The sequence below is a fragment of the Herminiimonas sp. GW821-FHT09C12 genome (assembly GCF_059416385.1).
The window spans coordinates 115,344-173,014 of record NZ_JBWKPC010000002.1; the positions used below are offsets into that span (position 1 = coordinate 115,344).

Annotated in this window: 49 protein-coding genes, 2 tRNA genes and 3 riboswitches (1 of these 54 only partly in view); of the genes, 31 read left to right on the forward strand and 20 right to left on the reverse strand. The window is 50.8% G+C overall.

Annotation, left to right across the window (positions count from 1 at the left end):
- Nucleotides 1-42: 42 nt before the first annotated feature.
- Entirely contained in the window at nucleotides 43-1,263 is a 1,221-nt protein-coding gene (locus tag AC07N2_RS10460) for an MFS transporter (protein WP_494778232.1), read from the reverse strand.
- Nucleotides 1,264-1,599: 336 nt separating this feature from the next.
- Here AC07N2_RS10460 and AC07N2_RS10465 point away from each other — a divergent pair, with 336 nt between their 5' ends.
- Nucleotides 1,600-2,022, forward strand: a complete 423-nt coding sequence (locus AC07N2_RS10465; RefSeq protein WP_494778233.1) for a hypothetical protein — start codon at nucleotides 1,600-1,602, stop codon at nucleotides 2,020-2,022.
- Nucleotides 2,023-2,064: 42 nt separating this feature from the next.
- The gene (locus tag AC07N2_RS10470) at nucleotides 2,065-2,235 is read left to right on the forward strand and encodes a hypothetical protein (RefSeq protein ID WP_157889138.1); all 171 of its coding nucleotides are present in this window, start codon (nucleotides 2,065-2,067) and stop codon (nucleotides 2,233-2,235) included.
- Between the two features lie 140 nt (nucleotides 2,236-2,375).
- Here the strand turns inward: AC07N2_RS10470 and AC07N2_RS10475 are convergent, their stop codons facing one another.
- The 4 genes from AC07N2_RS10475 to AC07N2_RS10490 all read right to left on the reverse strand — a co-directional run bounded on the left by AC07N2_RS10475 (nucleotide 2,376) and on the right by AC07N2_RS10490 (nucleotide 4,737).
- Nucleotides 2,376-2,582 (reverse strand): DUF6494 family protein, encoded by a 207-nt coding sequence (locus AC07N2_RS10475; RefSeq protein ID WP_076591961.1) that lies wholly within the window; start codon nucleotides 2,580-2,582, stop codon nucleotides 2,376-2,378.
- Nucleotides 2,583-2,866: 284 nt separating this feature from the next.
- Nucleotides 2,867-3,529, reverse strand: coding sequence for a thiaminase II (tenA, locus tag AC07N2_RS10480; protein WP_494778234.1), 663 nt, complete (start codon nucleotides 3,527-3,529; stop codon nucleotides 2,867-2,869).
- Nucleotides 3,530-3,579: 50 nt separating this feature from the next.
- Entirely contained in the window at nucleotides 3,580-4,278 is a 699-nt protein-coding gene (locus AC07N2_RS10485; RefSeq protein ID WP_494778235.1) for a TenA family protein, read from the reverse strand.
- A 129-nt stretch (nucleotides 4,279-4,407) separates the two neighbouring features.
- Entirely contained in the window at nucleotides 4,408-4,737 is a 330-nt protein-coding gene (locus AC07N2_RS10490; protein ID WP_494778236.1) for a nucleotide pyrophosphohydrolase, read from the reverse strand.
- A gap of 349 nt (nucleotides 4,738-5,086) precedes the next feature.
- Between AC07N2_RS10490 and AC07N2_RS10495 the strand changes: the two genes are divergently transcribed.
- The gene (locus tag AC07N2_RS10495; RefSeq protein ID WP_494778237.1) at nucleotides 5,087-5,284 is read left to right on the forward strand and encodes a hypothetical protein; all 198 of its coding nucleotides are present in this window, start codon (nucleotides 5,087-5,089) and stop codon (nucleotides 5,282-5,284) included.
- A gap of 91 nt (nucleotides 5,285-5,375) precedes the next feature.
- Here AC07N2_RS10495 and AC07N2_RS10500 read toward each other — a convergent pair whose 3' ends face one another.
- Nucleotides 5,376-5,747, reverse strand: coding sequence for a YgiW/YdeI family stress tolerance OB fold protein (locus tag AC07N2_RS10500; RefSeq protein WP_494778238.1), 372 nt, complete (start codon nucleotides 5,745-5,747; stop codon nucleotides 5,376-5,378).
- A gap of 271 nt (nucleotides 5,748-6,018) precedes the next feature.
- Here AC07N2_RS10500 and AC07N2_RS10505 point away from each other — a divergent pair, with 271 nt between their 5' ends.
- Nucleotides 6,019-6,345 (forward strand): hypothetical protein, encoded by a 327-nt coding sequence (locus tag AC07N2_RS10505; protein ID WP_494778239.1) that lies wholly within the window; start codon nucleotides 6,019-6,021, stop codon nucleotides 6,343-6,345.
- A 208-nt stretch (nucleotides 6,346-6,553) separates the two neighbouring features.
- Here the strand turns inward: AC07N2_RS10505 and AC07N2_RS10510 are convergent.
- From AC07N2_RS10510 to AC07N2_RS10525, 4 genes are all read right to left on the reverse strand, one after another.
- Nucleotides 6,554-6,629: transfer RNA gene (locus AC07N2_RS10510), tRNA-His, on the reverse strand.
- Nucleotides 6,630-6,735: 106 nt separating this feature from the next.
- Entirely contained in the window at nucleotides 6,736-7,590 is an 855-nt protein-coding gene (murI, locus tag AC07N2_RS10515) for a glutamate racemase (protein WP_494778240.1), read from the reverse strand.
- A 36-nt stretch (nucleotides 7,591-7,626) separates the two neighbouring features.
- Nucleotides 7,627-9,168, reverse strand: coding sequence for a fumarate hydratase (locus AC07N2_RS10520; protein WP_494778241.1), 1,542 nt, complete (start codon nucleotides 9,166-9,168; stop codon nucleotides 7,627-7,629).
- 20 nt (nucleotides 9,169-9,188) lie between these two features.
- Nucleotides 9,189-9,812 (reverse strand): YqhA family protein, encoded by a 624-nt coding sequence (locus AC07N2_RS10525; protein WP_076591954.1) that lies wholly within the window; start codon nucleotides 9,810-9,812, stop codon nucleotides 9,189-9,191.
- Nucleotides 9,813-9,989: 177 nt separating this feature from the next.
- On the opposite strand from AC07N2_RS10525, the gene acs reads away from it, so the two are divergent.
- From acs to AC07N2_RS10540, 3 genes are all read left to right on the forward strand, one after another.
- Nucleotides 9,990-11,972: an acetate--CoA ligase gene (gene acs / locus AC07N2_RS10530; protein WP_494778242.1), complete on the forward strand. Its 1,983-nt coding sequence runs from the start codon at nucleotides 9,990-9,992 to the stop codon at nucleotides 11,970-11,972.
- A 159-nt stretch (nucleotides 11,973-12,131) separates the two neighbouring features.
- Nucleotides 12,132-12,222: transfer RNA gene (locus AC07N2_RS10535), tRNA-Ser, on the forward strand.
- Between the two features lie 97 nt (nucleotides 12,223-12,319).
- Nucleotides 12,320-12,451 carry a hypothetical protein gene (locus AC07N2_RS10540; protein WP_494778243.1) on the forward strand — a complete coding sequence of 44 codons (132 nt, stop codon included), beginning with the start codon at nucleotides 12,320-12,322 and terminating at the stop codon, nucleotides 12,449-12,451.
- A gap of 69 nt (nucleotides 12,452-12,520) precedes the next feature.
- Here the strand turns inward: AC07N2_RS10540 and AC07N2_RS10545 are convergent, their stop codons facing one another.
- Both AC07N2_RS10545 and AC07N2_RS10550 read right to left on the reverse strand, forming a co-directional pair.
- Nucleotides 12,521-12,907, reverse strand: coding sequence for a hypothetical protein (locus AC07N2_RS10545; RefSeq protein WP_494778244.1), 387 nt, complete (start codon nucleotides 12,905-12,907; stop codon nucleotides 12,521-12,523).
- Between the two features lie 101 nt (nucleotides 12,908-13,008).
- Nucleotides 13,009-13,362, reverse strand: a complete 354-nt coding sequence (locus AC07N2_RS10550; RefSeq protein ID WP_494778245.1) for a hypothetical protein — start codon at nucleotides 13,360-13,362, stop codon at nucleotides 13,009-13,011.
- Nucleotides 13,363-13,722: 360 nt separating this feature from the next.
- Here AC07N2_RS10550 and AC07N2_RS10555 point away from each other — a divergent pair, with 360 nt between their 5' ends.
- Entirely contained in the window at nucleotides 13,723-14,652 is a 930-nt protein-coding gene (locus AC07N2_RS10555; RefSeq protein ID WP_494778246.1) for a hypothetical protein, read from the forward strand.
- Here the strand turns inward: AC07N2_RS10555 and AC07N2_RS10560 are convergent.
- Nucleotides 14,597-17,890 carry an autotransporter outer membrane beta-barrel domain-containing protein gene (locus AC07N2_RS10560; protein WP_494778247.1) on the reverse strand — a complete coding sequence of 1,098 codons (3,294 nt, stop codon included), beginning with the start codon at nucleotides 17,888-17,890 and terminating at the stop codon, nucleotides 14,597-14,599. The genes AC07N2_RS10555 and AC07N2_RS10560 overlap by 56 nt on opposite strands.
- Nucleotides 17,891-18,311: 421 nt before the next feature.
- On the opposite strand from AC07N2_RS10560, the gene AC07N2_RS10565 reads away from it, so the two are divergent.
- The 4 genes from AC07N2_RS10565 to AC07N2_RS10580 all read left to right on the forward strand — a co-directional run bounded on the left by AC07N2_RS10565 (nucleotide 18,312) and on the right by AC07N2_RS10580 (nucleotide 24,678).
- On the forward strand, nucleotides 18,312-19,091 hold the full coding sequence (locus AC07N2_RS10565) for a ferredoxin--NADP reductase (protein ID WP_076591949.1): 780 nt from the start codon (nucleotides 18,312-18,314) through the stop codon (nucleotides 19,089-19,091).
- Between the two features lie 484 nt (nucleotides 19,092-19,575).
- Nucleotides 19,576-21,267 (forward strand): efflux RND transporter periplasmic adaptor subunit, encoded by a 1,692-nt coding sequence (locus AC07N2_RS10570; RefSeq protein WP_494778248.1) that lies wholly within the window; start codon nucleotides 19,576-19,578, stop codon nucleotides 21,265-21,267.
- Complete coding sequence (locus AC07N2_RS10575; protein ID WP_494778249.1) at nucleotides 21,267-23,252, forward strand: MacB family efflux pump subunit; 1,986 nt, start codon at nucleotides 21,267-21,269, stop codon at nucleotides 23,250-23,252. Before AC07N2_RS10570 ends, AC07N2_RS10575 begins: the two co-directional genes overlap by 1 nt.
- A 10-nt stretch (nucleotides 23,253-23,262) precedes the next feature.
- Nucleotides 23,263-24,678, forward strand: a complete 1,416-nt coding sequence (locus tag AC07N2_RS10580) for an efflux transporter outer membrane subunit (protein ID WP_494778250.1) — start codon at nucleotides 23,263-23,265, stop codon at nucleotides 24,676-24,678.
- A 36-nt stretch (nucleotides 24,679-24,714) separates the two neighbouring features.
- On the opposite strand, the gene AC07N2_RS10585 is transcribed toward AC07N2_RS10580, so the two are convergent.
- The gene (locus AC07N2_RS10585; protein WP_494779240.1) at nucleotides 24,715-26,004 is read right to left on the reverse strand and encodes a purine-cytosine permease family protein; all 1,290 of its coding nucleotides are present in this window, start codon (nucleotides 26,002-26,004) and stop codon (nucleotides 24,715-24,717) included.
- A gap of 51 nt (nucleotides 26,005-26,055) precedes the next feature.
- Nucleotides 26,056-26,155, reverse strand: a riboswitch (TPP riboswitch).
- Nucleotides 26,156-26,449: 294 nt separating this feature from the next.
- Between AC07N2_RS10585 and AC07N2_RS10590 the strand changes: the two genes are divergently transcribed.
- A complete protein-coding gene (locus tag AC07N2_RS10590) occupies nucleotides 26,450-27,358 on the forward strand; it encodes a methylglyoxal synthase (RefSeq protein WP_494778251.1) in 909 nt (302 codons plus the stop codon).
- Nucleotides 27,359-27,428: 70 nt separating this feature from the next.
- On the opposite strand, the gene AC07N2_RS10595 is transcribed toward AC07N2_RS10590, so the two are convergent.
- Entirely contained in the window at nucleotides 27,429-28,241 is an 813-nt protein-coding gene (locus tag AC07N2_RS10595) for a phosphate/phosphite/phosphonate ABC transporter substrate-binding protein (protein ID WP_494778252.1), read from the reverse strand.
- 286 nt (nucleotides 28,242-28,527) lie between these two features.
- Between AC07N2_RS10595 and AC07N2_RS10600 the strand changes: the two genes are divergently transcribed.
- From AC07N2_RS10600 to AC07N2_RS10620, 5 genes are all read left to right on the forward strand, one after another.
- Nucleotides 28,528-29,016 (forward strand): LapA family protein, encoded by a 489-nt coding sequence (locus tag AC07N2_RS10600; RefSeq protein ID WP_494778253.1) that lies wholly within the window; start codon nucleotides 28,528-28,530, stop codon nucleotides 29,014-29,016.
- Nucleotides 29,017-29,129: 113 nt separating this feature from the next.
- Entirely contained in the window at nucleotides 29,130-29,555 is a 426-nt protein-coding gene (locus tag AC07N2_RS10605) for a flagellar basal body-associated FliL family protein (protein ID WP_076591943.1), read from the forward strand.
- 77 nt (nucleotides 29,556-29,632) lie between these two features.
- The gene (locus AC07N2_RS10610; RefSeq protein WP_494778254.1) at nucleotides 29,633-29,845 is read left to right on the forward strand and encodes a DUF1289 domain-containing protein; all 213 of its coding nucleotides are present in this window, start codon (nucleotides 29,633-29,635) and stop codon (nucleotides 29,843-29,845) included.
- A gap of 114 nt (nucleotides 29,846-29,959) precedes the next feature.
- Nucleotides 29,960-31,630: a peptide chain release factor 3 gene (locus tag AC07N2_RS10615; protein ID WP_494778255.1), complete on the forward strand. Its 1,671-nt coding sequence runs from the start codon at nucleotides 29,960-29,962 to the stop codon at nucleotides 31,628-31,630.
- Nucleotides 31,631-31,789: 159 nt separating this feature from the next.
- Nucleotides 31,790-33,133, forward strand: a complete 1,344-nt coding sequence (locus tag AC07N2_RS10620; protein WP_494778256.1) for a TAXI family TRAP transporter solute-binding subunit — start codon at nucleotides 31,790-31,792, stop codon at nucleotides 33,131-33,133.
- Here the strand turns inward: AC07N2_RS10620 and AC07N2_RS10625 are convergent.
- Together AC07N2_RS10625 and nhaA are read right to left on the reverse strand one after the other, a co-directional pair.
- On the reverse strand, nucleotides 33,130-33,594 hold the full coding sequence (locus AC07N2_RS10625) for a rhodanese-like domain-containing protein (protein WP_494778257.1): 465 nt from the start codon (nucleotides 33,592-33,594) through the stop codon (nucleotides 33,130-33,132). The genes AC07N2_RS10620 and AC07N2_RS10625 overlap by 4 nt on opposite strands.
- A gap of 99 nt (nucleotides 33,595-33,693) precedes the next feature.
- Nucleotides 33,694-35,046 carry a Na+/H+ antiporter NhaA gene (nhaA, locus tag AC07N2_RS10630; protein ID WP_494778258.1) on the reverse strand — a complete coding sequence of 451 codons (1,353 nt, stop codon included), beginning with the start codon at nucleotides 35,044-35,046 and terminating at the stop codon, nucleotides 33,694-33,696.
- Between the two features lie 449 nt (nucleotides 35,047-35,495).
- Here nhaA and glnA point away from each other — a divergent pair, with 449 nt between their 5' ends.
- From glnA to AC07N2_RS10665, 7 genes are all read left to right on the forward strand, one after another.
- A complete protein-coding gene (glnA, locus tag AC07N2_RS10635; RefSeq protein WP_076591937.1) occupies nucleotides 35,496-36,911 on the forward strand; it encodes a type I glutamate--ammonia ligase in 1,416 nt (471 codons plus the stop codon).
- 173 nt (nucleotides 36,912-37,084) lie between these two features.
- Nucleotides 37,085-37,567 (forward strand): DUF4124 domain-containing protein, encoded by a 483-nt coding sequence (locus AC07N2_RS10640; RefSeq protein ID WP_494778259.1) that lies wholly within the window; start codon nucleotides 37,085-37,087, stop codon nucleotides 37,565-37,567.
- 60 nt (nucleotides 37,568-37,627) lie between these two features.
- On the forward strand, nucleotides 37,628-38,701 hold the full coding sequence (gene glnL / locus AC07N2_RS10645) for a nitrogen regulation protein NR(II) (RefSeq protein WP_494778260.1): 1,074 nt from the start codon (nucleotides 37,628-37,630) through the stop codon (nucleotides 38,699-38,701).
- 68 nt (nucleotides 38,702-38,769) lie between these two features.
- A complete protein-coding gene (ntrC, locus tag AC07N2_RS10650) occupies nucleotides 38,770-40,287 on the forward strand; it encodes a nitrogen regulation protein NR(I) (RefSeq protein ID WP_494778261.1) in 1,518 nt (505 codons plus the stop codon).
- Nucleotides 40,288-40,675: 388 nt separating this feature from the next.
- Complete coding sequence (gene aspT, locus AC07N2_RS10655) at nucleotides 40,676-42,367, forward strand: aspartate-alanine antiporter (RefSeq protein WP_494778262.1); 1,692 nt, start codon at nucleotides 40,676-40,678, stop codon at nucleotides 42,365-42,367.
- 116 nt (nucleotides 42,368-42,483) lie between these two features.
- Complete coding sequence (aspT, locus tag AC07N2_RS10660; RefSeq protein ID WP_494778263.1) at nucleotides 42,484-44,172, forward strand: aspartate-alanine antiporter; 1,689 nt, start codon at nucleotides 42,484-42,486, stop codon at nucleotides 44,170-44,172.
- 71 nt (nucleotides 44,173-44,243) lie between these two features.
- Nucleotides 44,244-45,905 (forward strand): bifunctional aspartate transaminase/aspartate 4-decarboxylase, encoded by a 1,662-nt coding sequence (locus tag AC07N2_RS10665; protein WP_494778264.1) that lies wholly within the window; start codon nucleotides 44,244-44,246, stop codon nucleotides 45,903-45,905.
- 57 nt (nucleotides 45,906-45,962) lie between these two features.
- Here the strand turns inward: AC07N2_RS10665 and AC07N2_RS10670 are convergent, their stop codons facing one another.
- Both AC07N2_RS10670 and AC07N2_RS10675 read right to left on the reverse strand, forming a co-directional pair.
- A complete protein-coding gene (locus AC07N2_RS10670) occupies nucleotides 45,963-47,768 on the reverse strand; it encodes a chemotaxis protein CheA (RefSeq protein ID WP_494778265.1) in 1,806 nt (601 codons plus the stop codon).
- Nucleotides 47,768-48,544 carry a protein phosphatase CheZ gene (locus AC07N2_RS10675; protein WP_494778266.1) on the reverse strand — a complete coding sequence of 259 codons (777 nt, stop codon included), beginning with the start codon at nucleotides 48,542-48,544 and terminating at the stop codon, nucleotides 47,768-47,770. Before AC07N2_RS10675 ends, AC07N2_RS10670 begins: the two co-directional genes overlap by 1 nt.
- A 536-nt stretch (nucleotides 48,545-49,080) precedes the next feature.
- Here AC07N2_RS10675 and cobT point away from each other — a divergent pair.
- From cobT to AC07N2_RS10690, 3 genes are read left to right on the forward strand one after another with little or no spacing between them, the layout of a single operon-like run.
- A complete protein-coding gene (gene cobT, locus AC07N2_RS10680; RefSeq protein ID WP_494778267.1) occupies nucleotides 49,081-50,118 on the forward strand; it encodes a nicotinate-nucleotide--dimethylbenzimidazole phosphoribosyltransferase in 1,038 nt (345 codons plus the stop codon).
- A gap of 52 nt (nucleotides 50,119-50,170) precedes the next feature.
- Nucleotides 50,171-50,938, forward strand: coding sequence for an adenosylcobinamide-GDP ribazoletransferase (locus AC07N2_RS10685; RefSeq protein WP_494778268.1), 768 nt, complete (start codon nucleotides 50,171-50,173; stop codon nucleotides 50,936-50,938).
- A gap of 8 nt (nucleotides 50,939-50,946) precedes the next feature.
- Nucleotides 50,947-51,501 (forward strand): histidine phosphatase family protein, encoded by a 555-nt coding sequence (locus AC07N2_RS10690; RefSeq protein WP_494778269.1) that lies wholly within the window; start codon nucleotides 50,947-50,949, stop codon nucleotides 51,499-51,501.
- 130 nt (nucleotides 51,502-51,631) lie between these two features.
- Here the strand turns inward: AC07N2_RS10690 and AC07N2_RS10695 are convergent, their stop codons facing one another.
- A complete protein-coding gene (locus AC07N2_RS10695) occupies nucleotides 51,632-52,411 on the reverse strand; it encodes a hypothetical protein (protein WP_494778270.1) in 780 nt (259 codons plus the stop codon).
- Between the two features lie 132 nt (nucleotides 52,412-52,543).
- A riboswitch (cobalamin riboswitch) is annotated at nucleotides 52,544-52,762 on the forward strand.
- 134 nt (nucleotides 52,763-52,896) lie between these two features.
- Here AC07N2_RS10695 and AC07N2_RS10700 point away from each other — a divergent pair.
- The 3 genes from AC07N2_RS10700 to AC07N2_RS10710 form a co-directional block, all read left to right on the forward strand.
- Nucleotides 52,897-54,858 (forward strand): TonB-dependent receptor, encoded by a 1,962-nt coding sequence (locus AC07N2_RS10700; RefSeq protein ID WP_494778271.1) that lies wholly within the window; start codon nucleotides 52,897-52,899, stop codon nucleotides 54,856-54,858.
- A gap of 194 nt (nucleotides 54,859-55,052) precedes the next feature.
- Nucleotides 55,053-55,268: riboswitch (cobalamin riboswitch) on the forward strand.
- Between the two features lie 148 nt (nucleotides 55,269-55,416).
- The gene (locus AC07N2_RS10705) at nucleotides 55,417-57,297 is read left to right on the forward strand and encodes a TonB-dependent receptor domain-containing protein (RefSeq protein ID WP_494778272.1); all 1,881 of its coding nucleotides are present in this window, start codon (nucleotides 55,417-55,419) and stop codon (nucleotides 57,295-57,297) included.
- Nucleotides 57,298-57,428: 131 nt separating this feature from the next.
- Nucleotides 57,429-57,671 carry the beginning of a FecCD family ABC transporter permease gene (locus tag AC07N2_RS10710; protein ID WP_494778273.1) on the forward strand. It continues 786 nt past the right edge of the window, so only the first 243 of its 1,029 coding nucleotides appear in the window; the start codon lies at nucleotides 57,429-57,431; the stop codon falls past the right edge of the window.

The following is a 57,671-nucleotide window of genomic DNA, read 5'->3' on the forward strand; positions in this document are numbered from 1 at the left end:
TAACGGGACCCGGAGCAAGAAAATAGCTTGTTCTTGTGCAATTCAAGAATTGCTCGTCATGTGTGCTGACTTCAGCCGAGAAAAATTCAAAGCGACCAGGAGGACACCAATGGCGCCGATGGTAATCACGACACTGGTGCCCAGATAGGCAATGGCCAAGCCTGCAGCACCGACGCCTACCGATTGGCCCAAGTAGAAAAAGGAGGCAAAGGCCGAAACGGCTGCACCGCGTCGTTCTGGTGCCATTTGCGTGGCATTGATCTGCAAAGTGTTATGCAGCATATAAAAACCGAGGCCAGCAGCGAAACACCCCGGTATTGCCCACCACCAGCTTGGCGCCAGCCCAATGGTCAGGAAGGAGGCGGTGATGATAATGCCACCCCAGAGAGCCAAGCCTTTTTCACCCAGATTGCGTACCAACTTGCGTGAAGTGCTGGCATACAGCAAGCCGCCCAGGCCGAATAGCATGACCAGGGAAGCGGCATTCGTCAGCGATATTTGATGCTTGTGATGCAAATGCGTGGCGATGAATGCAAAAGCACCATACAAGAAGCCGCCTTCCAGAAACACTGTCATCAGTACGACGCGCGCCCATGGTTTCGACAATACTTGCCGGAACTCGTTAATCATGCGCGGCACTACTGCACCTTCAGCTTTGTGTGTGGTCAGTGCGTAAGCTGGCAGGCGTCGATTGAAGGAAAACAGTGTCAGGCTGATCAAGACAAAACACAGTGAAATGCCGAAAAACGGCACACGCCAGCTGAAATAATCGGCGGCCAGACCACCCAGCAATACACCTGCAGAAATACCGACAATTTGCCCAATCAGGAACTGGGCAAGCACAGGTTGGCGCTCGTCATAAGGAACGACGTCGCCGATCCAGGCCATGGATAAGGGAATGATGGCCGCTGCAGTTGCTCCCGCCAGCAGGCGTGCGACCAGAAGCAGAGGATAGCTGGGCGCGAGTGCACATAGCAGCGCGGTCAAGGCGCAGGCTACACATGCACAGGAAATGACAAAGTACTTCCCGAAGCGGTCGCCAACCGGGCCGAAAAACAATTGGGAGATGCCGTACGCGATGGAAAAAGCGGTAATGACATAAGAAACATTCCCCAGGGAAATGCCGAATTCTTGTGCCAGTCGGGGCAATAAAGGGTCGGTAACCCGTAGCGAAATCGCGCTACCGAAGGCGGCAAGCGATAAGGCAGGGATAGCGAGTGCAGGGATGGATGGTGCGGATTGCGCAGAAGAGCCGTCAGACATGGTGCATTTCAATTTAATCCTGAAGAACGAAGCGTACAGGAAATTCATACATATTATTTGCAGGAATCAACATTAAGGCATTCTTTTAAGCTCCGCTTAAGCTGGCCATCCTATCTTGGACATACCGTATTCATGGGAAATGTTTGCATTTCTTCATCTTTTCCTACACGAAGTTGCGTTGCTGTCCTATATGGCGGAGTCCACGGTACCGCTACGATGCCAATATCCTGCTCAAACTGGCTGTTTGCTGCATGAGTAAGCGAGGGATTTGAGAGCAAGGTGAAGCACTCTGGGATAAGACGTAGCGATTTGAGGCGCACTAAATCAGAGGTGATCATGTCCATACTCCAAACAACACCACAAGATATTTTCAAGCATTTGATTGCAGAGAAATTAGGCGACGTTGAATGGCCGGGATATATCAATACACGCCATGAAATTGCCGAGCATCAAGCCGAACGAATTGAAAAGATGTTGAAAAGAAAGCGTGTGGAAGCTCTGAGGTATTTGGGAAATAAAATCCGGATGGAAGGTTATGCCTATAACAAAACCGAGCCATCCATTTTTACACCGCAATTTGTGCATGCGCTGGGAGAAGAGAACTTCTTGCAGCGCAAGAAACGTAATCCATGGTTAGGAATGAAGCAACAGATGAGTAAGGATAGTGTGAATAAGGTACTGGGGCCACATGCCAATATTTTGCCTTTCGGGCCGCAGATTACAGTTGGTAGTGAGTTGATTGCGGGCACGCTTCCTTAATACTTTCTGTTGAAGAACCTTCTATTGAATCGAGAATACACCATGAGAAAACTTCACTACACCCTATTGATATGCGCAATCACCGTGATTGGTGGTTTGTTCATCATTGCGCATCCAATACGCGCAGCGGCAGAAAGCAGCCCGGATCAATTTATTGAGCAAACGCAAATCAGCGCCTTGGTCACGATGGCGATCCCGCCATATAAATGGTGAGCTCTGGCATCAAGATCGGGTGAGATGACGCCGCGAGCGGGGTCGAGAAGATAAAGTAAAAAACCGGATGCACATCACTGTGCATCCGGTTTCTAGTCATGGTGCTCGCATAATAAGAGGCACCTTGATGCTATCCATATTTATTGAAGACGAATTTCACCATCAAAGGTGATATTCAATTTAAGTCCTTCAATTTCCAGAGTGACCTTTGCAGGGAATGATTCGGTCCCGGCAATGCTGCCGTTCGCTATCGCTGCTTCCACTGCTTTTTCGATTTCATGCTGTGAGCTAACTCCCACCATTTTCAAGAATTTACGCATGCTGAGATTGAAATTTTCTTCGTCCATAATGAACTCCTGTCGATAGGTAGGGAAGTGACGTGTCGCTAGACACTAGTGGCGTACGATCATTCAGAATAGTACATATACCCATGAGCAACATGGGGCATTGCTGTCATCACCTCAACAGTCTACTACTCGTTTGGCCTGGCAGGAGCATGCTTGCAACCTGAAGTACAACAAGCGCTGCGCAGAAATAAACAGGTGAAATAAAAAGAGCCCGATTCAAGTTATGAATCGGGCTCTTGCACATGCAGTCGCTACCTTGTATTGCGATCAGCAAACAAGATTATTTAGACCGGCCATTGCTCCAGACGATAAGCAGAATCCCAGAACATCCATTCCAGTTTGGCTGCATGCGTATAAGCGATATGCATGTCACGACGTGTCTCTTCACTGGCAACAGACGCTACGCGATCAACAGTTGCGATCACAGCGCGCACAGCCGCGTGGAATTCTTCACCACCGTAGGTGCCTATCCATGAGTCGTAAGGATTGTTCTTGCCTGTGCGGCCGAGAATATCGCGACCGATTTCGGCGTAGATCCAGAAGCAGGGCAGCAAACCGGCCAAAGCGACCGGATAAGATGCGCTCCACGAATTTGCCAGCAGATAGCTGCTGTAATGATGCGTGGTTGGCGATAGTGGTGTGGCAGCAAAGGTAGCCGGGCTGACGCCGAATTGCTCCATGAAATCCTTGTGCAGGCTGCGCTCGACCACCACTGCGCCGTGTGCTGCGTTGGCGAACTGCACTACTTCGTCTGCATTGTCTGCTTTGGCCGCGGCAACGGCCAATGCGCGGCCGAAAGCGACCAGATAATGCGCATCCTGAATCATGTAATGACGGAAGCGCTCTTTGCTCAATGTGCCGTCAGCGAGTTCCTGATTGAACGGCATTGTGCGGATTGTTTCAAACAAGGCCGCATTCTTCTTCCAGATTTCAGCAGTAAAAGACATGGTGTTCCTTAACGAGGATGGTGGCCCGTCGCATGCGTACGGGCAGGGATTCAGGAGTATTGGAGCGGAGTGTAAACGTGATCGAAGAACTCACGCTCCAGCTTGACGGCGCGACCGAACATATCCGCACTGCGTACTTGTCCATCGGCATCGAGTGCGGCACCAGTGCGATCCAGTTCTGAACGCAACCAGTCAATGAATTCGGCAAAGGCTGGGTTGTTATGCAAGGTAATCCACTCTGCATGAATAAAGCGTTCCGGCAGCTTGGCGTTTGGACGATCGGCCCAGCTCAAGTACAACCATTCAGCCACGACCAGGACAGACAGGCACAAAGGATAGATTCGGCTTTCAGCTGCTTCTGCCATCAAGTCCTGGAAGGCCTTGGTCGGCGCAGTCAATTGCGGCGCAGTGCGGTGTTTGGCAGTGGTACCGAGTTCATCAAATGCGCGCAGGAAATAGGTATTTTCATCGCTGGTAATCATCGCTGCAAAGCGTGCCAGTCGTACTCGTGACTCGAAGCGATCAGCGCTGGCAATGGCTGCGCCGAGCAGGGCGACGAAGCGATCGATGAATTGATAATCCTGCACCAGATAATGTTGCAGCACATCTTCTGCTACTGATCCGGCAAATAACTCATCGATGAAGCGATGATTGATCGCAGCATTCCAGTTATCTTGATTTTGTTCGCGCAGCCATTCCGTAAATGTACTGGCAGTATTTTTTCTGGCGTTGAATTGTGTGTCGGTCATGAGAAATTTCAGGATGATCCAATGGCGTGTCGCGCAGCCATCGTCAACTTTACGGGAATATAAGAAGTGATGAACGTTGCAAAAATCGTTCACCTCGATTCGTGCCGATCAAGTCGGCAGTGACGAATTTTACAGTGCCGGGTATTTTTTTGCGTTGATCACAAGCTTGTCTTGAATCGCGGCATTCAAATCAACCTTGAGGACCGAAGCCAGACGTATCAGATACAGCGCAACATCAGCCAGTTCCTGACGCACGTGTTCGGCGGTTTCCGGCGCTTGTGCCACCTGCCAGGATTCTTCTTCGGTACGCCACTGGAATATCTCTACCAGCTCGCCCACTTCACCGGTCAGCGCCATGGCTAGATTTTTTGGTGAATGGAATTGTTGCCAATTACGCGCATCAGCGAATTCTTCCAGTACGTTTTCTAATGCTTGGGTGTCGAGCAGAGTTTTTGTCATGAATTGTGCAAGTTGAATGACGATGAGCTGCAATGATAGCGCAACAGTCGTTCATGACCTGGATCGTACAGTTGGCTATGTTGAGAGTGCGCAAGTCATCGCGTGCATCAAGTTTTCAATGTTGTTATCGATAGTGATGTCCGACAAAAAAGAAACTGCAGGAATGTTGCGCTGCAGTACATGCAGGTACGTGGATTCCACAATTTACCGTTTTCTTAACATCTCTTATATTCCACTCAGTGGTTTCAGTGGCGTATGCATTGTTTCGTCGTGAGAGTACGCGTATCAACTACTGGTGAATAACCAGTGTTTGAAAATACATAGAATCATCAATCCAGAAGGAAGAGCAATGAGTAAAGTATTATTCGCAGCATTTGCGTTGGCTATGATTTTGGCTGGTTGTGGCGCTGACAGCCATACACCTGCAGAGCCTGCTGCAGCAACAAGCACAGACCCAGCTGCACCATTGAGCCCGGAAGCTGAAGCTGAAAAAGAAAAAATCCGTAAACAAAATGCTGCTGCAGAAGCCGCATTGTCCGGACATTAATCTTAGTCAGGTCTGCAAAATAAAAAACCGTCGCATGCGACGGTTTTTTTATGTCTGTGATACCCATTCAGGTATCAGTTTATTTGACGAGTTATCTCAATAAGATGAGCGTATCTACGTCGACCTCCGGACTTTGAAGAAAGTCTTTTTCCACTTTCCCTCTTAATTCGACTTTGGTATTCGCATCAACTTGCTGCCCCGCGAAACGCTTGGCATCGATCTCAACGCGAATTTCACCAGTTCCATCGGAGAGGATGTATTTGTCGTGTCCGACTTGCTTGATCAGAAGCCCGCGTAGCATGACAGGTTGATCGTCGACTGGATTTTTCAGGATATCAGCCACTGAGCTGACGGTAATCTGTGCTGATGGACCAACGTACTGTGCTTGCACTACGACCGGGGAACACATTAATGCGGCAGTTGCCGCGAGAACCAATGCTGCTCTTTTACTTTTGATATTCATCCAAAGTCTCCTTTTGTCAGAGTGAGTGCTGCTCGTAGTTCACTGCCTATATTAAGCCTAATTCCTTGATGAGGAGAAAAAGTCGAAAAGCAGTCTGTCTGTATCGAACAATGGCGAATGACATTTTTCAGGAATTCTTATTCAAAATTGATCGTGAACGATGCGTTTCTATCGGCTTAGGTACAATATGTCCTCAAGGCGATGTGAAAAATCGTGATGAACGATTGCTTTGAGAAAGTGAATTTAACCGACCATTATTTTGGAAGTGAAAATGAATTTAACAGAGATCGTTAGCCAGTTCGAAACGCGTGAAGCGGGTACAGATTCTTACGTTGAACTGCGTGCACAGTGCCTGTCCCTTATCGACAATGATGCGAATAACGCCACCGCATATTTCCTGATCGCCAGCTTTGCCAGATCGTATGTCATTCTTTACGAAGAAGAAGCCGTGACTATCGATGTTGCGCGTAAGGCAAAAACCTCGATGCTGAATTATTTGCGCCAGATCGTCGCAGCGCAGAGTGGAACTGCAGAGGCACGCTTGTCTGCCGTTAATGCAATCGTGATCGATTATCTGCGCGGCGAAAAAATATTTTAATGGCGCTTCGCCAAATCTGAACCGGAAAAGGTTTGCCTGCGTGGCAGATTGCTTTTCCGTATTCTGAATTTTCCACACCGTTTAAATGAGGCAGAAATGGACGTGCGCACGTCGCGTCAAATTGCGCGTTGTGAAATCGTTTGGATATTGTGGATTTGAAATATGAAAAATCAGCGAGGAGAAAAGTGCTGATTTTATTGAAATACAGTGGGGTGGCTGATGGGGCTCGAACCCACGACAACAGGAATCACAATCCTGGACTCTACCAACTGAGCTACAGCCACCACTGATTTACAACTATCTGACTAACAATGTTTGCTAGACAGCTGCGCATTATACAAAATTCATACGCGGCTGGCAAATCAAATAAAGAAATGAATCGATTTTTTCTCAGGCAGCCGTTTTTGCCGGCATTTCCGTGACTGAGGGATGCTGATTCAGCAATTGTGCGAAGGCTTGAACAAGGGCGCTGCGGCTGCCAGTTGTGAAGGCTTGCAGTGATCCGGCAGTTGTTTCAAATCTTTGCAGGCCGCGTTGTTGCAATAGTCGCTCGAGCTGACGCGACACAGCTTCGCCGGTATCGATGATGGTGACTGGTACGGCACTTTCACGTTGGGCGATTGCTTCGATCAACGGTTGTACGAAAGGGTAGTGCGTACAACCCAAGGCCAGCGTATCTGCACCGCCACGCAGCAACGGTGTGACGTAGCGTTCCAGCATGGCGGCTGTTTCAGGTGAGTCCAGCTCACCTTTTTCAATTTTTTCAACCAGACCGACGCAAGCTTGCGACAGAAACGTGACGCCAGTTGATGAGCTGATTTGGTCGCGCAGGGTGATGAAGCGGCTACTTGCGATGGTGCTGGCTGTCGCCAATACGCCAGCTTTGCCACTTTTGCTAAAAACGGCTGCGGGTTTGAGCCCTGGTTCGACGCCAACTACGATCAATTCCGGGTAATGCTGGCGCAAGGCATCGATGGCTGCAGCGGTCGCGGTATTGCAGGCGACGACGATGGCCTTGATGTTCTTGGTTGCAAGAAAAGAAGCGATTGCCAAAGTGCGTTCGATGATTTCAGCATCGGATTTGCCGCCGTATGGAGCGTAGCCGGAGTCGGCAAAGCACAATAAATGTTCGGACGGCAAGCGCGCCTGGATATGACGCAGGACCGACAAGGCACCAACGCCCGAGTCGAAGATGCCTATCGGTGCGTCGGCTGCAACAGGATCAGGATATGCGGAGAATGCCACGTCGGTTTGCGATGTCAGATTGATCGATATGCGGTGTCAGACCGCGGTAACAGGAATCTCGTTCAAACGAATCTTCTCGATCTTCTCTTTCCATTCCTTGGGTCCAGTTGTATGTACCGAAGTGCCGTTTGAGTCAACCGCGACTGTGACGGGCATATCTGTCACATCGAATTCGTAAATTGCTTCCATACCCAGATCCTCGAAGCCGAGTACCTTGGCTGTCTTGATCGCTTTCGATACCAGATACGCGGCACCGCCAACGGCCATCAGGTAAGCCGATTGATGTTTCTTGATTGCTTCAATCGCGGTTGGGCCACGTTCTGCCTTGCCGACCATCGAGATCAAACCGGTTTGCGCCAACATCATTTCGGTAAATTTATCCATGCGTGTTGCCGTTGTTGGGCCAGCTGGACCAACTGCTTCATCGCGTACTGGATCGACCGGGCCGACGTAATAGATGATGCGATTGGTAAAGTCGACTGGTAGTTTTTCGCCTTTGGCCAACATGTCTTGGATGCGTTTGTGTGCAGCATCGCGACCGGTCAACATCTTGCCGTTCAAGAGCAAGGTTTGACCTGGCTTCCACGAAGCGACTTCTTCCTTGGTCAATGTATTCAGATCGACGCGTTTGGATTGTTCTGTATTTGGCGTCCAGTTGACGTTTGGCCAATCGGACAGTGATGGTGGATCCAGATAAACGGGACCGGAACCATCGAGTACGAAGTGTGCATGGCGTGTGGCGGCGCAGTTCGGGATCATGGCGACTGGTTTGGATGCCGCATGTGTCGGATGCATCATGATCTTCACGTCGAGCACAGTGGTCAAACCACCGAGGCCTTGTGCGCCTATGCCGAGCGAATTGATCTTGTCACACAATTCAATGCGCAGTTCTTCTGTCTTATTTTGCGGGCCGCGTTTTTTCAAATCGTACATGTTGATGTCTTCCATTAACACTTGTTTGGCCATCAGCATTGCGCGTTCTGCTGTGCCGCCGATACCAATACCGAGCATGCCTGGTGGGCACCAGCCTGCGCCCATCAAAGGCACGGTTTGCATGACCCAATCGACCAGCGAGTCGGATGGGTTGAGCATGACGAACTTGGTTTTGTTTTCCGAGCCACCGCCTTTAGCCGCAACCTGAATATCTACAGTGTTGCCAGGAACCAATTCCATGTGCACAACAGCAGGTGTGTTGTCTTTGGTGTTTTTACGTTCGAAATGCGGATCAGCCACGATCGATGCGCGCAGCGTATTGTCTGGATGGTTGTATGCCTGACGTACACCTTCATTCACCGCGTCGGTGATTGATCCTTTGCCGAATCCTTCAAAGCGCACTTCCATACCGATTTTCAAGAAGACATTGACGATGCCGGTGTCCTGGCAAAGAGGGCGCTTACCTTCTGCGCACATGCGCGAATTGGTCAGGATTTGCGCAATCGCATCTTTTGCTGCCGGACTTTGTTCTGCCTCGTATGCGCGAGCCAAGTGCTGGATGTAATCCTGCGGATGGTAGTAGCTGATGTACTGTAATGCTGCAGCAACGGATTCGATTAAATCGTCTTGTTTAATGATGGTCATGGCAGTGTCGGCTGTGAGCGTTAGTGGGAAGATTTATTCAGTGCGTTTGTGTCCGCCATGATGCGATCAGCATAGGCAATCGCCATTGCGGACAACAGGAAGACAATATGTATGCCGGTTTGCGCGTATAGCGTTTTTGCATCATAAGCAGATGCGTTGATGAAAGTCTTCAGCAAATGGATGGACGAGATGCCGATGATCGCTGTCGCCAGTTTGACTTTCAGTACCGATGCGTTGACGTGTGACAACCATTCCGGTTGATCGGGATGACTTTCCAGGTTCATGCGCGAGACGAAGGTTTCGTAGCCGCCGATAATCACCATGATCAACAGGTTGGAAATCATGACCACGTCGATCAGGCCGAGTACGACCAACATGATGGTTGTTTCGGTAAGCTTCTCCGCGCGTTGTGTGCCGGGAATTGTGACCACATCTAAAATATGCTTCAAGGATTCAGGATTGCCGAGGATGGCACCGATCAAATCCGACAGTTCGACCCAAAAATGATAAACGTAGACGCATTGCGCCAGAATCAGACCCAGATACAATGGCAGTTGCAGCCAGCGCGTCATGAAAATGAAGCCAGCTAGAGGATGAATGGCCTTTTTTGTTGGCAATTCGTCAGTATGTACAGGTGATGTCATGGGATGCGTTGAGGTAACAAGGAACAAAATAGAAGACTGCATTTTACACGTGCATGCGCTTTTTCTGTACGACAGCAGTTAGTCAATTTCAACCTGCTGAAGCCGGATTTGTGTAAGGCTTCAGTAAGTGTAAAAGCATATTGTGAGTAACAAATAAAATCCGTAACGGAGGGGACGATGTCCAGTATTGAAAGCTTCAAGCAAGAGGCGCGGGTGTTTAATCCGCCTGTTGAGTTCGTTAAAAATGCTGCTATTAGTGGTATGGATGCATATCGCGCACTGTGCGCCGAGGCAGAAGAAGATTACGAAGGATTCTGGGCGCGTCTTGCTCAGCAAAATATTCAATGGAGCAAACCGTTCACCAAAAAACTGGATGAATCCAATGCGCCATTCTATAAATGGTTTGAAGACGGTGAATTAAACGTCTCCTACAACTGCCTGGATCGTCATCTGCATAATGGCAATGCCGACAAGGTTGCGCTCATTTTTGAATCCGATGATGGCAAAGTTACACGGGTTACTTATAAAGAACTGTATGAACGCGTCTGCAAATTTGCCAACGGCTTGAAAGAGCTGGGCATCCAGAAAGGCGATCGCGTCATTATTTATATGCCGATGTCGATCGAAGGTGTGGCAGCGATGCAGGCATGTGCACGTATCGGCGCAACGCACTCGGTCGTATTCGGTGGCTTCTCTGCCAAATCGCTGCAGGAACGTATTATCGATGCAGGCGCAGTAGCGGTGCTGACTTCTGACTACCAGGTACGCGGCGGTAAAAACCTGCCGCTGAAATCCATCGTCGATGAAGCACTCGCGCTCGGCGGTTGCAACACTATCCGCAATGTCGTCGTCTACAAACGCACTGGCGGAGACATGAACTTCGTCGCCGGTCGTGATATCTGGTTGCATGACTTGGTTGAGAAGCAAGTCGCGGAATGTGAGCCGGTAGCAGTCGGTGCCGAGCATCCATTGTTCATTCTTTACACATCCGGCTCGACCGGTAAGCCAAAAGGCGTGCAGCATTCATCCGCAGGCTATCTGCTGTGGGCGATGTTGACGATGAAGTGGACCTTTGACATCAAACCTAATGATGTTTATTGGTGTACCGCCGACATTGGCTGGATCACCGGTCACACTTATGTGACTTATGGCCCATTGGCTTGCGGTGCGACACAAATCGTATTCGAAGGCGTACCGATGTTCCCGAACGCTGGTCGTTTCTGGGACATGGTGCAAAAGCACAAGGTCACGATTTTCTACACTGCACCGACGGCGATTCGTTCATTGATCAAAGCTGCGGATGCAGATCCTGCTGTGCATCCAAGCAAATACGATTTAAGCAGCTTGCGCTTGCTCGGTTCAGTTGGCGAACCGATTAATCCAGAAGCATGGATGTGGTACTACAAACATATCGGTGGCGAACGTTGCCCGATTGCCGATACTTTCTGGCAAACAGAAACCGGCGGTCACGTGATCTCACCTATGCCGGGTGCTACACCTATGGTGCCGGGTTCATGCACCTTGCCGCTGCCAGGTATTACCGCTGCGGTCGTCGATGATGGTGGCCACGATCTGCCGGACGGGAAGGGCGGCTTGCTAGTCATCAAACGTCCATGGCCGTCGATGATCCGCAATATCTGGAACGATCCAGAGCGCTTCACCAAGAGCTACTTCCCGGCAGAACTCGGCGGTACAACCTACCTCGCAGGTGACGGTGCAATCCGCAATGAAGAAACCGGTTACTTCACCATCACCGGTCGTATCGATGACGTGCTGAACATCTCCGGTCATCGTATGGGTACAGCAGAAATTGAATCCGCATTGGTCGCCAATCCTATCGTGGCCGAAGCAGCCGTCGTCGGTAAGCCGGATGAAACCACCGGCGAATCGATTTGCGCTTTTGTCGTATTGAAGCGTAGCCGCCCAACCGGTGATGAAGCCAAACAAATCGCCAAGGAATTGCGTGACTGGGTAGCGAAAGAAATCGGTCCGATCGCCAAACCGAAAGAAATCCGTTTTGGTGACAACTTGCCAAAAACACGTTCCGGCAAAATCATGCGTCGTCTATTGCGTGTACTGGCGAAAGACGAAGTGATTACGCAAGATATCTCGACCCTGGAGAATCCGGCAATTCTGGAACAATTGAAGCAAGCTCAATAAAAATATTGATCTGCATTCAATGCAAAGCCGTCGTAGTTACTCGCTGCGACGGCTTTTTTACGTCTAGTAATCTTAGATAGTGAGGAAAAGCGGCAATTCTGGAGAAAATTTTGCTATAATCGGCGGCTTCGCTAAAAAGCAGTCGGCGAAGAAAGATCAGGAGAGATGGATGAGTGGTTGAAGTCGCACGCCTGGAAAGCGTGTATAGGTTCATAGCCTATCCGGGGTTCGAATCCCCGTCTCTCCGCCAGAATACACATGCCCGCGTAAGCGGGCATTTTGTTTTGCAGAAAAAGAAACAAGGTATATTGTGGCGCTACCTTCACTGAGCCGGCTCGTTTAAGCATATGGCAAAGATAATTAATAAAAACACCAAAGATATGCTGGCGCTGACACAAGCCCATATTCTGTTATGGGCGGTCACTATCATCGTGATGTTGGAAGACGATGCTGCAATGCTCGCTTTTATTTTTTCTTAAGAGCGATACAATTTCTGAGCATGATTTGATTTTTGTCAGACACAAGCGCTGTACGGATGAAATGTTGAATCAATGCAGCTTGCTTCTCGCTACCTTCAATTCCTGAAACTGTTTAACCGATTCCAGTACTTGAGCCAGCTCATGCTCTGCATCTGACTGGATTAGTTCTATCTCGTCGATATCCAGCGTATCGTCGATTACGACCATCTCCACTCGAAAAATATGGGGATATTTATCGGTGATGCCTTGCAACAGGACATCCAGCTTTTTCCTCGTCCACACTTCCTTGATGCGTGCGGCAAGAAACAATCTGATAATGGTCAGGCTGTTGTCTTCGCTTAGCTCCTGGATGGCCAGCGCCTCACGCTGGAGCCATTCCGGGAATTGATCTGTCGTGATGTAGCACGGGACGGTCAAAACGGAGACATGAAATTGTACGTTCAGGTTATCCATCATTTCCTCCTTGTCACATTACATCGGTGAATCTGTGGAGCCAGCAGTTTGCGCTTACAGTTTATACGCGCATGCGTAATTTGGGGAGGGACAAATGCGTCTGTTTATTTCTTCAGTACGGCAGCAAGTTTCACCATTACCTGTGTCACTTCTTCTTCGGTCGCCAGACCGATACGCGGCCAGTTTTGCAACTTATTGACTTCAGTCGGGTGTCCGGTCAAATGTCTGCATTCATCTAACAGGCTGTTCAACGTTGCCGGCGATATCCCATAGGAAGAAGAGATAGGTTGCACGTTGAACGCGATCTCTGCTTCATTGCCGGGGAACAGTTCGGTGTGGTAGATCGTGACGGTGCCGTTACGCAAAAATCTTGCTCCGTTTTGGTTCGCGAGCGGTCGTGGCATGCCGAATAAGGTTTTCAATGCGGCGAGTGCGTTGTTGTATACGGCGTTTTCCATCTTGTTATCCATTCAAATAGGTTGCAACTGTGTATGGCTGTATTGTATTCCTCATGCCGTACAAGGTTAGGGACAGAAGGACTTATTTACTGATTTTTACCTTTCTTCCCGCGGGATTGCATCTGCGGGGCGTGAATAACTGAAAAATCTCGAATATCGACAGTTTTTGACATCTCGGGTCTCTTTTTGCGCCGAATGAGCATTATTTTTTATAGATGATGCGTGTATTTCTATTTGATTCTTTGATGCTGAAAAGGTTTTCTTGGTCGCTTGCTTGCATGCCCGGCATTTTTCGCTGGATACCTTGACGTTGGCGTCGATTGCAGGCGACATTACGCAATCATTTTTTCTTTCATCTCAATGAACCTCATCAAGCAGACGCTAGGACGTAATGTGTCCTATTCGAATGGAAGCGCGACATATCGTGTTGTTTGCGCCGTTCTTATGCTGGCGACGATATTGTTATCTGGATGTGCGCTGACGACGGAAGAGCGCTTTCTTGCGATGAAGCAGGATGGCGACACACAAGGATTTACGCCAGTACGTTTCGGTGTGGAACCGCCGTTGGTTGGTATGTTGCGCGCGCAGGGGCAATCACAGAATGCTCCCGATAATTTGTGGATTGTGATCGAAGGTGATGGTCGTGCATGGCTGAATATGCGTGAACCGTCATTTGATCCAACACCGGTCGATGCTGCAGGCTGGCGTTTGGCAAAAGGTATTTCCAAAAACACCGTGCTCTATCTTGCACGGCCTTGCCAGTACATTTCTGAAGTTGAACTGAATGCGTGTTCGGTTGATGACTGGACCAGCGCACGTTTTGCCGAGAAGTGGGTAGGACGTTTGAATGCTGCGATCAGTGAAGCCAAGCGCACTACGCGCGCAAAAAATATTGTATTGGCAGGTTATTCAGGCGGTGGTATGTTGGCAGCCTTGATTGCTGCACGACGTGATGATGTTGCTATGCTGATTACCGTTGCGGCACCGCTCGATCATGCTGCGTGGACCACGCATCATCAGGTATCGCCGTTGACTGGCTCGCTCAATGCGCTGGCGGTTCGGGAGAAATTATTTCGTTTGCCGCAGATACACGTAGTAGGGGATGACGATAAAGTCGTTCCACCTGTTTTACTGCAAAACTTCTTGCGTGCTTATCCGGTAGATGCCCCGGCAGAACTTGTGATTCTGCCGGGAGTCGATCACCGTATGCGTACGCCTATCGATTTGAGCCGGATTAGAAGCTCCAGATCGCTTTTGCCGTCAATTGATGGCCGAGATACTTATCCCTGACTTCCATATCGTAGCCAAATGCAATCGTGGTGCCTGTTGCAGTAACTTTGCGATAGCCCAGACCCAGTTGCAGTGCTTCACGTCCTGGTTGTACGCCGTCGATCTTGAAGGCCGGGCCACCGCTGGCGAAGGTCGCTTCGATGGCTGGCGTATCGGCAAATTCATGCAGGTAGCGGGCACGAAGTGTTGCACTGGAAGAAGCGCTCAGCTTGTTGCTGAACTCCACACCCAATACGCTTTGTACTGAATTGGCGCTGCTGCTGGCAATGGTTTGTGCCGATGCGCCACCGGTTTCGGTGTAGCTGCCGTTATCGAGACGACTGACGCGTGCACCCATCAACCAGCGACCGCTCCATGTAGCATCCAATACGAAGGGTAGACCGTATTCGAAGCGTGCACCGATTTGATTGCCGGAGAATTTGCCGCGCAAGATTTCATTAAAGCCTGGAATGCTGACCAGACGTTGTGTGGTGTAGCGGTTGGCAGAAATCGCTAGGCTGGCATCCAGGGTGTAATTGCTTTCGGTACGGCTAAAGTAGCCACCGATATGCAGGGATTTGACATCATTGCTATCGCCTGCACCGCCATCGCGACCATCACTGCCTGCTTGTGTATAGCCACCGGAGATGCCGACCATATCGCTCTTGTTCAGGTCGGTTTCATAACCGGCTGCCAGACCTTGTGCATCCAGATCGAAGCCGTTGGCTCCCTTGCGTGCTTTCTGTGTCGCGATTGATGCCAAGCCTTGCATCCAGAAACGATTGCCCGCTGCATCGCCACCGGCCAGACCGGTTTTGTTCATGGCAACTTGTTCACCACTACGCGCTGCATCCATGCGATTGTCGAAAGCGGAGAACACACTACCTTGCGCCGCCGTTGCCGTGGACTGTGCCGCTGCATTTGTTTCTGGTGCGATCTGTGCTGCCGCGTCGGACAATGCACGTGCATTCGGCAAGGATTGCAGAGTATTCAAAAGCTTGAGGCCTTGTTCCGAATTCGATAAGCCACTTGAAGCCAGCTGGTTCAGCGAATTGGCCAGGCCGCCGAGGTTTTGTGGAATGACATTTACCAAACCGTTCTGGCGATGTGCCACCAGTTGCAGGTCGTTGCCACTGCCTTGCAGGCTATAGGTATAGAAAGCGCCGCTGCCATTGTTGACTTGCAGATTGCCGGTAGTGGCGTTCAGTGTGCCAGCCGATACCAGCGTGTAGCTGGAGCCGTCTGCGACTGAACCTGTGATCAAAGGACGTATCGTTGCACCGTCAGAGAAGGTGGCGTTACCGGTTACGGTAATCTTGTCGCTTACATTGTTGGCACCGATGCGTGCTTCCAGTACACCGCTTGCACCTTGTGCGTAGTTACCAGCGACAGTTACGTTGCGGAAGGCATCGCCGCTGGCTGCTTGCAACGTACCGTTGACGGTCAGGTTGCCGCTTGCAGTGATATTGCCATTGATGCGCAGGTTACCGCCGGCATCGATCTGGATATTGTTGGCGTCGTTCAGCGCATAGTTTAAGGTGGTATTGCCACCGAGGACGGTGATGTTTTGGAAGTTGCTTAACTGTCCGGCATTGAAAGTTTGCGTACCATTGGTTTCCAGCAGGTTAGTGCCGGTACCGCCGTCTATGCTACCGATCACGACACCGCCGAGCAGACGCAAGGTGTCATTGCCGGTACCCATATCGATTGCCAGGCCATTTTTACCTTCGATGCGACCATAGTTGACCAGTACGTCATCGCCCGCACCCATTTGTACTGCTGCACCAGCTACGGTGCTGTTGTTTTCGCCGAGACGCGTTGCATCTGCACCGCCGGTGATGATGCCGCTGGCGCCGTTGATCAGGGTGTCGTTAAAAGTACCAATCAGTCCAACCGCGACTTTCTTGTCGCCGATGATGGTGCCTTCGTTAATGATCTTGACTGCTGCGCCAGTAGCGAGAGCCGTACCGCGTTGAGCTGCGATTGCAGTACCGTCCGCACCGTCGTCTATCAGTATGCCTTTGGACTGACCGTAGATAGTTGCACCTGCATGATTGATGATAGTACCGCCACCAGCTGCGATGCCATCAGCCCCGTTCGGTTGTCCACCGGAATCAAGACCGCCAGCGCCCAAGCCTTGAATGCGGCCGTAGTTTTCTACATAGGCCACACCGTCGATGTCCACGCCATCACCATCGCCATTACTTGTGGTTTGCCCCAAACCAAGATGGTCATACACATTGCCAGCACCTGCATATTTGCCGCTGATTGTGCCGTAGTTGATGACTACGCCGTGTCCGTCAAGACCAACGCCAGAACCATTATTGCCAGTGATCGTTCCACCTGCGTAGTTGATGACGACTGGATTGATGATTGTGATACCTGAAGTGGTTACGCCATTGACAACCTTGTCGAACACAACACCATTCGCGCCAATCGAGGTCACGGTCAAACGATCTACACCGATCAGATTGGCATCTGCGATTGCAGCAACTGGATTGCCGCCATCGATGCCGTGACGCGGGCCGGTGATAGAGCCGTAATTGAGGATAGTGACATTCTTCATCGCATCGTCGATAGACAGGCCATCAGCCGCTTTGGGAGGTGCTGGATTGGCTGTTCCGCAAGCTGTGATGTAGTCGGCGCATTTGGTATTTACCGGGCTGGTGGAATAAATCTTCCCATAGTTTGTGAGCGTGGTATTTGAACCCAGCTTGATTGCAGTCGAGCTGCTTGAAGTGATCGTTGCGCTGGTATTCGTTGCCGAGCCATTGACGATGCGGTTATTGAGTGTTGTGAAATCAACGTTGGTTTTGATCGCATATTGCTTGCCTTCGGTAACCACACCCGATTGCGCAATGGTGCCTTGATTGTTGATGAAGAAACCGTCCGTAGCCTTGTTCACGCGTATCGTTACGTCACTAGCCGAAGTGATCAAGCCGCCAATATTATTGTTAATAGTCAGTGTGGTCGCATTAGCATTGGCATCAATCGCGCGGCCCGATCCTGTCTGGCTGATCGTGCCAGAATTGTTAATGATCGACGTACCTGCATTGACGGTCACTGCAACCGTACTGCCAGAAGTGGTCAGTGTGCCGCCTTGTTCAACGGTGCCGTTCGTACCAGTTAATGTTTTACCTGCAGTATCAGTTACACCATTGGATACGGTGAATTGCTGTGCATAAGCGGGCAAGGCGAAAACGGCTTGAAGCGCTATAACCAAGGGCAGTGGCCGCAGTTGCAGGTGATCGAAACGCATATTGTGTCTCCGAATAAATTGCCGGATTATGCGGAGCGCAAATGACAACTTGATTACCGTTTTATTACCATTTGATGAATTGGCCACATCGCCTTTAAGCCGTCTGGTTATAAGCAAATGAGAATTCCGTCATTATCAAATGGCGGTGCACAAGGTATCCTGATGGCCAAGGTTTGCGGCGCTTTCAGCTATTCGCTATAATGAGAATAATTCTCAAGTAGTTTGCGCTGACGAAAGTCCACCATTGCAGTGTATTCAGGCGGCTCTGTCTGATACCTGTGACAGTTCAGTCCCGACTGGTAAAATACGCGCTCCCTTTTTCCCAGGAAAAGTCAGGAGCGCCTCTTGGTATGCGTTCACAGCTTTGTTCGCCCGCTTGTCCGTGATAACGGCAATTTGATATTTAGGATGTATTGATTTTATGGCTGCTTTTGACACTGTTCGCGTTCTGTCTGTTCATCACTGGAACGACACGCTGTTTTCCTTCACTACAACGCGTGAACCAAGCTTCCGCTTCGAAAGCGGTCACTTCGTCATGATCGGTCTGCCGATCGACGGCAAAAATGTGTTGCGCGCTTACAGTATTGCCAGCCCGGCGTGGGAAGAGCATCTGGAATTCCTGTCGATCAAGGTGCAGAACGGTGCCTTGACCAAACATCTACAGAATTTAAAAGTCGGCGACGAGATGCTGGTTGGCCGCAAGCCAACCGGTACTTTGGTGATTTCCGATCTGTTGCCGGCAAAACGTTTGTTCCTGTTCGGTAGCGGCACAGGCTTGGCACCATTCATGAGCATCATTCGTGACCCGGATACCTACGAGCGTTTCGATCAAGTTGTTTTGGTCCACGGCGTGCGTCTGGTGAGCGAATTGGCTTACCGTGAATACGTCGCCGATGAGTTGCTGCAAATCGAAGGCTTGGGCGAAGAAATCGCTGCCAAGCTCTTGTATTACCCAACCGTGACACGTGAGCCATTTGCCAACGAAGGTCGTATTACGACTGCCATTTCTACCGGCAAGATGTGCATCGACCTCGGCATCGATCCTATGAGTCCATTGACTGACCGCGCGATGATTTGCGGTAGCCCGGATATGTTGAAAGACACCGCAGGCGAACTCGACAAGCTCGGCTTTGAAGTATCGCCGGGCATCGGTCAGCCAGGTGATTACGTGATCGAACGTGCATTTGTTGATCGTGGCTGATGCAATAAAGATTCATGAAATATCGCTTATGCCCTCAATAGGCTAAGCAGAAGAAATGGCGCTGAATGTTGAATGAACATTCAGCGCCATTTTTTTGCGTGTATCAGTCGTACATGGGTGTGGGAATGTGCTTCCATTTCGTTTCTTCTTCACAATTCTTTACCTTATGGAATCAGGGATTGTCTTGATAATCCCCTGCAGACTCGTTATCGTTAGGCACCGTTGTTAGATGCTGTCGTTGATGCGTCAACGATGTCGCCAGCCATTCCATTCTTCCGGATAGCCAGCCAGTTCCGCTAAGGGCTCGCATTGGTTTTGCACTATCCGGGAAACATAGAAATACCCACGTTGTTACACGATTGTTTGCGATTGTCGTCGTGTCATGCAGCTTGCTCCAGATTTGTTCCCGCGTCGTAGTCAGCAAAAATAAGCGGCGCTTTCGCTCTCATTAAAATAATTATTTACACACTGAATGTCTCTGCCCATGAAGTCTTCATCCTTCCTTGCTGGCCTGCGCCAACGTCTCTTCAGTCGTTACTCTTTGATCGCATTGCTGATTGTGCTGGTAGCCGGCCTTAGCTATTGGGGATGGCACAAGTTCTATGGCAAAAAAGATCCGCGTGAGATTTATCAGGTTGCGGAAGTGCAGCGTGGTGATATTCAGGACCTGGTGACGGCGACTGGTACCGTGCAACCGCTCGAGTATGTGGACGTCGGTGCGCAGGTATCGGGGCAATTGAAGAAGTTGTATATCGAAGTTGGCTCGGTTGTGAAAGAAGGCGACTTGCTGGCCGAGATTGATCCGACTGTGTTCCTCGCAACCGTCGATGCACGTCGTGCGGGTTTGCGTAATCAATTGGCGACGATGAAGGACCGTGAATCGCAACTGGCACTGGCGACTTTGCAATACAACCGTCAAAAGAACCTGATGGCAGCCGACGCCACTACGGCCGATTCCTTGCAAACTGCGGAAGCAGCATTGCGTTCGGCGAAGGCGCAAATCGATGCCTTGCAGGCGCAGATCGAACAAACACAATCAACCCTGCGTGCGGATGAAGCCAACCTCAATTACGCAAAAATTTATGCACCCATGGATGGCACGGTTGTATCGCTGACTGCACGCCAGGGCCAGACCCTGAATGCGAACCAGACTGCGCCGACGATTTTGCGGATTGCCGATTTGTCGACGATGACGGTACAGACTCAGGTGTCGGAAGCAGAAGTAGGCAAGCTGCGCAAAGGCATGGAAGTTTATTTCACTACATTGGGCAGCCAGGGACGTCGCTGGTACGGTGCTTTGCGCAAGGTTGAGCCTACGCCTACCGTGACCAATAACGTGGTCTTGTACAACGCCTTGTTTGATGTACCGAATAAAAACCAGGCTTTGATGCCGAGCATGACGACGCAAGTTTTCTTCATTGCGGCAACAGCCAAAGATGCATTGTTGGTGCCGACTGCAGCAGTGAGTACCAGCCGCGGTTCCGGAAATACTGGTGGCCGTCGTGAGCGCGGTGAAGGCGGCGAGCGTAACCCTGCTGAAGCAGCCGAACGTAAACCAGCAGAGCATAAGGACAATGCAGCCAGCGACAAGAAAGCAACGGACACAATTGCGGCACCTGCAGCAGGTGCGGACAAGGCCAAGGCCGGCGCGAACCAGTTTGCGAATATGAGTCAGGAAGAACGTCGTGCTGCCTTTGAAAAAATGTCGCCGGAAGAACGTGAAGTAATGCGCGAGCGTCGTCGTGCGCTGCGTGAAGCAGAAAAACTGGCTGAAACACCGGCGACTGAAACTGCCGCTGCAGCAGTGACTGCGAAAAAAGACGAAGTGAAATCCGCCAAAGGTGAAAAAGCGCCAGCCGGCACGACTATCGCCAAAGGCAATTCGCCGGTGGATACGCCTGCTTCCAGCAGCGGCTTTGCCGAACAAAGTACAACGCGGGCAGCGCGTACCGGCACTGTGAAAGTGATAGGCAAGGACGGCAATATCGAACAACGCAAGGTTGAGCTGGGCGTGACCAATCGCGTGCAGATGCAAGTCTTGAGCGGTCTGGAAGAAGGCGATACGGTCGTACTTGGTATGAAGTTGCCGCCATCGACCAAGCGTTCGGCTGCTGCAACTAACCAGCAAGGCGGTATGCCGCCCGGCATGGGCGGACCATCGGCACGGGGTCGTTAATGAACGAGCAGATGGATATGGACGCCGTCAGCAACGCGACGCGTGCGCCTGACGAGACGCCGCTGATCGAGTTGCGCGGCGTCACCAAGACTTACCGCAATGGCGGGCTGGAAGTCGAGGTGCTGCACGGCATAGACCTGAAAATCTATGAGGGCGAATTCGTCGCCATCATGGGCGCATCCGGCTCGGGTAAATCGACGCTGATGAATATCCTCGGTTGTTTGGACAGACCGACGACCGGCAGCTATCACTTCATGGGACGCGATGTGTCCGGTTTCGACCGCGACGAGCTGGCGATGTTGCGCCGTGATGATTTCGGTTTCGTGTTCCAGAGTTACAACCTGATCGCATCCGCCAGTGCGGTAGAGAACGTCGAAGTGCCGGCCATGTATTCCGGCCTGCCACCGGCCGAACGACATGCGCGAGCGCAAGCCTTGCTGGCGGAACTGGGCCTGGCCGAACGCTCACATCACCGGCCGAATCAATTGTCCGGTGGCCAGCAGCAGCGGGTGTCAATTTCTCGTGCGCTGATGAATGGCGGTCGCATCATCCTGGCCGATGAACCGACCGGTGCGCTGGACAGCAAGAGCGGGCAGGATGTAATGAAGCTGCTGGCGGATTTGTCGGCGCGCGGACATACAGTCTTGCTGATTACGCATGCGAAGGAAGTGGCCGATCATGCGCAGCGCCTGATTGAAATCAAGGACGGACATATCCTGTCCGACCCGGGACCGGCGCAGCAGTCACCGACGCAGGAAGTATTTGTGCGACCGGTGGTGGCCGGTGTTGGTTCGCGTCTGGCCGATATGCTGGAAGCGGCCAAGATGGCGTTGCGTTCACTGCGCGCGAACTTCTTCCGTTCGGTGTTGACCTTGCTGGGTATCGTGATTGGTGTGGCCTCCGTGATTGCAATGCTGGCAATCGGCGACGGTGCCAAGGCGGAAGTGGTGGAGCGTATCAGTGCGATGGGTTCCAACCTGTTGTTGGTGCGTCCGGGTGTGCCGAATCAGCGCGGCTTCAATAGCACCGCGACATTGGTGGTGGATGATGTGCGCGCGATCGATGAATTACCGAATGTGCTGGCCGCAGTGCCGGAGCAAAGCAGTAGCGTCACCTTGCGCTTCGGTACTTCGGATACTTCAACCAGCGTGACGGGTACCTCAGCCAAATTCCCATTGGCGCGGCAATGGCCGGTGGCACAGGGTACTTTCTTCAGCGAAGAAGACGAATCGAATTACGCTGCGGTCGCAGTACTGGGCAAGACCGTCGCCACAGCATTGTTTGGTGAAGACAATCCGATTGGTGAATTTGTCCTGGTGAATAATCTGTTGTTCCAGGTGGTCGGTGTGATGTCGGAACGCGGCGCTTCGCCGATGGGTTCGGATCAGGATGATGTGGTGTTCGTGCCGTACTCAACCAGCAGCCTGCGTTTGTCCGGCCAGCGCTATCTGCGTAACGTCACGGTGGCGGTAGAAAACGTCGATCACATAGATAACACGCAGGAAGAAGTCGACAAATTGCTGCTGGAACGCCACGGTACCGTCGATTACCAGATCCGCAATATGGCTTCCATCATGGAAGCGATGGAGCAGACACAAAATACGCTGACTATCCTGCTTGGTTCGATTGCTGCGATTTCGCTGCTGGTTGGTGGTATCGGCGTGATGAACATCATGCTGGTGTCGGTGACTGAACGTACACGAGAAATTGGTATTCGCATGGCAACTGGTGCACGTGAGGCCAACATCATGCAGCAGTTCCTGATTGAAGCCGTGGTGGTATCCGCAATTGGTGGCGCCATCGGTGTGATTGGTGGATTGGCGACGGCAGCAGTGATTGATGCCTTCGGTACGCCGATTAAATATTCGCCGACACCGGTCTTGCTCGCCTTTGGTTGCGCGTTCATGACGGGATTGGTGTTCGGTTATTTACCAGCTAAAAAAGCAGCGCAACTCGATCCTGTGGTTGCCTTGTCGGCAGAATGAAATGACATCCATGACTACACATTTTATTTTTCGTCGTACCCGTCTCGCGCTTGCTGTTGCAGCGCTGATGACATTGAGCGCGTGTGCCAGCCGTATCGATGCAACGCGGCCGAATCTTGAGTTGCCTGCAACCTGGGCCGAAGCATCACCTGCCGGCATTGAATTGCAGCGCGACTGGTGGCGCGGTTTCGGTTCGGATGAATTGTCTGGCTTGATCGATCAAGCCTTGGCGGCCAATCCGGATTTGAGTATCGCGGCAGAACGCGTGACACAAGCAGAGATTACGGCACGTAGTGCCGGCGCATCTTTGTTCCCATTGTTGACGGTGAGTGCGAATACCAATGTTGGTTCTAACAAGCCGGGACCTGTCAGTACCGGCTGGAACAAAACAGAAGGCTCCGGTGTGGCGCTCAGCATGGCCTACGAGGTCGATGTATGGGGACGTGTCGCGGCGGTTGCCAGTGGTGCCAACGCATCGCTGAATGCCAGTCGCTACGATCTGGAAACCGTCAGGCTGACGCTCACAACCGGCGTTGCGAATGCTTATTTCCAAACACTGGCTTTGCGTGTGCGTTTGCGTGTTGCAGAGAACAATCTGGCGATTGCCGAAAAAGTGTATGCGATAGTCGAGGCGCGTTATCGCTATGGTTCCGCATCCGCGCTGGATATGAGCCGCCAACGCGGCACCGTACTCACGCAACGTAATACCCTGTTGCCTTTGCAAGTACAGGAACGGCAAACCGTAAGTGCCTTGGCAATTTTGCTTGGACGTCAGCCGCAAGCCTTGCAGGTCGCTGAACAAAATTTGACTACGCTCAATGTGCCGGAGGTCAGTCCGGGTTTGCCATCGACATTGATTACACGTCGGCCAGATATAGCGAGTGTGGAAGCGCAACTGTATGCGGCTGATGCCAATGTCGCAGCGGCGCGTGCTGCATTGTTGCCGACTATTTCATTAACAGGTGCTGCTGGTAATTCCAGTGCTGCTTTGCTCGCGCTTGGTAATCCGGCGTATAGCGTGGGCCTTACCGCTTCCATCGTGCAAACTTTATTCGATGGCAATCGCTTGCGCCTGCAAGTGGAAACCAGCGAATCGGTACGTCGTCAATTGATTGAAAATTATCGTCGCACGGTTTATGCATCGTTGAAAGAAGTCGATGATGCGCTCAGCAATGCGGGTCGTAATTTTGCACAGGAACAGGCGCAAATCGAAATCAAGAAAGAAGCAGAGCGCGCATTGAAATTATCCGAGTTGCGTTATCGCGAAGGTGCGGACGATTTGAATACGCTGCTGGATGCGCAGCGTACTTTGTTCACGGCAGACGATACATTGGCACAACTGAGGTTGTTGCGTCTGACCGGCACCACTGATGTATTCAAAGCATTGGGTGGTGGCTGGAGCAGGCCGCAAGTCGAAGCGAAGTAATAAGATGGATGATGGAGAATATCCATCATCCACGGATCAAGCAGATTGCAATGCCGGGCGACGTGACATCCGGTAAATACTTCCCAGCAGCAGCGTGATAGTCAAACTTGGCAAAGCGGAACCGACTACCGGCCATAGAAGTGGGCAGATGTGGAAGGCAGCAATGCCGATCAGCCAGATGGCAACAGGTACGACATTCACACCTTTATCTGTCGCTTGTCCCTTCGCTGCCAATTGCGAAATGACGACGCCGAACAAAGGCACGAAGACCGAGCTGAGCAAGAGCAGGAAAGGTTCCAATCCGTGCATAGGCAGGAAGAGTGCACAGCCGGTGGCAACCAAGGCGAGTGTAATGCCCCAGAAACGTATCGTGAATTTTCCATTCAGGAAGTTGAGCGAGACTGAACCGGAATACACATCGCCGTAAGCATTATCCATCTCATCAATCAGAATCAGACCAAGCGCAATCAAGCCACCTTGTGCCAGCAATAAAGTGGTCATCAGATCGGCACCAGGATTGGATGTGCTGACGATCAAGACGCCTAAGGCGTGACACCAGATATTTGCCACAGCAAAGCCCAGCCATGTACCGCGGAAGGTGCTGGCGCCAGCTTTGCCATAACGGGCAAAATCAGCGACCAAGGGCAGCCACGACACCGGCATCGCCATCACCAGATCGATTCCGGCCAGCGTACTCATAGAACCGTCACCGGATCTGTTCCAGATTGCATCCAGACCTTGTACTTGCGCTTTCAAGACAAATTGATAGGTCAGCCAGATCAGCGAAAGAATAACCAAAGGCAAACCGAAGCGACCGACAAACCAGCGCACCAAACCTATCATCGAACCGGTTGCAAGGCCAACTAGCAGCAGACCCCAGAACAGCGCCGTGACATACGGCAACCAGATTGCGTCTATACCTGTGATGTCCTTGATCAAGGCAGTCGTACCATCGCGCATGACGACTAGTTCAAACGCGCTCCAGCCTATCAATTGAACGACGTTCAAAATCACCGGCAGTTTGGCGAACGATGTACCCAGGGTTTGGCACATCAATACCGGACTGGACAGGCCGCGTTCAAATCCTATGTAGGCAACCAGGCCGAGCAGAGCTGCACCGAGCAGCGAGCCGACGATAATGGCGAACAATGCTGTCTGCGTACCGAGAGCGGTGCCGAGAAATGCACCGATCTGCATAACGAGCAAGCCGACGCCGAGACTGAACCACAGTGCAGCGTGATCGCGGAAGGAAAAAACTCTGTCAGCCGCAGGAATAGGTGTGAAGGCGGCATTGCTTGCTGCCGTAGGTGCGTTTGGTAAAGCCATCATCGTCTTTCAAAATAGATGGCAGGTAAGCGGATTCGATGCCGGTGTACGGCGATGGATTGTGTGCTTTCCTGCGCGAGAATTATCTCAATCAGGTTCAACGGGTATCTCTCACCCACGCATCAAATGCGCAGGACCCCGAGCCAAGAAGGTCAAACTGGGCGCTACTTTGAGCCAAAAACGGCGGATAGGCAAGTTGTATGTAGCGGGAAAGCGGCTAGGCAGAAGGCGTAGCGGGTAGTTGAATGCAGAAATTGCAGAAGAAAGTGTCGGGCCGCACGATAAAACAGGGAGGGGGAGCGGCCCGACGAAAACACATAAATACTGTATGTATGAACAGTATGCTATCACAGATCAGGAATGTCACAAGTTATTCATCGACAGGCGATATACTTAAGTTGACGCACTGCAATGTTGCAGCGCTTAGCCTCCTTGACTGTTTAATATGCCCGCTTCTCGCCGTAATTTCCGCATCGGATTAGCCACTAGCCGTACTCACCAAGACGCCCGCGACTCCGCACTGGCCCTCTTACTCAATGGTAGCCGCGTTGCGATTGAAGAGCATTTGCAACCTGAATTGATCGTGGTCGGGCGCACGCTGGATGCCATGGATCATCTCGGTTTGTTGAAAGATTATCCGCGTATCGAACGTTTCCCTTACGGTCGGCATGGCGGTTTGATGAAGCTGGTTTCGCGCGTGGTGGATAGTGATCCAGAGCGTCGATTGGATGCTGTCATTTACTTGATGGATCCGGTCGATCCTTCGTCGACATTCCCGGAAGCAGTCGCTTTGAAGCGGCAATGCGTGATTCATGGCAAACCGTTTTTATCGACGCTGGCTGGTGCACGTGAATGGCTGGAGCTGGAATCGATCGCGATTGGCGCAGCGCCAAATCACGAGCTGGATGCTACGTTCGATTTGAAGAATGAAGGCATTGCGATGATTGCCCACGATGCGATGAAAGATCGCATGCTGGACATTGCAGAGCGTCATTTTGCGCTATTGGATCAATTTGGATTCCGCTGTGCGACTGGCACGACGGGGAGTTTGCTGAACAAGCTCGCACAGAAAATCAAAGGCGAAGAAGCCGGCCGCAATTGGGTCCAACCTTATCTGAGCGGCCCGATGGGTGGTGATGCGCAGATCGCAGAATTGATACTGGATAGGCAGCAGTGTCGTCGTGTTTTGTTTTTGGAAGATCCGCATGTCGCGCGTCAACACGAAGCGGATATCCAGTTGCTGGAACGTGCGGCGCGCACGGTGACGGATTATGCGCTGTGTATCAGTAACGAGAAATGCGGAGAGCGGTGGCTGGATTTGCTGGAGCAGCGCGTCAGTTTGTGCAGAAGTTAAGTGGGTATTTAAAAACTGACCGATAGCAAAAAGGCCTTCACGATCATCTGATCGTGAAGGCCTTTTTTAATTACAGACCCAGACGTGCAGTTGCTTCATCCATGGCAGCTGCATTCCATGGCACAAAGCCGGTCATGCCAATTTTGGACAATGCATTTTTACCTGCTTCGTTTTCCGATAAATTCAGCAACAGGTTTTTGACTTTTTCGCGTTCTGCGTCACTCAGTTTTTTCGAGGCCAGGAATTGCTTTATTGGAATCGGTTTCGTTTCGCCCAGTATGCGGCCGCCTTTGGCAACCCATGCTTTTGCAACACCGGCCGAACCAGTAACGCCGGCATCGACAAAGCCGTTTTCAATCATGAACGGTACGGCGTCCTGATAGCGAGTCGGTGTGTATGTTTTTTCCGGATTAGGGAAGCGTAATTCGTGCAGATTGGCGGTGAACATCACTGTGGTGATGGATTCTACCGACGGTACGCCGATTTTCTTGCCACGCAAATCCTGCATGGATTTCAATGGCGATGCTTGTGCAACCATCACGCGGGCGCGGTAATCAGTAAAACCTTTGGCGGTGACCAGACCTTCATAACCGTTCTTTTTCACTGCTAGCAGGCCGACATGGGCAGGATGTATGAATGCCAAGTCGTATTTACCTTCGGCCAGGCCTTTTTCAAATACTGCGTATTTGTCGACGGTTTGCAGTTTCACATTCTGTTTCAGCTCTTTTGACAGCAATTGCAGAAGTGGCTTGTAACGCTCACTGGCTGGGCCGCCGTCCTGGTAGGTCACACCTTCGTTTATGGCCAGGACCAGATCTTGTGCCGCTGCGGAATTGATGCCCGCCGCCAATACTGTCATTGCCAAAAGAGATGCGAGTTTCATAAGCGGCGCTCCGTATAGAATTGTTTTTATTGGGTAACTAAATGTAGTCTGAATGTTACATTAACAAATGTGTCGGATAATAGGTTTCTTGTAGCTCTAAGTATAAATACGCAACAGTTTATTTAATTTATATCAATACATGGAGCCAAGACTGAGATGGGCCGACATGATGTGATACTGCTATGAGTGCCACATGTAAGTAGTACGTATTTGTTCGATGCAAGTAGTTAGTCAGGTTGTTTGCTTATTTTTTCGATGTGCCAACAAAGAAAGGAGCGAGACCACTATGCAGATTCGTACTTTGTTTTTCGTTATCATCCTTGGAGCCATAGGCGCGCTTGCCGCGTTAAATTGGAATACGTTCAATACACCAACCGAACTCTGGCTTGGTGTGACAACCGTACAGGCGCCGCTGGGCTTGGTCATGCTGGGATTGACAGCCTTGCTCACGTTTTACTTCCTGGTCTGTATCCTTTACCTGCAATCCTCCGTCATGCTGGAAGCGCGGCGTCATGCGAAGGAATTGCAAAACAGCCGTGAACTGGAAGCCTCTCGTTTTAGCGAGTTGCATCGTTTCATAGACGAAAAAACACAAACGGTTGTGAAGCAGGATGCTGATGAGCAGACTGCACTCATAGAGCGATTGGAAAAGCTCGAGACCGGTGTCGTTGCAGCAGTCGAGCAATCCGGTAATACATTGGCCGCGTATATAGGTGAGTTGGAAGACAGGCTGGAGCGCGGTGGTAATACGATCACGCCAAGTCGGCCTGTATAACTGCTTGCATTGTTAAATCGTCATGATTGTGAATTGCTGAGGCAAGAACACGATTTCGGGATGAGACATCAGTTAAACTAGCAGCCAGTCATTTTTCTTCCCGAAATCTTCTTATGGTCAAAACCAAGCAATCCGGCAATCTGTTGATCACGATACTTGGCGGTACGCTGGCCATAGGAGCGGTTGTCGCCATCGGGATTGCGATCGCATGGTTTTATTTCAAGCCTAGTGCACAGCAGTTAAGCCCTATTGCGTATTCCAATTTTGGTCCGATGGTGGTGCGTTCTTCGCAACTGTCGATCAAGGCGACCGTTGCGCTGCAAACGCATAAGGAAGATGCCGCATGGGTACAGCGCAACAAGGCGGCCTTGGATGTTGCCTTGCAGGCAGCGCTGGCCAATGTCGATTCGCAACGCGTGAGAACGCCGGAAGGTGCTGCATACGTGCAAGAAATGTTGCGCGATGTGGCGAATGCAACCCTCAAGACACGCAGCGTTCAGGAAGTGTTGTTGACTGATTACATCGTTCAGTCGAACTGATTCTGGACGCATCAATAGCAATATGCGCATGACGCTTCAGGCGTCGGCAATATAAAGATACACCGAATATTTTCAGTATGAGTAACGCAGACAATCCTTCCGACCTGCCGCGTAGTTCATTGCGGCCCGATTCTCCTTGTGCAGGCTATTGCTCGACTTCGCATGGCGATGAAGTCTGCAAAGGTTGCGGCAGAACCTTCGATGAAGTGATCAATTGGATCATTTACGATGATGATGAGAAGGCCGCTGTATGGGCACGTCTAGAGGCCGCAGGATTAGTAAAACGTTAAGTATTCTGCCTTTGAAGCATCCCGTCGTTCCTTAAAATCCCCGTCAGTCATAGACGCATTAGACTTCAAGGCCAAGAGTCGGTAGACTTTAGGCCTTTTTCCAAGGGCTACTCCATGTCCGCCGCGCCCGAATTACCAAGCTCCGATTCCGCTGAAGTAGAAGCGTTTGAATCGCGTACAGTTTCTTCTGAATTGATTAACAGCGAAGTTGCGCGCCGTCGCACCTTCGGCATCATCTCGCATCCGGATGCGGGTAAAACCACGCTGACTGAAAAACTGCTGCTGTTCTCCGGTGCGATTCAGCTCGCCGGTACCGTCAAGGGTCGCAAGAGCGGACGCCATGCGACATCTGACTGGATGGAAATCGAAAAGCAGCGCGGCATTTCTGTCGCCAGCTCGGTCATGCAGTTCGAATACCGCGATCACGTTGTCAACCTGCTCGATACGCCAGGTCACCAGGATTTCTCGGAAGATACTTATCGCGTATTGACGGCGGTCGATTCTGCCTTGATGGTGATTGATGCCGCCAAGGGTGTAGAGACGCAGACGATCAAGTTGCTTAATGTCTGCCGTATGCGCAACACACCTATCATCACATTCATGAACAAGCTGGATCGCGAAACGCGCGATCCGCTGGAATTGCTGGATGAGCTGGAATCGGTACTCAAGATCGAATGCGCGCCGGTTACCTGGCCGATTGGTATGGGTAAAAATTTCCGCGGCGTGTATCACTTGCTGCGCGATGAAATCATGTTGTTCGCACCAGGTAGCGAGAAGGCGGATCAGACGTTTGAAGTTGTCAAAGGTATCGACAATCCGCGTCTGGCAGAAATGTTCCCGCAAGAGATCGAACAATTGAAGATGGAAGTCGAACTGGTGCATGGCGCTTCGCATCCATTTGAGTTGGACGCCTTCCTCAACGGTACGCGTACGCCTGTATTCTTCGGTTCCGCGATCAACAACTTCGGTGTACGTGAAATTCTGAACGCCTTGCTCGATTGGGCGCAGCCGCCGCGTGAGCGCGATGCAACCGTGCGTGCCGTCAAGCCGACTGAATTGCCGTTCTCTGGTTTCGTTTTCAAGATTCAAGCGAATATGGATCCAGCTCATCGCGATCGTATTGCCTTCTTGCGCGTATGTTCCGGTCGCTTCGAACGCGGCATGAAGATCAAGCATTTGCGTCTGAATCGAGAGATCAAGGTATCCAGCGTTGTGACCTTCATGGCATCGAGCCGCGAGCAAGTAGAAGAAGCTTACGCCGGCGATATTATCGGCCTGCCGAATCATGGCAATATGCAGATCGGTGACAGTTTTTCCGAAGGCGAATTGCTGCAGTTCACTGGCATTCCTTACTTCGCACCGGACTTCTTCCGTTCGGTACGCATTCGTAATCCGCTGAAGATCAAGCAATTGCACAAGGGTTTGCAGCAGTTGGGCGAAGAGGGCGCGATTCAAGTATTCAAACCGGTCAACAGCAGCGATCTGATTCTGGGTGGCGTCGGTGTACTGCAATTTGAAGTGGTCGCGAGCCGCTTGATGAATGAGTATGGCGTTGATGCCGTATTCGAAGGCACCAGCATCAGCAGCGCACGCTGGATTACCTGCGATGACAAGAAGATGTTGGCTGACTTTGAAAAATCGTCTGCTGGCCATAATCTGGCTCACGACGCTGCTGGCAATCTGGCGTATCTGGCCAGTTCCGGCGTCAATTTGCGATTGACGCAAGAGCGTTGGCCTGCAGTTACTTTCCACGAAACACGTGAACACGCAGTCAAGCTTGCCTGATTGAATGTCTCGCATCCCATCGCTGCCGCGTAGCGATGGGATGGGATGATTTCCTTACTCCCATTCCATATAACTGCTGATAGGCAAGACAGAATGCTGTGCTTGCTTCATTCGTGCATTCTTGGCATCGTGTAGCCAATTGTTTGTAATAGGAACGACATGCCGAAAATTTTCAAATTCACTCAATTTTCCTTGCGCGACTTGATCGTCACGGCCGGGCCGATGACGGTCCTGGTAATTGCGCTCTGTTATGTCGCTTACCGCTTGGTCGATCCTACGCCGCCAACACATGTAACGCTGGCGACCGGACAGGAAAATAGTGCGTACGAAGAATTCGGTAAAAAGTATGCGGCGGCCCTGGGCAAATTCGGTATCAAGGTGACGCTGGCACCATCGCTGGGTTCGCAGGAAAATCTGCAGCGCTTGATGGATCCAGATTCGGGTGTCGACATTGCATTTGTGCAAAGCGGTTCGATAGATCAGGAAGCGGCCAAGGAAGCCGGACTGGTCTCGCTGGGTAGCTTGTTCACGGAGCCGATCTGGTTGTTTTATCGCGAGAGCAAGCACATCACACAGTTGACGCAATTGAAGGGCTTGCGCGTCAATGTTGGGCCGGAAGGAACTGGTGTGCCGAAGTTGTTCAAGACTATTCTATCGGTCAACGGTTTGGAGCCGAGCGATGTAAAGATCAAGCAGTTGGAAAATACGCCAGCTACTGTTGAGTTGCTGGCAGGGCGCATCGATGCGCTCGTTTTTAGTTCGGCACCGGATGCCTTGCTGATACAGATGTTGTTGCAGACGCCGGGTATCAAGCTCTTCGATTTCACACAGGCAGAAGCTTATTCGCGCCGCTTCCCTTATTTATCGCATGTCATCTTGCCGCGCGGGATCGTCGATCTGGGCAAGGATTTGCCGCCGAAAAATTATCATTTGATCGCACCGACGGCGACCTTGGTAGCGCGTGAAGATTTGCATCCAGCCTTGATTGATCTATTCGTGCAAGCGGCAGCGACTATACATGGTGGCGCTGGCTGGTTCCGCAAGCAGGGCGAGTTCCCTAATGCGAGTTATACGGAAATTCCAGTCGTACCTGAGGCAGAAAAATTCTATCGCAACGGCCCGCCATTTTTGCAGCGCTATATGTCGTTCTGGCTGGCGAATTTCTTTGAGCGGATGTGGGTAGTGATCGTGGCACTAGGCGCATTGATCTTGCCGTTGTCGCGGATAGTGCCACCACTCTATGTATGGAAGGTGCGCTCGCGCGTGTATCGTTGGTATGGGCAATTACGTACCGTCGAACAAGTGATAGAAGATGTGCCGCCGGAACAGCGTGCGACCATTTATCCGGCGCAGTTGCAACGTTTGAAAGAGATAGAAGAGAAGGTGAATCAGATCACGATTCCGCTTTCGTTCGCAGATGAGTTATATCGCTTGCGCAGCCATATCAATCTGGTGCGCAAGCGTATCTTGTGGCTGAGTGAAGCTAAATCCGAAGTGGCTTAAGCACCTATCCAGGGCAAGCCAGCCTTGCACCAGCCATTGACATTTTTACGATGACCATCGGCATCTTTATCGCCTTCAAAACCTTCGAGGATATCGAAAGATTTTGCATAGCCGTTTTCGGTAGCGAGCTTGGCTGCGTGGCGTGAGCGTACGGCACCGCGGCAGAGAAAGAGCAGGACGGTATCTTTGTCTGCGACCTGTTCCAATTGCGGCAGGAAATCAGGATTCGGCGTACCGCCCGGATACAGATTCCATTGCACAGCGACGTGCTGTTCAGGTGCGATATCGACACGACCTATCCAGTCGCGTTCTGCATTGGTACGTACATCGACCAGTTTAATGCTTGGGTCGCTTTGCAAAAGTGCATAGGCTTCTTGCGGTGTCAGTGCGCCAGCGTAAGGGAGTGCATTATCTTTGCCACGCTGCTGTGCGGCAGCGAGTATGTCTGCGGACTTCGTCATGAGGATGTTGTCTTTCCGGTTTTCAGGTTAGATGCAAACGATGGTGCTTATCGAGCTGCCATCGTCTGCAGTATAAAGTGCTCTTGCGTTCAGGTCACATCAAGCGGTTTTTCGCTTGGCCTGTATGAAGCCCCATGCCAATCCAAGTACAGCAGCGCTCAAGGAGGCAAGCAGGATGCCCAGTTTCGCGGCACCCAACAGATTAGGATCAGTAAAGGCGAGCGTCGCGATAAATATAGACATGGTGAAGCCTATGCCTGCCAGCATGCCGACCAGACAGACGCCACTCCAGGTCACACCTGGCGGCAGCGCGCACCAGCCCATGCGTACCACCAACAGGCTGGCACCAATGATGCCGAGTGGCTTGCCGGCGACCAGTGCTACCAACACACCTATCATCACGACCATCGAGCCGTTTGCCGAGAGATCGATTCCGTTTAAGGAAACGCCTGCGTTCGCGAGGGCGAAGATGGGCATGATGCCGAAGGCAACATAAGGATGCAATGTCATTTGTACGCGGCTGACCGGCGGTAGCAAATCACGTTGTGCTTGTCGCAATTGCTTCAAAGGTTGTACCAAATCATGTGGATCCGGTTTGCTGTTTTCCACGCTGCTCCACAAATCCTTTACTGCCTTGCTGGCTATCTCCAACGGATGTATCAGTGAGCGAGTGGCGAAGACCGGCGTCATCAGACCGAGTACCACGCCAGCCAGAGTCGGATGCGCGCCGGTTTTTAAAAAACCGAACCAGAGAACTGCACCAGGTATCACGTAGGCGTAAGCGGAGGCTATACCTATTCTTTGCATACCCAGCACCATGATGATGCCGGCTGTGGCAATGATGAATCCGCTGTAATCCAGTCCGCCGGAATAAAAGACCGCGATGATCAGGACCGCGACAATGTCGTCGATGATCGCGAGTGCCAGCAGGAAGACGCGTACATTCGATGGAATCGAGCGTCCCAACAGTGCCAGTACACCGACGGCAAATGCAATATCAGTGGCTGTCGGTACCGCCCAACCATTTGCTTGTTCACCGCCTGGATTAAGTCCGAAGTAAATCAGTGCCGGTACCACGACGCCACCTACGGCGGCAGATAACGGCAGGGCAGCCAGACGCATATTGGCCAAGGCACCTTCATGGATCTCGCGACGGATTTCCATGCCGACGACCAGAAAAAACACAGTCATCAAGCCATCGTTGATCAGGAAGTGCAGCGTTTCGGAGATGGTCCAGCTACCAATAGAGAATGAAACCGAGGTATGCCAGAAGTGATGGTAACCATCGGCGTAGGAAGAGTTGGCCCAGATTAGTGCGGCGGCGGCGGCGATCAGCAGCACGACGCCACTGAAGGCTTCGATGTGCAGGAATTTTTCCAGGGTGGCAAAAGCGCGTTCGGCAAGAAGTTGCGCGCGCGGTGGGGTAGAGCCTTGTTCTAGGTTTGGCTTCATGAGTCGTCAGTATCCCCGCGTGGCGGCCCGACCAACGCGTTGCCTGTCCGCTGCGGTATGCAGCGCAAACACCCAACAAAAATTTTACACTAGCAACTACTTGTAGGCAATTTAACTAAGGCCGTAAGTAGCGGTTAAATGGCAAATTTGCACCAATTTGGATCGTAAATGAGATTACCTCATAAAAATGCTTTTATTTGGTGCGATGTGATTAATTCGCACGTATTTGGTGCGTATGATTTTGTAATTATATAAACAGAAAAATCGTGGTGTGCCATCTATTGGCTATGGCGCTCCGTTGCAGTGCGGCTAAGCGAATTTTTGAAAGATGGTGGCATGGAATCTGCTATCATTTCGGGCGAGTTATGGACACATGCTGTTAGTACACGCACGTCTCACAACCCATTTACTAATTCTGTATTACTTTGCTCAAATTTTAGGAGATTCGCATGGCAATGACGGCAGCAGAGGTCTTGAAGATGGTGAAAGACAACGAAGTTAAATTCGTTGATTTTCGCTTTGCTGACACACGCGGTAAAGAACAGCACGTCACTGTGCCAGTTTCGCATTTCGACATGGACAAATTTGAATCCGGTCATGCGTTTGACGGTTCTTCTATCGCTGGCTGGAAAGGTATCGAATCATCCGACATGTTGTTGATGCCGGATCCGAACACCGCAAATATCGACCCATTCTTCGAAGAAACCACACTGTTCATGCAGTGCGACGTGATCGAACCATCGGACGGCAAAGGCTACGATCGTGACCCACGTTCGATCGCTAAACGCGCAGAAGCGTATTTGAAATCCTCCGGTTTGGGCGACACCGCTTACTTCGGTCCAGAACCAGAATTCTTCATTTTCGACAGCATCCGCTGGAAAATCGGCATGGACGGCTGCTTCGTCAAGATCGATTCGGAAGAAGCATCGTGGAGCACCGGCGAGAAGCTTGAAGGCGGCAACACAGGTCACCGTCCTACAGTTAAAGGCGGCTACTTCCCAGTGCCACCAGTCGACAGCTTCCAAGACATGCGTTCGGAAATGTGCTTGATCCTGGAATCCCTCGGCATTCCAGTTGAAGTACATCACCACGAAGTGGCTGGCGCTGGTCAAAACGAAATTGGCAGCAAATTCTCGACTCTGGTTGAGCGCGCTGACTGGACCCAGAACCTGAAATACGTTGTTTGGAACGTGGCGCATACCTACGGCAAAACAGCGACTTTCATGCCTAAACCTATCGTTGGCGACAACGGTTCGGGCATGCACGTGCATCAATCGGTTTGGAAAGACGGCAAAAACTTGTTCGCTGGCGACGGCTATGCAGGCTTGTCCGATTTCGCTCTGTACTACATCGGCGGCATCATCAAACATGCTAAAGCATTGAACGCGATCACCAACCCAGGTACCAACTCGTACAAACGTTTGGTTCCAGGCTTTGAAGCTCCGGTCAAATTGGCTTACTCGGCACGTAACCGTTCCGCTTCGATCCGTATTCCACACGTATCGAATCCTAAAGGTCGCCGCGTTGAAGCGCGTTTCCCAGATCCACTGGCTAACCCATACCTGTGCTTCTCAGCGTTGCTGATGGCAGGTCTGGACGGCGTACAGAACAAGATCCATCCAGGCGAAGCAGCTTCGAAAGACTTGTACCACTTGCCACCAGAAGAAGATGCATTGATCCCAACAGTCTGTGCTTCGTTGGAAGAAGCATTGGATGCATTGAACAAAGACCGCGAGTTCCTGACTCGTGGCGGCGTGTTCAGCGACGGCATGATCGATGCGTACATTGAATTGAAAATGCAAGAAGTTCAACGCTTCCGCATGACTGCTCACCCAGTCGAATACGATATGTACTACTCGCTGTAATCAATCTCTGATTGTTACCGCAAGGTGAAAAAAGGCGGGAGGAGCGTAAGCTTTTCCCGCCTTTTTTATTGATCTGTTGCTAGTACGCAGTAAACTGGCGATCAGTGTTTGTCAGGCTTGAATTGTTGCCCTAAACTAAGAACCCGATTTAACAGTTTCAAAAAAGAAAGTCTATGAAACGTCAACTCGCAGTCCTGTTTCTCTCTTCCATCGTATTTTCCGCCTATGCGCAAAATGATGTCTATCTGTGCATAGATAGCAATGGCAACCGCGAATACAAGAACACCGGCCCTACCAACAAATGTAAAAAGGTCGATTTGCCGGGCGTGAGTACAATTCCAGCGGCAAAAAAGCCAGCGACACCGCAGACGGCAGTAGTCAAGCCATCCTCTCCTAGCGATTTTCCTCGTGTAGACAATACAATTCAAAAAGCGCGTGATAGCGATCGCCGGCAAATTTTGCAGGACGAGATGCGGGCCGAGGAGCAAAAACTGGCTGATATCCGTCGCGAATACAATAATGGTGAACCGGAGCGTCGTGGTGACGAGCGTAATTATGCAAAATACCAGGAGCGCACAGCGACGCTGAAGGACGATCTCGCTCGTTCAGAGAAAAATGTAGAAGCATTGAAGCGTGAACTCGGCAACCTGAAATAACATCGGTACGATGTTTGCTTGGATCAGGCCGCATAGTGCGGCCTTTCTTTTTGGATTCCTGTGAAAAAACCTTTAATAGCTTTAGATGGTCTCGATTTATTAGCATCAGCCGTTCTCGTCTTGCGGCCAGACAGTGGCATTGCGTATGCCAATCCGGCAGCAGAAATTTTGCTGGAGAGTTCAAGCAAGGCGCTGACCAATCATAAATTGAATGAACTCTTCATCAATTGTCATGAACTGGAACAAGTGTTTCAGGAAGCCTTGGAACATCAATTCGCTGATAAGCGACTGGATCTGGTTCTGGAGCGTATGGGACGCGATGCTCTGCAAGTGCATATCGTGGTCTCGGTGCTGGACAGTGCAGAAACGCCAGTATTGATAGAACTACGCGAGAACGTGCAGCAACTGAAGCTGGATAGAGAAGAGCGTTTGCTCGATCAGAGCCAGGCGAATAAAGAGCTGATTCGCAATCTCGCGCATGAGATCAAGAATCCTCTGGGTGGCATACGCGGTGCGGCGCAGTTGCTGGAGCTGGAACTGCCGGAACGGCATCTAAAAGAATTCCGAGAATATACGCAAGTCATCATCAAGGAAGCGGATCGTCTGCAAACACTGGTGGATCGTTTGCTGGCACCGCACCGCAGCCCGCATATCGTGGGTGATGTGAATATCCATGAAGTGTGTGAGCGCGTACGTAGTCTGATTGTGTCCGAATTCCCGAACGGTTTGAAGATCAAGCGCGATTACGATCTGTCTGTGCCGGAATTCCGTGGTGACAAGGAGCAATTAATACAAGCTGTATTGAATATTGCACACAATGCGGCGCAAGTGCTTTCCGCTCGCATGAAAGCTGGTGATGCTGAATTGACTTTGCGTACGCGTATTGCGCGACAAGTGACGCTAAACAAGGTCCGATACCGGCTGGCATTAGACTTGCATATCATCGATAACGGACCGGGCATCCCGCCTGACATCCGCGATCGTATTTTTTATCCCTTGGTTTCAGGCCGGGATGGCGGTAGTGGGTTAGGGTTGACGCTGGCACAAACATTCGTACAGCAACATATGGGTTTGATCGAATGCGAGAGCCGGCCGGGATGTACGGATTTCAGAATTTTGATTCCATTGCCATGAGCAGCTTGAGCTCGAATATGGCAGTGAGTCTATAAACCTAGCCACATGACGCGGGACACTATAAACATATGAAACCAATCTGGATTGTTGATGACGACGAGTCGATCCGCTGGGTCCTTGAAAAAGCGCTGGCGCGCGAAAATCTTCCAACCAAAAGTTTTTCCAATGCACGTGATGCACTGGAGGCACTGAAGACCGGCGCACCGCAAGTATTGGTGTCCGATATTCGTATGCCTGGAGAATCCGGCCTCGAATTACTGCAAGCTGTTAAAGCCAAGCATCCTGGCTTGCCTGTCATCATCATTACTGCATTCTCGGATCTGGATTCTGCCGTTGCGGCATTCCAAGGTGGCGCGTTTGAATATCTGGCCAAGCCATTCGATATTGATCACGCCGTTGGATTGATACGTCGCGCATTGGAAGAAAGCCTGCGCGAAACCAGCGTCGAGCAAGTGTCGGCCGAGACGCCAGAAATTCTGGGACAAGCACCGGCGATGCAAGATGTCTTCCGCGCCATCGGTCGTTTGTCACAATCGAATGTAACGGTATTGATCACAGGTGAATCCGGTTCTGGTAAAGAGTTGGTTGCACGCGCTTTGCATAAGCACAGCCCACGCGCATCACAACCTTTTATCGCATTGAATACCGCTGCTATTCCCAAGGATTTGCTGGAATCAGAATTGTTCGGTCATGAGCGCGGCGCTTTTACCGGCGCACAAGCAACGCGCCGTGGTCGCTTTGAACAAGCAGAGAACGGTACCTTGTTCCTCGATGAAATCGGCGATATGCCTTTTGATCTGCAAACACGTTTGTTGCGTGTTTTGTCGGACGGTCATTTTTACCGTGTCGGTGGCCATCAACCTTTGAAGGCCAATGTCCGCGTAATCGCGGCGACACATCAGAATCTGGAGCATCGCGTACGCGAAGGTTTGTTCCGTGAGGATTTGTATCATCGCCTGAATGTAATCCGTTTGCGCCTGCCTAGTTTGCGTGAACGTCGCGAAGATATTCCTATCTTGACACGCCACTTCCTGCAACAAAGTGCGAAGCAATTGGGCGTGGAAGTTAAACGCATGTCCGAAGGTGCGATGCAATTCCTGAGCAGTTTGGAGTTGCCAGGTAACGTGCGTCAGCTGGAAAACTTGTGCAACTGGATCACGGTGATGGCACCGGGCCAAACGGTAGAAGCGAAGGATTTGCCAAACGAGTTGACGGAAGGTCAGGCCTTTGCTGCATCTACATTAGCTACACTTCCTGCAAGCCCACCGGCTGGTAATACGTATCACGCGCTGGACGAAAGTACGAGTTCCAGCAATGGCTATCAAGCCGCTGTTCCAAGTAGTGCGCCAGTAGAAGCGAGTAGCTGGATATCGCTGCTGGAAGCTGAGGCAGCTGCTTTGTTGGCAGCCGGACAGCCGGAAGTGATGGACGCTCTGGGCCGTCAGTTTGAATCAACCTTGATCAAGACCGCTTTGAAACATACACATGGTCGCAAGAACGATGCAGCTGTGCGTTTAGGCATTGGTCGCAATACCATCACACGCAAAATTCATGAGCTGGGAATAGATGGCGCAAAGGATGACTAATTGTCTTAGATGAAATGCGTATTGTCTGAGAGTTCAAACTCTGCTATCGCATAAAACTTTTAAGTAGCATGTACAGAGAGAAACGAGCTGCCGTATAGGTCGCTCGTTTTTTTTATTTATGAAATGTATGTGACATCAGTCGTTCTCGCGAATTTACCTTTAACAGAGCAATATGATAGGCTTGCCGGAATCAGTTCTGTGTATGCAGTACCTGTTGTTGAAGTGAGCAAGAGAATACGGGTTTGGGTTGGAGACAGTGAACGATCCTGAACCAAGACGTTTAAGTGCAGCTTTCTATTGGTGGAGATAGGGCGATATAGAGTGCAGTGGAAGCTTCAGGCTTTCTTGTCATTCTGTAGCAGCCCTGCGAATTCGAAAGAAGTGGCCTATGCTCGGTTCGATAACGGACATATTGCGGCAGGTTCCCGAAATTGCCTTGTTCCTTTCCCTCGCGATTGGCTATGCAGTGGGGCAGATCAAATTCGGCCCTATTCAATTGGGCGGTGTTTGCGGCACGCTGATTGCGGCGCTCTTCATCGGGCAGCTAGGCATCACGCTGGATGCCGGCGTCAAAAATGTTTTCTTCATGTTGTTCATCTTTGCCCTTGGCTATGCCGGTGGCGCTCAGTTTTTCTCCAATCTGAATCTCAAAGGTCTGCGCCTCGGTTTGTTGTGCCTGATTGAAGTGGTCGTCGTATTGGCATTGGTGCTGACTGCGACTTACTTCCTGAAGCTTGATGCGGGTACTGCTGCCGGCATGATGGCGGGAGCTGCTACCGAATCGGCTGTCGTAGGTACAGCTACAGATGCCATCTCCAAATTGGCTTTGCCTGCTGCTGAAATTCAGCAATTGCAGGCCAACGTTGTTACCGCTTATTCCATTACTTATATCTTTGGTCTGATTACGATAGTCATCGTAACGAGTCAGATTTTTCCAGTGTTGTTGCGGGTCAACCTCCGTGAAGAAGCAGACAAATTGTGGGCGCAGATGGGTGGTAAGGAATCCTCGACCGATGAAGTGAATGCGACGCCAGCAATGGTCGGGCGTGTTTATCGGATAGACGTGGGTGCTGGTCGCAGTGTCGCGGAATTGCATGACCTGTTCGCAGGACAAGCCAGCATAGAGCGCGTGCGCCGAGCCGGACATAGGCTGACGATCTCGCCAGCTTTAGTACTGCATAGCGGAGATGAAGTGCTGGTGATTGGTAATCGACACGTATTGGTAACAGCAGCTTCCTTGCTAGGAATGGAGTTTGCCGATACTGCCGGCTTGAATATGGCCGTGCAAACCATAGAAATAATGCTGGAAAACAAGGCACTGGTAGGTCGGCATTTACGTGATCTCGGACTGCCTGTCGGTATGCATGTCGCAGGCGTAGTGCGTGGCGAATATCATTTGCCGCCCTTGCCGGATCTGGAATTGCAATTGGATGATGTGATTCAGTTGTATGGATCGGCTAACGCAAAAGCATCTGCAACCGAGGAAGCCATATCGCTGATCGGTGTGCACCTTGATAGAGGTGATCGCAGCAATATTGTGTATGCCGGACTGGGCATCGTATTGGGCGTGTTGATAGGCAGTTTCAGCATCAAGCTGGGTGGAATTCCATTCTCGCTTGGTACAGGTGGCGGCGCTTTGTTGACGGGTTTGCTGTTCGGTTGGTATCAATCCAAGCATCCAGCCTTGCAGGGGATACATCCCGATGCATTAGCGCTGATGAAGGACATAGGCTTGGCCAGTTTTATCGCCTGTGTCGGTCTGGCCTCAGGTCCACAGGCCATGACCTTGATCAAGCAATATGGTATCGCATTGCCCTTGCTTGGTATCGCGATTGCAGTCGTGCCTGCGTCCATTTCCTTATTGGTCGGTCACTTTATTCTTAAACTGGAAGCACCGATATTACTGGGCGCAATCGCCGGTCAGCAATGCAGTACACCAGCCTTGAGCGCGGTACAAAACGCTGCAGGCAATTCCACACCTCTTCTTGGTTACACCATTACCTATGCGATTTCCAACGTTGTCTTGCCTTTGATGGGGCCGTTGATCGTGGGCCTCGTTGGCTTGCTTCATCGACAGTGAAGTTCTTTTGTTTCGATTTTAAAAATACAAAGATGCTGGTTAAAAGATACGTATCTGATTCTTGATTTTTTATATGCAGTCTATTTTTTTTTTCATCAAACCGAAAGGTGGTCACCATGGAATGGCTACATGAATTGTTTAAAAGGTCGCCCGAGATAGCGTTGTTTCTATCGCTGGCAATTGGTTATTACATAGGGAAAATAAAGTTCGGGAAATTCCAGCTTGGCGGTGTGGCTGGTTCTCTATTGGTTGCAGTCGTCGTGAGTCAGGTTGGTGTACAAATCGATCCTGGCGTCAAGGCTGTGCTGTTCGCCTTGTTCATCTATGCCGTTGGTTATGAAAGCGGACCGCAGTTCTTCAATTCATTAGGTAAGCAATCAATAAGAGAAATTATCCTCGCTGCAGTGTTGGCAATTACGGCTTTGATTACTGTCGTGGTGATGGCAAAACTGTTCGGTCTGGATAAGGGTTTGGCTGCTGGTGTCGCTGCTGGTGGACTGACGCAATCCGCCATTATCGGCACAGCAGGTGATGCGATTGCCAAACTGGGATTGGCCGCAGATGAGGTGGCTCGTCTGCAGGGGAACGTTGCTGTGGGCTATGCAGTGACATATGTATTTGGTTCTTTCGGCGCCATTATCGTTTGCGTGAATATTCTGCCCAAGCTGATGGGGCGCAGCATCAAGGAAGACGCCGTCAAGGCAGAGACGGCGATGCAGGCAGGCGTACAGGTGTTAGGCCCTGGTCAGCATGCTGCTGCGCCTGATCTGGTTGGCCGCATGTATCAGATCACGGAAGGTAATGCACATACCGTGGCTGATATAGAAAGCGCCAATCCAAATGTCTCCATCACGATTGAACGCATCAAGCGTAACGGACAAATCATCGAGGTGACGCCGCAGTTGATGCTTGAGGTTGGTGACATTGTTCTTGTGGTTGGTCGGCGTGAAGCCATGGTTGGTGTGGCGGCGCAACTGGGCAAGGAGCTATACGCAGTGGAAGGCATGGAGCTCACCATGCAGCGCAGAGAAGTGGTACTAACCAATAAAGAGTACGACAACAAAACGGTAGGTGAGATACGCAGCCAGACTGCGAATGGTGTGCGTCACGGAATTTATGTGGTGCAGATCAGCCGCATGGGAAAGGTGTTGCCGATACAGCCGGAAACAGTCGTGCAACTGGGTGACGTGATCACGATTTATGGCTCCGAGCAGGACGTGAAGCGCGTTGCTGCCTTGGTTGGTTACGTCATCGTTCCTAGTGTCAAAACTGACTTCGTGTATCTGGGGGCTGGTCTGGTCGTCGGTCTGTCTGTGGGTCTGTTGACGGCGAAGATTGGTTCTATACCGCTGACCTTGGGTAGCGGTGGCGGTGCATTGTTGTCAGGCCTCTTGTTTGGCTGGTTTCGCGCCAAGCGTCAAACCTTTGGTGCAATGCCTAGTGGCGCGGTGCAGATACTCAAGGACCTCGGCCTGGCAGGCTTTGTCGTCGTCGTTGGTTTGACTTCCGGCTTGCAAGCTGTGCAGACGGTCAAGGAACATGGCTTGACTCTTTTTGGGGTTGGCGTCGTGGTCACTATCCTGCCTTTGATTTTGACCATGTTGATCGGGCGCTATATTTTGCGCTATGACAATACCGCTGTCTTCGCCGGTGCGTTGAGTGGCTCACGCAGTGCCAATCCTGCTTTTGGTGAAGTGCTCGACAAGGCTGAGAACTCGATTCCGACGGTTCCTTTCGCCATCACTTACGCATTGGCAAATGTCTTCCTGACTTTACTCGGGCCACTGGTCGTGGCTTTTGTGTGATGAATGTAGTGCATGCAACATTCCGAAGCTGCCTGTGCCGGGCTTCTCATTCTTGATAAGGAGTAGCGCAAATGGACTTTAGTAACCCAGACAAACTTGCATTATTAAGCCCCTTTGAATTGAAAGATGCCTTGATTCAAACGGCCAAGAAAAGCAATCAACTGATGTTGAATGCAGGACGCGGTAATCCTAATTTTTTGGCGACAACGCCGCGTCATGGTTTCTTCCAGTTCGGTCTGTTCGCGATGACCGAAGCGGAACGCTCTTATATTTACATGAAGGATGTGGGTGGTTTCCCGCAACGTGAAGGTATCGAAGCGCGCTTTGAAATATTCGCTAAGCAGCATGTCGGTGTACAAGGCATACGCTTCATCGAAGCAGCAGTGTCGTATGTGCGTGATCAGCTTGGCCTGTCTGCCGGAGACTTCCTTTATGAAATGTGTGAAGCCATACTCGGCTGTAACTATCCGGTACCGGATCGCATGCTCACGCTGAGCGAAAAAATCGTCGGCAAGTACATACACAAGGAAATGATAGGTACGCATCCATTTGTCGGCAACTTCGATATGTATGCGGTGGAAGGCGGTACGGCAGCGATGACTTATCTGTTCGCCAGCATGAAGGCGAATCACCTGATCAAGGAAGGAGATACCATCGCGCTCGGCATGCCTATCTTCACGCCGTATATTGAGATTCCACAGCTCAACGACTACAAGCTGGTGCAAATGTCCATCGATGCACCACAATCGAATAACTGGCAATTCACCAAGAAGGAATTGGACAAGTTGCTTGATCCGAAAGTAAAAGCCTTCTTCCTCGTCAATCCAAGCAATCCACCATCGGTAAAAATCGATGACAAGACACTTGCCTACATCGTCGAGATCGTCAAGAAACGTCCTGACCTCATCATTCTGACGGACGATGTGTATGGCACTTTTGCTGATGATTTCGTTTCGCTGTTTGCATTGTGTCCTTACAACACCATTCTGGTGTATTCATTCTCCAAGTACTTCGGTGCGACCGGATGGCGCATGGGTGTAGTGGCGACGCATGAAAACAATATTCTCGATGCCAAGATTGCCAAGTTACCGGAGAACCTCCGTAAGGAACTGGATGCGCGCTACCACTCGATTACTACCGAGCCACGCAAGCTGAAGTTCATAGATCGACTGGTAGCTGATAGCCGTACCGTGGCGCTTAACCATACTGCAGGTTTGTCGACACCAGTGCAGGCGCAGATGAGTTTGTTCTCGCTGTTCGCGCTGATGGATGAAGCAGATAGCTACAAAGCTGAAATGAAGCGTATCGTCTTGCGTCGCAAGGAAGCGCTGTATCGCGAACTCGGCCTGCCTATGCAGCATGATCCTAATTCTGTGCGCTACTATCATCTGCTGGATATGGAGTCGCTGTCCGAGCAAATGCACGGCAAGGAATTTTCGCAATGGCTACTGAAGAAGCTGAAACCGAATGAAGCCTTGTTCCGTCTGGCGGAAGAAACTGGTGTCATCCTCTTGCCGGGACGCGGCTTTGGTACGACGCATCCATCAGGTCGGGTGTCGCTGGCTAACCTCAATGAATACGATTACGCCAATATCGGCCGTGCGATCCGCGGCATGGCATCGGAATTCTATGCCGTGTTCCAGGCGGAGAAGGGCAAGGGAAAGCCCAAGGCAGCGAAGGCAGTAAAAGCCGGTGCGAGTAAAACGAAGGGCGGGAAGAAGGCAGCGAAGTAATGTGTTGAAAGCGAGAGGATCATTGCGTGGCAATGATCCTCTCGGTTGTTTGAAGCTTTATGCAGCCAGCTTAGGCGTTGAACGGCAGCCGTCTAGCAAGAAGGACAGACCGATCACCAGAACCAGCTCGCCTTCTGCCGAACGCGCAGTACCGGCAATGCCGGAGACGCTAATGGCAGTCATCGGTTTGATGACCAGATCCGCTGTACCTTCCACTATGCCAACAGACAGAATGTAAGGTTGCGGTGCTGCGATAACTATCCCGACGCGTTCTACGCCGAGTTCGTAGCCGAGTGCACCAGCCAGTGAACGTACAGGTAACGGTCTGCCTTGATCACGCAATACGGGCGCACCGCCAACTTTTTCAAATTCTTCCGGCAGTTCCACTACGCGTTGTACGATCGCCATAGGCAAAGCCAGCGCGGCATCGGAGCTGCGTACAAGCATCGTAGGAACGATAGACAATTCGATAGGCAGACGGATCGAGAAGCGTGTACCGACGCCTAGTGTGGAATCGATGGTGATGGCGCCGCGATGTTTTTCTACTGCAGTTTTCACGACGTCCATGCCGACGCCGCGGCCGGATACGCTATTGGCGACTTCCTTGGTGGAAAAGCCAGGCAGGAAAACCAGCTGCAGCATTTCTTCCTGCGTTTGCGCTGCCGTGTCGGAAATCAATCCTTTGGAAATGGCCTTGGCGCGCAACTGTTCGCCATTCATGCCTTTGCCGTCATCGGAAATCTCGATCATGACGCTGCTGGCTTCTTGCCATGCTTTCAGCAAAATAACCGACTTGGTCGATTTGCCGCTGGCAAGACGCGTCGCATTGTCTTCAATACCGTGATCCAGAGAGTTACGTAGCATGTGGACCAAAGGATCGTACAAGCTGTCGACGACGACACGATCGACTTCGGTCTCGGCACCTTCGATTTGCAGCTCGACGTCTTTGCCCAAATCCTTGGCCAGCTCGCGTACCAGACGAGGGAATTTTTGAAACAGCTTGCCGACTGGTTGCATGCGTGTCGCCAATGTGGCGCGCTGCAATTCGGTGGAATAGCGTGAAGCGCGATTCAATGTTTCTGCCAGTGCAGCCATCAAGGTTGCGGCATGTCCTTCGACCGGGAACTGCGCAAGTTTTTCCAGCAGCACGCTGGCTTGGTTGGCTGCTTGTACGGATTCGCCGGCAACTTCCAGCAAGGTATCGAGCTTGACTGCATCGACGCGTATGCTGTCTTCCTTGATTGGTGCAGAGGCTTGTTTGGCATCGCCACCGCGGCGGTCAACGCCATCCCATACTTTGGCTGCAGGTGCTTCGGCGGGCGTGGCTTGCGGCGTAACTGTGGCAGCGGCAAGTTCTGGTGCGGTGCCTGCCGGTACAACAGCAAGATATAAAGCATTCCAGTCCACACCATCACTACCAATGCTTGCTGAAGAAGGGGGTGCGATTGCTGTGGTCTCAACAATAGCAGCTGTTTGTGCTTCGCCTTCGATTGCGCTGTTCAGAATTTCTTCCAGCGATGCTGGCATGGCGGACAGGCTTTCCGGTTGTGCACCGTTGGCGAGTTCACCCAATTGATCAGCGACGAAACCACTGGCCTGCAGTGCCGCTTCAATCGCAATCGGTGTGACCGGTACTTGACCGGTACGCAGCGCATCGAACAGATTTTCAGTCAAATGGCATGCCGATACCATCGCCGGCAAGTTCATGAAGCCGGCACCACCCTTGATCGTGTGGAATGAACGGAAGACTGCGTTCAACGTATTGAGATCGCCCGGGTTCCGCTCCAGTGTGAGCAGGTGCTCTTCTACATTCGTCGCCAGCTCCAACGCTTCAACGACGAAATCCTTGAGCATGTCATCCATTAGAACCCCAGATCGGCAAGAAGGCTATCGACATCATCCTGCACCATGGCGATGGTAGGTGCGGATGGACCGTTCATCAATTCAACTGGTTTGTGTTCGACGGCTGCCTTGACTTCAGGTGGTGCGTTGTCGCGCAGAAGCTGCGCCAGTTCGGTTTCAGCCTTGTGCGTGATGGTGACAATTTTCTTGATCAACTGGCCGGTAATATCCTGGAAGTCCTGCGCCATCATGATTTCCAGCAGGCGAGCTTTTTCTGCTTCCGTTACTTCGACGACCTTGGCGTTGAACTGACGGGAATCGTTGGCGAGTGCTTTGAATTCATCGACGCTGAGTTTGCCTTCGAATAATTGCGTCCAGCGTGTATCCATATCCTTGGCGCTTTTGGACAAGGCATCTTGTTCCGGCATGCCGACATCGATGGCATTCAATACCTTGTTGGCAGCTTGTTCGGTCAATGTGGCGACGTATTCGAGACGGCCTTGTGCATCAGTAATCTGCGATGCGACATCGGAGAGTGAGCGGTCATAACCGAGTTCACGCAGAGAGTCATGCAACAAACGGACTATGCCGCCCAAGCGTTCGTACATGGGCTTCTCAGTACCATCTTCTTCCAATGTCGGTGCTGGTGTTGCCGCTGGAACGTGTGCAGTGTTCTGTACTGCTTCGACTACAGGAGCTGGAGGAGCTACGGCCGGTGTAACCGCCGCTACGGTTTCTGCACGTTGCGCGGAAATCTCTTCAAACAGTGCATCAAAATCATCTACGTCGCCGCTCATGTAATACCTTTCCCTGTCGATTATCCATTTTTCTCTGCTGCTTGTTGTCGCGTATGTGGCTTGATCGGCAAAACAAAACGCGCTGCGCCTGATAAAGAATGGCGCTTTTTATGCAGCAGGCGATGGATTTTGGTACGCGCACTTTTGCACGTTGACCTAGGGCAATAATACCCAGATTTAAGAGGGGCGCATAGCAATTCAATGTAAGTTGGCGACGGTTGGCAACACTTGCAAAATTTTGTTAAATAGCCGCGTCCTTGTTGTAATTCTGTAATGGCCTTGTCATGGCCGACTGCCATGCTGTTCACTTCTTGCTACCGTAGGTTTTAGAGGGCTTGTGTGCGGGCTGCTGGCGTTTGGCTCAAAAGCTGTGGTTTGACGCGGCTTACCCTCACGCCTACACTGCAACAACTTTTTATTCGCCCAGCATTTTTCGGGATTGATAACGTACACGTTTGTGCGTCTCGGTGTCGAAAATTGTTGTCAAGGTATTACATTTAATCTAAGGATCGTGCGCCTCGGGCTGCACATCAAGCATGACTACTATTTCGTCAACACACGACACGGCTTTATCCGCTGCACTGGATGCAGCAATCAATAACAAAACCAAACCGCTGGGCAGCCTCGGCATGCTGGAGACATTAGCCAAGAAAATCGGCCTGATTCAACAGACAACGCAGCCTAAGTTGATCGATCCGACACTGCTCGTTTTTGCCGGTGATCATGGCATCGTGGCCGAAAACGTTTCTGCCTATCCACAAAGCGTGACCTGGCAGATGGTGGAGAACTTCCTGGCTGGCGGCGCAGCGATCAATGTGTTTGCGCGGCAGAATCATTGCGCATTGCATATCGTTGATGCTGGCGTGAATCACGATTTTGGCAAGCGCGATGGTTTGCTTGATCGCAAGGTGGCGCACGGTACACGTAACTTTGCACAAGAACCAGCGATGAGCGCAGAGCAATGCGCGCAAGCAATGCAGTACGGCGCTGAGCTTGTTGCGGAGTTGAAAGGCAATGTACTTGGTTTCGGCGAGATGGGCATCGGTAACACCACAGCCGCTGCAGCCATCATGCATGCGATGACACAGTTACCAGCTGCGGAATGCGTAGGTGCAGGCACCGGCTTGGCGCAAGACGGCATTTTGCATAAGCAAAAGGTTGTGCAAGATGCTGTTGCGCATCATGCAGCGATCGTCGCGCGTAATGCGCCGCTGGATATATTGTCGACCTTCGGTGGATTCGAAATTGCGATGATCGCCGGTGCGATGCTGGCAGCGGCAGAACGCCGCATGGTCTTGCTGATCGATGGTTTCATCATCACGAGTGCCTTGCTGGTTGCTGCCCGTCTGCAGCCGGCGATCCTCGATTATTGCGTGTTCGCACATTGTTCTGACGAGCACGGCCATAGGCAAATGCTCGCGCATCTTGGCGGCCGTCCTATACTGCAAATGGGTTTGCGTCTGGGTGAGGGAACCGGCAGCGTGTTGGCATTGCCGTTGCTGCACGCATCGGTGAATTTCTTGTGCGAGATGGCAACCTTTGAATCAGCCGACGTTAGCAAGCAGACTGCGTAAACATATTATGGAATTAGAAATCATCCCTCAAACAAGTTTTGGCGCGCGTTGTATGCATCAACTGCGCTTGTTCTTTGTTGCCTTGCAGTTTTTTACGCGCATTCCGATTCCACGCTGGGTCGGCTTTGATGCGCAATGGTTGCAACATGCATCGCGCTATTTCCCCGCAGTGGGACTTGTAGTGGCCTTGGTTACTATTCTTGTGTACGCCATTGGCTCTTTGTTGTGGACGCAATCGATAGCAGTTTTGTTATCGACCATTGCCGGCATTTATTTGACGGGCGCATTTCATGAAGACGGTTTTGCCGATACTTGCGATGGCTTGGGTGGCGGTACGACCGCTGAGCGAGCGCTGGAGATCATGAAGGATTCGCGCATCGGCGCGTATGGCGCGATCGGCATAGGTTTGATGTTGGCCTTGAAGTGGATGGCACTTTCCAGCTTGCCATCAACGGCAGTTGTATTGGTTTTGCTGGTTGCGCATCCGCTGTCACGTCTGGCTGCGATCAGTCTGGTTTGGCGTATGGAATATGTAAAAGCCGACGGCAAAGCGAAACCAATTGCGCAACAGATGTCTAACGGTGAGTTTGGCATTGCGGCGGGCATTGCATTGTTGCCAATTTTGCTACTTTGTCTCACGGGTTTGCTGTCTGTACTGAGTGTTGCCACTGGCGTGCTGTTCGCTGCTCTGGCGTCGTTCTGGCTGGCACGCATGTTCCAACGTCGTATCGCAGGCTATACCGGCGATTGTCTGGGTGCTGTCCAGCAAGTCGCTGAAGTGGCGTTTTATCTTGGCGTATTGGCTGTGATTGCTTATTGAGGTCCAACATGCATCTTTATCTCGTCCGTCATCCACGGCCTATTGTTGCTGCCAATACTTGCTATGGCCGCACTGATCTGGCTGTAGCCGCGGAAGAGTTGGCCTCGGCGCATGCTTCCTTGCTGCCGGTATTGCCGAAGAATGCAACCTTGTTCTCCAGTCCGCTGCAACGTTGTACTGCATTGTCGGAAAGTTTGGCGCAAACCTTGGGTTGCCCGACGCCGACCTACGACGAACGTTTGGCAGAAATGCATTTTGGTGATTGGGAAATGCGCGCCTGGGACGATATTCCACGTGCATCCATCGATGCATGGGTAAATGATATGGTCGATTATCAACCGGGCGGTGGCGAGAGCGTGATGCAAGTCGCGCATCGTGTACGTGCATTCCGCGACGAGTTAACCAGCCTGCAGATTGAGCATGCCATCGTGATTTGCCATGCTGGCATCATCCGCTTGCTGGCAGCGTGCGAACACGGTTTATCCGTTCCCGAGATGGCGATGTATGCGGCGCAGAAGCCGCACAAGATTCGTTATGGTGAAGTGCTGGTCGTTGATTGCTAAGAGGCGGTTGTAAAATCAACCTGGCGTTGTTGTGCCTCCTTGCCGTACTAAACGTACTGCCTGCGTCGGCACGCCTAGCCACCTTGTTTTTACAACTACCTCTAGTACTGGGTAGCGACGAGTGTGTCGCCTATGAATTCTGCTTGGCGATGTAGTGCAGAACCTGTCCAGCAGCCTGAGCCGACACCACATCACGACCCCATGGTTTGCGCTTGTTCGGCAAGACGCGTAACCAACTAAAGGCACGCGCCGCACGTTTTACTTCGCGCTGAACAGCGGCATCATCCTGCTGCACATATCCCAGAAAAACCTGCGCGATGTCTTGCGTTTCCATATTCAAGATATAAGCAGTCGAGTGCAGATACAGCAGCCAATCGCGCGCTTGCGCGGCTTCTAACGGCATGACCTTGCTTGGATCATCTTCAAAATCGATAAAGCTGATTTGACCTTCGTGCGCAATCATATTGCGCGCAAAACACTGGCTCGCAGTTTGGCCGAGACGATGCAAATCCAGAATCGCCTGCAGTCCGTTTTCCCAATGTTGTTGTCCCTGCTCAGGCTGCTGTCGCAGCAACTGATCGACCGAAGTCGCACCGAGGAAAGAAAGCGCAAACCATTCTGGCGTGATGTGCAGCACTTCTGGGACAGAAACACCGGCTGCTGCCAGCGAGCGCAAACGTGCAATTTCAATCGCCTGCGCTTCACGGCCACCCGGCGCAGGAACAGCACGCAGCATCGGTTGACCAAGCAAGCGCGCCAAGGTATTCAGCACTGGATAACCCCAATGCTTGAGCGGTGCTTCCAGTTGCTTGACGATGATAGGTGCGCCATCGATTTCCACTAATTGCGTGCGATCAGACTTGAGCGCCAGTCGGGCTGAAATCGTGTGCAATTGGTCAGGAGTAAACATGCGATAAGTGGGATGAGCGGAGAAGGCTGGATTATAGATCAGCGCGCCTATTTGACAGCATTTGTAATGCTCAGCACTGTGGTTTGCAAAGAACAGAAAGCCCGGTGTAGTTGCCGCTAAGTGGTGCCAGCCGTACAATGGCGCAGTTTTGGTGCCCGCGGACATGTCCATGTCCGCAGTTAAACGGGAAACACGATGCCTCTACTGCAAACGTGTGCTGCCCCCGCAACGGTAAACAAGCGTCACTGGTTTTTAGTGACAGATCATCTCTCATACCACTGTGCTATTTGTACGGGAAGGTGAGATGGTTTGCTTGTCAGCCCGGATACCGGCCAGAACAGGTGAAAGCAATGCGAACGGGGAACGTCGCAGCGAGCAAGTTGCAGGAAACTGCACAGCGCTGTTCAGATCGTTCTCGTCCCATTCTTTTGTTGAACTCGACCCGCGGGGAGGCAGGTCGAGTGCTCCTTATCGAAAAAGACATCATGAAATCCGCACCATCAAATCGCAGCACCGCTGCATGGAAACCGCTCGCACTGGTTTCTGCACTCGCTACTCTGACTTTTCCTGCTGTTGCACAAGTGGAAAGCGGTCAACAATTGGCACCGGTTACGGTGTCGGCATCACGGTTTGAGAACGACCCTGCGTTTGCACCTATCGGCGCGACGGTGATTACCGCAGAACAAATTCGCGAAGCAGGGATCGGTAATGTTAATGAAGCAGTTCGAAAAATAGGTGGTGTGTATGGACGACAAAGTTTTTATGGCACATCAGATTTTTCACTAGATTTACGTGGCTTTGGCGTGAGTAGTGATCAGAATATGGTTGTTTTGATTGATGGTGTTCGGATATCAGAAAATGAATATTCGACAGCATTAATGTCATCTATTCCGATTGAGTCAGTGGAGCGAATCGAGATTGTGCGCGGCGGTAGTAGCGTTTTGTATGGCGAGGGGGCGACTGGGGGCACTATTCAAATTATTACCAAACGTGGTACAGAAGGTTTAACCAAAGGTTCGTTCTTTGTTGAAGCAGGAAGCTATAACAGCAAAGAAGTACGAGCATCCCTTAGAAAGGGATGGGAAGGATTTACTCTAGATGCCAATTTGGGCAGCGTGCATACAGATAACTACCGTGACAATAACGGGTTACGCCAAGACACTTTCAGCGGTGGATTGCAGTGGGCATCAAATGACACTCGCATAGGTTTCAGAATTGACTCTAGTCGTCAGGATAATCGCTTCCCTGGCGGTTTGAGTTTGGCAGAATTTGAGAGTAACCCTAGACAGACAAAGAAACCAGATGAATACGGTAGCTTTGATATGGATCGTTACTCCCTTTTTGGTGAAAAACGGTTTGGTAATCTAGAGTTGGCAATCGATCTTTCGCACCGAATTAAGAACTCAGAATTCTTCCAGTTCTCTTCGTTATCTAAATACCGTAGCGAGATGACGCAAATTTCGCCTCGTCTGCGCTATCTCACGAAAGGTGGGGCGTTCACAAATGAATTTGTGGCAGGTGTAGATATTGGGCGGTCAAATCGTGTAAGAGATGCCTCGTATGCTCAGGATGATGCAACCCAACGCTCGGATGCAATTTACTTCCGTGATGAATTGAAAGCAGGAAAAGCGCGAGTCGCTTTTGGCGCTCGCCATGAAAAATTTAAGAAAAATACCTTTGATCCAGTACCGTTTGGTTCGAATTATCACAATTCCAATTCGTTAAATGCATGGACGTTAGAAGGCGCTTATGAAGTTCAGCCGTTGTTGAATGTTTTTGCAAAAGCAGGCCGTAGTTATCGTGTTGCAAATGTTGATGACAATAATGGGAAAACAAGTAATGACTTACTTAAGCCTCAAACATCTGACGATGTAGAACTAGGAGCTTCATTTGGGAACTCCGATAAAAAACTAACCGCGAAAGTCTTTCGCCATAAATTAAAAAACGAGATATTTTCCGATCCCAATACATTTGAGAACATCAACTTAGATCCTACAAAACATGAGGGATTAGAGATTGAAGCGAGAGCACGTTTAAATCAGGCGTTTACAGTGATTGGTGTTTTTCAACACGTTTCCGCTAGATTTATAGATGGCCCTTATGCTGGAAAAGAAATGACTTTGATACCAAAAAATACGGCGACCTTGAGATTGAACTGGATGCCAGGTAATGGGCATAGTGCAGATGTCGGTCTGCAATGGGTAGATAAGCAGCGCTATAGCGGCGACGTCACAAATAGTTGTGGTTCTGAAATCCCTTCATTTGCGACATTGGATGCGCGCTATGCAGTTCGTGTCGGAGCTTGGGAGTTTGCGGTTAGTGGTGCTAATTTGACGGATAAAAAATATTTTAGCCAAGCATATGGGCGCTGCAATACTGATACTTCGCTAGCTATTTATCCAGACTCAGGTCGTTCGGTGAAGTTGTCTGCTCGTATAGATTTCTAATCTTCTCTGATGAGTACGCGCGCTATTGGAGGACATCCCAGTAGCATGCGTTCTCTACAATAGACAAAGTTGTATGTTTCCTGTGCTTTATTGGAAACGTATGTATTAACTTTGTTCGCAACGTTTGTTGCGCAAATAGAACGTTCCACTTGGCTAAATAGCCTGCAAAGTTGCCGCTCCGCAGCATACGCCCTTACAATGTCGCCAGTTTTGGTGCTCGCGGACATGTTCATGTCTGCAGTTAAACGGGAAACACAAGCCTTCAGGCTAACGTGTGCTGCCCCCGCAACGGTAATCAAGCGTCACTCAATCGATGACAGATCGTCTCTCAAACCACTGTGCAAGCTGCATGGGAAGGTGAGGCGCTCGTGCTTGCTAGCCCGGATACCGGCCAGGACAGGTGGAAATGCTGCGAACGGGGATGTTCGCGATGCGATTCGCTCATGTGCTGGTTAGTACTGGTTCCTGTCTGTTTCGGTCGTTGATTCTGTTCCGGTATTTCTTTTCAATTCAGCCTGCGGGGAGGTGGGCTGGGTGCTGTTTCTACGAAAAGTAATCATGACCTCATCCGTTTTACGGCGCACTAATGTGGCGTTTCAGCCGCTCGCTATCGCCTTGTCCGTTTCTGCTGCATTTTCTCCTTTAAGTTTTGCACAAACTGCTGCTGATCAATCGCTTACGCCAGTCTTTGTGACCGCTTCGCGTAATGCTCAGAAAGCTAGCGATGTTTTAGCTGACAGCACTGTTATTACAGCAGAGGAAATTGCTGAATCAGGGCAAACGTCCATCATTGATTTGCTACAAACTCAGCGGAGTATTGAAATTAAGCGAAATGGTGGTGCCGGCAGTGACGCGGATGTCTACATTCGAGGTGCGAATGCAAAACAGACGATTCTTCTGATCGATGGCGTGCGTAGTGTTTCTTCTACTTCGGGAAGCCCAGCATGGGCAGCTATTCCGCTTTCACAAATTGAGCGAATTGAAATTGTGAGAGGGCCATTGAGCAGTTTCTATGGTGCTGATGCCCTCGGTGGTGTAATTCAAGTATTTACTAAAAAGGGTAGTGGCGCACCACGACTGACATTTTCTGCTGGCGCTGGCACCTATGGTGAGCGGGTTGTGACGGCTGGAGTGTCAGGCTCTACCGAAGGAGAGCATGTTATTCGCTACTCCATCAATGCCTCTCAAGAGGAAGCTGATGGTTTCTCATCAAGAATTGGTGCAGGTTTCGATCCAGATAAAGATGGGTATACGAAGAATAACCTGAGCGGACAATTTTCTTGGGAACTGGCTAAAGGACAGGAACTTGGATTTATGTTCATGAATAGCCGTAATGATGCAGCGTATGACGGTACCGGTATTCCAGTCTTCAAGCCATATATTGTTAGTGATGTGGATGTATATTCGCTCTATTCGCGTAACCAAATCACGAATAATTGGAGCAGTTTGTTACAGCTTTCTCGTTCTTCTTCCAAGCAACAGCAATACACATCAGCAATCCCAGCCATAAACAATTCAACGCAAGATCAAATCAGTTGGCAAAACGATTTGAAACTTGGCAGTGATTTATTGCAATTACTTGTTGAGCGTCGCGAGGAAAGTGTCGTCAATCCCACACAGGTAAAACAGAACAACCGTAGTCGTAGTAATAATTCGTTAGCGCTTGCTTATCAATTGAATCGCGATGAGCATTTGGGTAGTGCCAGCGTGCGTTACGATAATAGTTCTGTATACGGTTCTAACGTTACAGGGAGTTTGGGTTACGGTTATCGCCTAAGTAAAGCACTGAGAGTTAGTGGTAGTGTGGGAACCAGTTTCCGTGCGCCGACTTACAATGACCTGTATTTTGCGCCTAACTTTGGCAATCCTGATGTCAAGCCAGAGAAGGGTAAAAATACTGAAATCGGTGCTTATTACGATGATGGGAAATCTGATTTTAGTATTGCCTATTATCATAATCAGATCTCGGATTTGATTGTCTCTAGAACACCTTGTCCAAACATCATTCTTGGCACTTCTTGTTCCTATAACCTTAATAGTGCGGTTTTAAAAGGTGTGTCGGTAGGAGGCTCTACCAAAGTGTCAGATTTTAGAATATATGGAACCTTGGATTGGCAGGATCCGCGTGACAAAGCGACTAATACCTTAATTGAGCGTCGGGCTCGTTTGCATGGGACTTTAGGTTTTAGTCATAAATATGGTCCGTTTAAATCCGGGGCTGATGTCATTTTCTCTGGATCCCGTTTTGACGCAGCAAAGCAAGTCAATCGTTTGGGCGGTTATGCATTGCTGAATCTGCATGCCAGCTATGAGTTGAATGATGATTGGCAGTTGTTCGGTCGTTGGAATAATGTTTTAGATAAACAGTACGAAGTTGCTCGCACTTACCAAACGCCTGGTTCCAATGTTTTTGCTGGTATTCGCTACGGATTCAAATAAGCATTTGTAAAATAGCGGTTGTTGCACTATCGCGCATGCATGTTCTGGATATTTATCCAGCATTGCATGCGCAAATTTTATGAGGAAGTCCTGATGTTGTTTTGCCCATGAACACGAGTAGCCATAGAAGCATGAACATTTCTGCACTGCAGGGGCGTACACGTGCGTGGACGGTTTTATCTGTTCTGGTTTTTCTTGCAGTATTGAGTTTGTTGATTGCATGTGTAGTTGGTTCGGTCGCATTGTCATTTTCAGAGATATATGGCGCTGTGCGTGAATTGGTGCAGGGAACGACATCGACGATGGCGGCGACCTTGGTTGATCTGCGTCTTAGTCGTGCGCTTTCTGCATTTGTGACTGGTGGCACTTTGGCC

Bases quoted from the DNA above. Each gene is read 5' to 3' on its own strand.
- AC07N2_RS10595 (WP_494778252.1), bottom strand. From the start codon at position 28,241: ATGAAACTCGCATCTCTTTTGGCAATGACAGTATTGGCGGCGGGCATC.
- AC07N2_RS10460 (WP_494778232.1), bottom strand. From the start codon at position 1,263: ATGTCTGACGGCTCTTCTGCGCAATCCGCACCATCCATCCCTGCACTC.
- AC07N2_RS10550 (WP_494778245.1), bottom strand. From the start codon at position 13,362: ATGGAAAACGCCGTATACAACAACGCACTCGCCGCATTGAAAACCTTA.
- AC07N2_RS10685 (WP_494778268.1), top strand. From the start codon at position 50,171: ATGCATCAACTGCGCTTGTTCTTTGTTGCCTTGCAGTTTTTTACGCGC.
- tenA (WP_494778234.1), bottom strand. From the start codon at position 3,529: ATGTCTTTTACTGCTGAAATCTGGAAGAAGAATGCGGCCTTGTTTGAA.
- glnA (WP_076591937.1), top strand. From the start codon at position 35,496: ATGGCAATGACGGCAGCAGAGGTCTTGAAGATGGTGAAAGACAACGAA.
- AC07N2_RS10580 (WP_494778250.1), top strand. From the start codon at position 23,263: ATGACTACACATTTTATTTTTCGTCGTACCCGTCTCGCGCTTGCTGTT.
- AC07N2_RS10695 (WP_494778270.1), bottom strand. From the start codon at position 52,411: ATGTTTACTCCTGACCAATTGCACACGATTTCAGCCCGACTGGCGCTC.
- ntrC (WP_494778261.1), top strand. From the start codon at position 38,770: ATGAAACCAATCTGGATTGTTGATGACGACGAGTCGATCCGCTGGGTC.
- AC07N2_RS10540 (WP_494778243.1), top strand. From the start codon at position 12,320: ATGGCAAAGATAATTAATAAAAACACCAAAGATATGCTGGCGCTGACA.
- AC07N2_RS10665 (WP_494778264.1), top strand. From the start codon at position 44,244: ATGGACTTTAGTAACCCAGACAAACTTGCATTATTAAGCCCCTTTGAA.
- AC07N2_RS10615 (WP_494778255.1), top strand. From the start codon at position 29,960: ATGTCCGCCGCGCCCGAATTACCAAGCTCCGATTCCGCTGAAGTAGAA.
- AC07N2_RS10610 (WP_494778254.1), top strand. From the start codon at position 29,633: ATGAGTAACGCAGACAATCCTTCCGACCTGCCGCGTAGTTCATTGCGG.
- AC07N2_RS10670 (WP_494778265.1), bottom strand. From the start codon at position 47,768: ATGGATGACATGCTCAAGGATTTCGTCGTTGAAGCGTTGGAGCTGGCG.
- AC07N2_RS10575 (WP_494778249.1), top strand. From the start codon at position 21,267: ATGAACGAGCAGATGGATATGGACGCCGTCAGCAACGCGACGCGTGCG.
- AC07N2_RS10605 (WP_076591943.1), top strand. From the start codon at position 29,130: ATGGTCAAAACCAAGCAATCCGGCAATCTGTTGATCACGATACTTGGC.
- AC07N2_RS10490 (WP_494778236.1), bottom strand. From the start codon at position 4,737: ATGACAAAAACTCTGCTCGACACCCAAGCATTAGAAAACGTACTGGAA.
- AC07N2_RS10565 (WP_076591949.1), top strand. From the start codon at position 18,312: ATGGCTGCTTTTGACACTGTTCGCGTTCTGTCTGTTCATCACTGGAAC.
- AC07N2_RS10500 (WP_494778238.1), bottom strand. From the start codon at position 5,747: ATGAATATCAAAAGTAAAAGAGCAGCATTGGTTCTCGCGGCAACTGCC.
- AC07N2_RS10570 (WP_494778248.1), top strand. From the start codon at position 19,576: ATGAAGTCTTCATCCTTCCTTGCTGGCCTGCGCCAACGTCTCTTCAGT.
- AC07N2_RS10560 (WP_494778247.1), bottom strand. From the start codon at position 17,890: ATGCGTTTCGATCACCTGCAACTGCGGCCACTGCCCTTGGTTATAGCG.
- AC07N2_RS10475 (WP_076591961.1), bottom strand. From the start codon at position 2,582: ATGGACGAAGAAAATTTCAATCTCAGCATGCGTAAATTCTTGAAAATG.
- AC07N2_RS10705 (WP_494778272.1), top strand. From the start codon at position 55,417: ATGACCTCATCCGTTTTACGGCGCACTAATGTGGCGTTTCAGCCGCTC.
- aspT (WP_494778262.1), top strand. From the start codon at position 40,676: ATGCTCGGTTCGATAACGGACATATTGCGGCAGGTTCCCGAAATTGCC.
- AC07N2_RS10690 (WP_494778269.1), top strand. From the start codon at position 50,947: ATGCATCTTTATCTCGTCCGTCATCCACGGCCTATTGTTGCTGCCAAT.
- cobT (WP_494778267.1), top strand. From the start codon at position 49,081: ATGACTACTATTTCGTCAACACACGACACGGCTTTATCCGCTGCACTG.
- AC07N2_RS10485 (WP_494778235.1), bottom strand. From the start codon at position 4,278: ATGACCGACACACAATTCAACGCCAGAAAAAATACTGCCAGTACATTT.
- AC07N2_RS10590 (WP_494778251.1), top strand. From the start codon at position 26,450: ATGCCCGCTTCTCGCCGTAATTTCCGCATCGGATTAGCCACTAGCCGT.
- AC07N2_RS10555 (WP_494778246.1), top strand. From the start codon at position 13,723: ATGAACCTCATCAAGCAGACGCTAGGACGTAATGTGTCCTATTCGAAT.
- nhaA (WP_494778258.1), bottom strand. From the start codon at position 35,046: ATGAAGCCAAACCTAGAACAAGGCTCTACCCCACCGCGCGCGCAACTT.
- AC07N2_RS10700 (WP_494778271.1), top strand. From the start codon at position 52,897: ATGAAATCCGCACCATCAAATCGCAGCACCGCTGCATGGAAACCGCTC.
- AC07N2_RS10675 (WP_494778266.1), bottom strand. From the start codon at position 48,544: ATGAGCGGCGACGTAGATGATTTTGATGCACTGTTTGAAGAGATTTCC.
- AC07N2_RS10600 (WP_494778253.1), top strand. From the start codon at position 28,528: ATGCAGATTCGTACTTTGTTTTTCGTTATCATCCTTGGAGCCATAGGC.
- acs (WP_494778242.1), top strand. From the start codon at position 9,990: ATGTCCAGTATTGAAAGCTTCAAGCAAGAGGCGCGGGTGTTTAATCCG.
- AC07N2_RS10465 (WP_494778233.1), top strand. From the start codon at position 1,600: ATGTCCATACTCCAAACAACACCACAAGATATTTTCAAGCATTTGATT.
- AC07N2_RS10625 (WP_494778257.1), bottom strand. From the start codon at position 33,594: ATGACGAAGTCCGCAGACATACTCGCTGCCGCACAGCAGCGTGGCAAA.
- AC07N2_RS10545 (WP_494778244.1), bottom strand. From the start codon at position 12,907: ATGATGGATAACCTGAACGTACAATTTCATGTCTCCGTTTTGACCGTC.
- AC07N2_RS10470 (WP_157889138.1), top strand. From the start codon at position 2,065: ATGAGAAAACTTCACTACACCCTATTGATATGCGCAATCACCGTGATT.
- AC07N2_RS10520 (WP_494778241.1), bottom strand. From the start codon at position 9,168: ATGACCATCATTAAACAAGACGATTTAATCGAATCCGTTGCTGCAGCA.
- aspT (WP_494778263.1), top strand. From the start codon at position 42,484: ATGGAATGGCTACATGAATTGTTTAAAAGGTCGCCCGAGATAGCGTTG.
- AC07N2_RS10585 (WP_494779240.1), bottom strand. From the start codon at position 26,004: ATGGCTTTACCAAACGCACCTACGGCAGCAAGCAATGCCGCCTTCACA.
- AC07N2_RS10525 (WP_076591954.1), bottom strand. From the start codon at position 9,812: ATGACATCACCTGTACATACTGACGAATTGCCAACAAAAAAGGCCATT.
- AC07N2_RS10505 (WP_494778239.1), top strand. From the start codon at position 6,019: ATGAATTTAACAGAGATCGTTAGCCAGTTCGAAACGCGTGAAGCGGGT.
- AC07N2_RS10640 (WP_494778259.1), top strand. From the start codon at position 37,085: ATGAAACGTCAACTCGCAGTCCTGTTTCTCTCTTCCATCGTATTTTCC.
- AC07N2_RS10620 (WP_494778256.1), top strand. From the start codon at position 31,790: ATGCCGAAAATTTTCAAATTCACTCAATTTTCCTTGCGCGACTTGATC.
- AC07N2_RS10495 (WP_494778237.1), top strand. From the start codon at position 5,087: ATGAGTAAAGTATTATTCGCAGCATTTGCGTTGGCTATGATTTTGGCT.